The sequence below is a fragment of the Rhodococcus sp. 14-2483-1-1 genome (assembly GCF_002259335.1).
GTDB lineage: Bacteria > Actinomycetota > Actinomycetes > Mycobacteriales > Mycobacteriaceae > Rhodococcoides.
This window is the reverse complement of sequence record NZ_NPFX01000023.1, coordinates 1-57,671: the sequence shown is the minus strand read 5'-3', so window position 1 is coordinate 57,671 and position 57,671 is coordinate 1. Positions and strand designations below refer to the sequence as shown.

At 64.6% G+C, this 57,671-nt stretch carries 54 protein-coding genes (1 of these 54 running past the window's edge); 32 read left to right on the top strand and 22 right to left on the bottom strand.

Annotation, left to right across the window (positions count from 1 at the left end; all coding sequences use genetic code 11):
• Together CH294_RS23540 and zwf are read left to right on the top strand one after the other, a co-directional pair.
• On the top strand, nt 1–490 hold the 3' portion of the coding sequence (locus CH294_RS23540; protein ID WP_037151519.1) for a crosslink repair DNA glycosylase YcaQ family protein. Its footprint begins 719 nt before the window's first position; only the last 490 of its 1,209 coding nucleotides appear in the window; the start codon falls outside the window, past its left edge; the stop codon is at nt 488–490.
• Nucleotides 491–554: 64 nt separating this feature from the next.
• Nucleotides 555–2,009, top strand: a complete 1,455-nt coding sequence (zwf, locus tag CH294_RS23535) for a glucose-6-phosphate dehydrogenase (RefSeq protein ID WP_032403260.1) — start codon at nt 555–557, stop codon at nt 2,007–2,009.
• Nucleotides 2,010–2,015: 6 nt separating this feature from the next.
• On the opposite strand, the gene CH294_RS23530 is transcribed toward zwf, so the two are convergent.
• Nucleotides 2,016–2,489 carry a hypothetical protein gene (locus CH294_RS23530; RefSeq protein ID WP_037151522.1) on the bottom strand — a complete coding sequence of 158 codons (474 nt, stop codon included), beginning with the start codon at nt 2,487–2,489 and terminating at the stop codon, nt 2,016–2,018.
• A 140-nt stretch (nt 2,490–2,629) separates the two neighbouring features.
• On the opposite strand from CH294_RS23530, the gene thyX reads away from it, so the two are divergent.
• From thyX to CH294_RS23515, 3 genes are all read left to right on the top strand, one after another.
• On the top strand, nt 2,630–3,382 hold the full coding sequence (thyX, locus tag CH294_RS23525; RefSeq protein WP_032377139.1) for an FAD-dependent thymidylate synthase: 753 nt from the start codon (nt 2,630–2,632) through the stop codon (nt 3,380–3,382).
• Nucleotides 3,383–3,483: 101 nt separating this feature from the next.
• Nucleotides 3,484–4,392, top strand: a complete 909-nt coding sequence (gene dapA, locus CH294_RS23520; RefSeq protein ID WP_032377140.1) for a 4-hydroxy-tetrahydrodipicolinate synthase — start codon at nt 3,484–3,486, stop codon at nt 4,390–4,392.
• A complete protein-coding gene (locus CH294_RS23515; protein ID WP_165430211.1) occupies nt 4,389–6,251 on the top strand; it encodes a ribonuclease J in 1,863 nt (620 codons plus the stop codon). Before dapA ends, CH294_RS23515 begins: the two co-directional genes overlap by 4 nt.
• A 3-nt stretch (nt 6,252–6,254) precedes the next feature.
• Here the strand turns inward: CH294_RS23515 and CH294_RS23510 are convergent, their stop codons facing one another.
• Nucleotides 6,255–7,034, bottom strand: a complete 780-nt coding sequence (locus tag CH294_RS23510; RefSeq protein ID WP_032403263.1) for a sulfite exporter TauE/SafE family protein — start codon at nt 7,032–7,034, stop codon at nt 6,255–6,257.
• 79 nt (nt 7,035–7,113) lie between these two features.
• On the opposite strand from CH294_RS23510, the gene CH294_RS23505 reads away from it, so the two are divergent.
• Nucleotides 7,114–7,737 (top strand): TIGR03085 family metal-binding protein, encoded by a 624-nt coding sequence (locus CH294_RS23505; protein WP_165430212.1) that lies wholly within the window; start codon nt 7,114–7,116, stop codon nt 7,735–7,737.
• A gap of 70 nt (nt 7,738–7,807) precedes the next feature.
• Complete coding sequence (locus tag CH294_RS23495; protein ID WP_170944830.1) at nt 7,808–10,492, top strand: DNA translocase FtsK; 2,685 nt, start codon at nt 7,808–7,810, stop codon at nt 10,490–10,492.
• Nucleotides 10,493–10,585: 93 nt separating this feature from the next.
• Here CH294_RS23495 and CH294_RS23490 read toward each other — a convergent pair whose 3' ends face one another.
• Entirely contained in the window at nt 10,586–10,870 is a 285-nt protein-coding gene (locus tag CH294_RS23490; protein WP_032377145.1) for a YciI family protein, read from the bottom strand.
• Between the two features lie 41 nt (nt 10,871–10,911).
• A complete protein-coding gene (locus CH294_RS23485) occupies nt 10,912–11,430 on the bottom strand; it encodes an amino-acid N-acetyltransferase (protein ID WP_037151652.1) in 519 nt (172 codons plus the stop codon).
• A gap of 323 nt (nt 11,431–11,753) precedes the next feature.
• Between CH294_RS23485 and pgsA the strand changes: the two genes are divergently transcribed.
• The 5 genes from pgsA to CH294_RS27590 all read left to right on the top strand — a co-directional run bounded on the left by pgsA (nt 11,754) and on the right by CH294_RS27590 (nt 15,029).
• Nucleotides 11,754–12,347 carry a CDP-diacylglycerol--glycerol-3-phosphate 3-phosphatidyltransferase gene (pgsA, locus tag CH294_RS23480; RefSeq protein WP_052058499.1) on the top strand — a complete coding sequence of 198 codons (594 nt, stop codon included), beginning with the start codon at nt 11,754–11,756 and terminating at the stop codon, nt 12,345–12,347.
• A 198-nt stretch (nt 12,348–12,545) separates the two neighbouring features.
• Nucleotides 12,546–12,887, top strand: coding sequence for a helix-turn-helix transcriptional regulator (locus CH294_RS23475; protein ID WP_032403266.1), 342 nt, complete (start codon nt 12,546–12,548; stop codon nt 12,885–12,887).
• A 144-nt stretch (nt 12,888–13,031) separates the two neighbouring features.
• Nucleotides 13,032–13,844, top strand: a complete 813-nt coding sequence (locus CH294_RS23470) for a PspA/IM30 family protein (RefSeq protein WP_032377147.1) — start codon at nt 13,032–13,034, stop codon at nt 13,842–13,844.
• Nucleotides 13,845–13,886: 42 nt separating this feature from the next.
• Nucleotides 13,887–14,756 carry a hypothetical protein gene (locus CH294_RS23465; RefSeq protein WP_230592484.1) on the top strand — a complete coding sequence of 290 codons (870 nt, stop codon included), beginning with the start codon at nt 13,887–13,889 and terminating at the stop codon, nt 14,754–14,756.
• A gap of 99 nt (nt 14,757–14,855) precedes the next feature.
• Nucleotides 14,856–15,029, top strand: coding sequence for a hypothetical protein (locus CH294_RS27590; RefSeq protein ID WP_032403626.1), 174 nt, complete (start codon nt 14,856–14,858; stop codon nt 15,027–15,029).
• Between the two features lie 12 nt (nt 15,030–15,041).
• Here the strand turns inward: CH294_RS27590 and CH294_RS23455 are convergent, their stop codons facing one another.
• Complete coding sequence (locus CH294_RS23455; RefSeq protein WP_094739209.1) at nt 15,042–15,938, bottom strand: diacylglycerol kinase; 897 nt, start codon at nt 15,936–15,938, stop codon at nt 15,042–15,044.
• A 238-nt stretch (nt 15,939–16,176) separates the two neighbouring features.
• Between CH294_RS23455 and CH294_RS23450 the strand changes: the two genes are divergently transcribed.
• The 5 genes from CH294_RS23450 to CH294_RS23430 all read left to right on the top strand — a co-directional run bounded on the left by CH294_RS23450 (nt 16,177) and on the right by CH294_RS23430 (nt 20,043).
• Nucleotides 16,177–16,797: a TetR/AcrR family transcriptional regulator gene (locus tag CH294_RS23450; protein WP_052077669.1), complete on the top strand. Its 621-nt coding sequence runs from the start codon at nt 16,177–16,179 to the stop codon at nt 16,795–16,797.
• A 72-nt stretch (nt 16,798–16,869) separates the two neighbouring features.
• Nucleotides 16,870–18,042 (top strand): nucleotide disphospho-sugar-binding domain-containing protein, encoded by a 1,173-nt coding sequence (locus CH294_RS23445; protein WP_141216538.1) that lies wholly within the window; start codon nt 16,870–16,872, stop codon nt 18,040–18,042.
• Nucleotides 18,043–18,052: 10 nt separating this feature from the next.
• Complete coding sequence (locus CH294_RS23440; protein ID WP_032377150.1) at nt 18,053–18,244, top strand: DUF3046 domain-containing protein; 192 nt, start codon at nt 18,053–18,055, stop codon at nt 18,242–18,244.
• A 197-nt stretch (nt 18,245–18,441) separates the two neighbouring features.
• A complete protein-coding gene (gene recA / locus CH294_RS23435) occupies nt 18,442–19,479 on the top strand; it encodes a recombinase RecA (RefSeq protein WP_032377151.1) in 1,038 nt (345 codons plus the stop codon).
• Between the two features lie 12 nt (nt 19,480–19,491).
• Nucleotides 19,492–20,043 carry a regulatory protein RecX gene (locus CH294_RS23430; RefSeq protein WP_032403270.1) on the top strand — a complete coding sequence of 184 codons (552 nt, stop codon included), beginning with the start codon at nt 19,492–19,494 and terminating at the stop codon, nt 20,041–20,043.
• 107 nt (nt 20,044–20,150) lie between these two features.
• Here the strand turns inward: CH294_RS23430 and CH294_RS23425 are convergent, their stop codons facing one another.
• From CH294_RS23425 to CH294_RS23410, 4 genes are all read right to left on the bottom strand, one after another.
• Nucleotides 20,151–21,023 (bottom strand): amino acid ABC transporter permease, encoded by an 873-nt coding sequence (locus CH294_RS23425; protein ID WP_032377153.1) that lies wholly within the window; start codon nt 21,021–21,023, stop codon nt 20,151–20,153.
• A complete protein-coding gene (locus tag CH294_RS23420) occupies nt 21,023–21,700 on the bottom strand; it encodes an amino acid ABC transporter permease (RefSeq protein WP_032377154.1) in 678 nt (225 codons plus the stop codon). Before CH294_RS23420 ends, CH294_RS23425 begins: the two co-directional genes overlap by 1 nt.
• Nucleotides 21,701–21,785: 85 nt before the next feature.
• Complete coding sequence (locus tag CH294_RS23415; protein WP_037173936.1) at nt 21,786–22,619, bottom strand: glutamate ABC transporter substrate-binding protein; 834 nt, start codon at nt 22,617–22,619, stop codon at nt 21,786–21,788.
• Between the two features lie 53 nt (nt 22,620–22,672).
• Entirely contained in the window at nt 22,673–23,401 is a 729-nt protein-coding gene (locus tag CH294_RS23410) for an amino acid ABC transporter ATP-binding protein (RefSeq protein WP_170944851.1), read from the bottom strand.
• 276 nt (nt 23,402–23,677) lie between these two features.
• On the opposite strand from CH294_RS23410, the gene miaB reads away from it, so the two are divergent.
• Together miaB and CH294_RS23400 are read left to right on the top strand one after the other, a co-directional pair.
• On the top strand, nt 23,678–25,201 hold the full coding sequence (miaB, locus tag CH294_RS23405) for a tRNA (N6-isopentenyl adenosine(37)-C2)-methylthiotransferase MiaB (RefSeq protein ID WP_212709831.1): 1,524 nt from the start codon (nt 23,678–23,680) through the stop codon (nt 25,199–25,201).
• On the top strand, nt 25,198–25,785 hold the full coding sequence (locus CH294_RS23400) for a hypothetical protein (protein WP_032378420.1): 588 nt from the start codon (nt 25,198–25,200) through the stop codon (nt 25,783–25,785). Before miaB ends, CH294_RS23400 begins: the two co-directional genes overlap by 4 nt.
• A gap of 40 nt (nt 25,786–25,825) precedes the next feature.
• On the opposite strand, the gene CH294_RS23395 is transcribed toward CH294_RS23400, so the two are convergent.
• Nucleotides 25,826–27,343 carry a DUF349 domain-containing protein gene (locus CH294_RS23395; RefSeq protein WP_094739208.1) on the bottom strand — a complete coding sequence of 506 codons (1,518 nt, stop codon included), beginning with the start codon at nt 27,341–27,343 and terminating at the stop codon, nt 25,826–25,828.
• A 152-nt stretch (nt 27,344–27,495) separates the two neighbouring features.
• Here CH294_RS23395 and CH294_RS23390 point away from each other — a divergent pair, with 152 nt between their 5' ends.
• The 5 genes from CH294_RS23390 (at nt 27,496) to CH294_RS23370 (ending at nt 32,735) form a co-directional block, all read left to right on the top strand.
• Nucleotides 27,496–28,218: a hypothetical protein gene (locus CH294_RS23390; RefSeq protein WP_212709827.1), complete on the top strand. Its 723-nt coding sequence runs from the start codon at nt 27,496–27,498 to the stop codon at nt 28,216–28,218.
• The gene (gene miaA / locus CH294_RS23385; protein WP_094739207.1) at nt 28,211–29,146 is read left to right on the top strand and encodes a tRNA (adenosine(37)-N6)-dimethylallyltransferase MiaA; all 936 of its coding nucleotides are present in this window, start codon (nt 28,211–28,213) and stop codon (nt 29,144–29,146) included. The genes CH294_RS23390 and miaA overlap by 8 nt, the downstream gene beginning before the upstream one ends.
• A gap of 10 nt (nt 29,147–29,156) precedes the next feature.
• Nucleotides 29,157–30,026: a diaminopimelate epimerase gene (gene dapF, locus CH294_RS23380; RefSeq protein ID WP_094739206.1), complete on the top strand. Its 870-nt coding sequence runs from the start codon at nt 29,157–29,159 to the stop codon at nt 30,024–30,026.
• Between the two features lie 79 nt (nt 30,027–30,105).
• Nucleotides 30,106–31,641 (top strand): GTPase HflX, encoded by a 1,536-nt coding sequence (hflX, locus tag CH294_RS23375; protein WP_032377709.1) that lies wholly within the window; start codon nt 30,106–30,108, stop codon nt 31,639–31,641.
• A 5-nt stretch (nt 31,642–31,646) separates the two neighbouring features.
• Nucleotides 31,647–32,735, top strand: coding sequence for a hypothetical protein (locus tag CH294_RS23370; RefSeq protein ID WP_094739205.1), 1,089 nt, complete (start codon nt 31,647–31,649; stop codon nt 32,733–32,735).
• A gap of 30 nt (nt 32,736–32,765) precedes the next feature.
• Here the strand turns inward: CH294_RS23370 and CH294_RS23365 are convergent, their stop codons facing one another.
• Genes CH294_RS23365 through CH294_RS23350 form a run of 4 tightly spaced genes read right to left on the bottom strand, consistent with a single transcriptional unit; the run spans nt 32,766 to nt 36,899 of the window.
• Nucleotides 32,766–33,023, bottom strand: a complete 258-nt coding sequence (locus tag CH294_RS23365; protein ID WP_032377711.1) for an HPr family phosphocarrier protein — start codon at nt 33,021–33,023, stop codon at nt 32,766–32,768.
• Between the two features lie 43 nt (nt 33,024–33,066).
• Entirely contained in the window at nt 33,067–35,115 is a 2,049-nt protein-coding gene (locus tag CH294_RS23360) for a fructose-specific PTS transporter subunit EIIC (protein ID WP_094739204.1), read from the bottom strand.
• 9 nt (nt 35,116–35,124) lie between these two features.
• The gene (locus CH294_RS23355; protein ID WP_032403278.1) at nt 35,125–36,135 is read right to left on the bottom strand and encodes a 1-phosphofructokinase family hexose kinase; all 1,011 of its coding nucleotides are present in this window, start codon (nt 36,133–36,135) and stop codon (nt 35,125–35,127) included.
• Nucleotides 36,132–36,899 (bottom strand): DeoR/GlpR family DNA-binding transcription regulator, encoded by a 768-nt coding sequence (locus CH294_RS23350; RefSeq protein ID WP_032403279.1) that lies wholly within the window; start codon nt 36,897–36,899, stop codon nt 36,132–36,134. The genes CH294_RS23355 and CH294_RS23350 overlap by 4 nt, the downstream gene beginning before the upstream one ends.
• 171 nt (nt 36,900–37,070) lie before the next feature.
• Between CH294_RS23350 and ptsP the strand changes: the two genes are divergently transcribed.
• From ptsP to CH294_RS23335, 3 genes are all read left to right on the top strand, one after another.
• On the top strand, nt 37,071–38,801 hold the full coding sequence (ptsP, locus tag CH294_RS23345) for a phosphoenolpyruvate--protein phosphotransferase (RefSeq protein WP_094739203.1): 1,731 nt from the start codon (nt 37,071–37,073) through the stop codon (nt 38,799–38,801).
• 20 nt (nt 38,802–38,821) lie between these two features.
• Nucleotides 38,822–40,093, top strand: coding sequence for a solute carrier family 23 protein (locus tag CH294_RS23340; protein WP_170944829.1), 1,272 nt, complete (start codon nt 38,822–38,824; stop codon nt 40,091–40,093).
• A gap of 149 nt (nt 40,094–40,242) precedes the next feature.
• Nucleotides 40,243–41,385 carry an acyl-CoA dehydrogenase family protein gene (locus CH294_RS23335; protein ID WP_032378423.1) on the top strand — a complete coding sequence of 381 codons (1,143 nt, stop codon included), beginning with the start codon at nt 40,243–40,245 and terminating at the stop codon, nt 41,383–41,385.
• A gap of 77 nt (nt 41,386–41,462) precedes the next feature.
• Here the strand turns inward: CH294_RS23335 and lexA are convergent, their stop codons facing one another.
• Entirely contained in the window at nt 41,463–42,140 is a 678-nt protein-coding gene (gene lexA, locus CH294_RS23330) for a transcriptional repressor LexA (RefSeq protein ID WP_094739202.1), read from the bottom strand.
• Nucleotides 42,141–42,519: 379 nt separating this feature from the next.
• Between lexA and CH294_RS23325 the strand changes: the two genes are divergently transcribed.
• Both CH294_RS23325 and nrdR read left to right on the top strand, forming a co-directional pair.
• Nucleotides 42,520–42,915 (top strand): hypothetical protein, encoded by a 396-nt coding sequence (locus tag CH294_RS23325; protein WP_032403280.1) that lies wholly within the window; start codon nt 42,520–42,522, stop codon nt 42,913–42,915.
• Between the two features lie 101 nt (nt 42,916–43,016).
• On the top strand, nt 43,017–43,481 hold the full coding sequence (gene nrdR, locus CH294_RS23320) for a transcriptional regulator NrdR (RefSeq protein ID WP_008716872.1): 465 nt from the start codon (nt 43,017–43,019) through the stop codon (nt 43,479–43,481).
• Between the two features lie 12 nt (nt 43,482–43,493).
• On the opposite strand, the gene hrpA is transcribed toward nrdR, so the two are convergent.
• Nucleotides 43,494–47,390 (bottom strand): ATP-dependent RNA helicase HrpA, encoded by a 3,897-nt coding sequence (hrpA, locus tag CH294_RS23315; protein WP_094739201.1) that lies wholly within the window; start codon nt 47,388–47,390, stop codon nt 43,494–43,496.
• Between the two features lie 70 nt (nt 47,391–47,460).
• On the opposite strand from hrpA, the gene CH294_RS23310 reads away from it, so the two are divergent.
• The gene (locus CH294_RS23310; RefSeq protein ID WP_052058490.1) at nt 47,461–48,135 is read left to right on the top strand and encodes a Pr6Pr family membrane protein; all 675 of its coding nucleotides are present in this window, start codon (nt 47,461–47,463) and stop codon (nt 48,133–48,135) included.
• Nucleotides 48,136–48,138: 3 nt separating this feature from the next.
• Entirely contained in the window at nt 48,139–49,398 is a 1,260-nt protein-coding gene (locus CH294_RS23305; RefSeq protein ID WP_032377719.1) for an aminotransferase class III-fold pyridoxal phosphate-dependent enzyme, read from the top strand.
• On the opposite strand, the gene CH294_RS23300 is transcribed toward CH294_RS23305, so the two are convergent.
• On the bottom strand, nt 49,382–49,612 hold the full coding sequence (locus CH294_RS23300; protein ID WP_032377720.1) for a hypothetical protein: 231 nt from the start codon (nt 49,610–49,612) through the stop codon (nt 49,382–49,384). The genes CH294_RS23305 and CH294_RS23300 overlap by 17 nt on opposite strands.
• 60 nt (nt 49,613–49,672) lie before the next feature.
• Between CH294_RS23300 and CH294_RS23295 the strand changes: the two genes are divergently transcribed.
• Entirely contained in the window at nt 49,673–50,320 is a 648-nt protein-coding gene (locus tag CH294_RS23295; protein ID WP_094739200.1) for a hypothetical protein, read from the top strand.
• Here the strand turns inward: CH294_RS23295 and CH294_RS23290 are convergent.
• The 5 genes from CH294_RS23290 to sthA form a co-directional block, all read right to left on the bottom strand.
• A complete protein-coding gene (locus tag CH294_RS23290) occupies nt 50,310–50,984 on the bottom strand; it encodes a PhzF family phenazine biosynthesis protein (RefSeq protein WP_094704974.1) in 675 nt (224 codons plus the stop codon). The genes CH294_RS23295 and CH294_RS23290 overlap by 11 nt on opposite strands.
• A gap of 12 nt (nt 50,985–50,996) precedes the next feature.
• The gene (locus CH294_RS23285; RefSeq protein WP_032377723.1) at nt 50,997–53,513 is read right to left on the bottom strand and encodes a DEAD/DEAH box helicase; all 2,517 of its coding nucleotides are present in this window, start codon (nt 53,511–53,513) and stop codon (nt 50,997–50,999) included.
• 70 nt (nt 53,514–53,583) lie between these two features.
• Entirely contained in the window at nt 53,584–54,624 is a 1,041-nt protein-coding gene (locus CH294_RS23280) for an alpha/beta hydrolase (RefSeq protein WP_032377724.1), read from the bottom strand.
• 242 nt (nt 54,625–54,866) lie between these two features.
• Nucleotides 54,867–55,811, bottom strand: a complete 945-nt coding sequence (locus CH294_RS23275; protein ID WP_032377725.1) for a PAC2 family protein — start codon at nt 55,809–55,811, stop codon at nt 54,867–54,869.
• Between the two features lie 182 nt (nt 55,812–55,993).
• On the bottom strand, nt 55,994–57,409 hold the full coding sequence (gene sthA / locus CH294_RS23270; protein ID WP_032403285.1) for a Si-specific NAD(P)(+) transhydrogenase: 1,416 nt from the start codon (nt 57,407–57,409) through the stop codon (nt 55,994–55,996).
• Nucleotides 57,410–57,671: the final 262 nt, after the last annotated feature.

Below are 57,671 nucleotides of genomic sequence, written 5' to 3'. Positions count from 1 at the left end.
CTATCGGCTCTCCCAGAAGCAGTCCAAGGCCGCGATCGCCGACCTGGTCGAGGACGGCGTTCTCGAGCAGGTGTCGGTCCGAGGGTGGAATGCGCAGGCCTACATGCATCGAGACGCCAGAACACCGCGAACCGCAACCGCGGCCGCCCTGTTGTGCCCGTTCGATCCGATGATCTTCTTCAGGCCTCGGGTGGAGCGGATCTTCGGGTTTCACTACCGCATCGAGATCTACACCCCGCAGCACAAGCGGATTCACGGCTACTACGTTTTTCCCTTCTTGCTCGACGGCCACTTGGTGGCACGCGTCGACCTGAAAGCGGTGCGAGCGCAATCCGAACTGCACGTCATTGCGGCCTACGTCGAGGGGGACCGCGACGCCCGCGACATTGCTCCACGACTGCGGGACGTTCTCCGCGAGATGGCAGACTGGCTCGAACTCGAACGAGTGGTGGTGGGGGAGCGCGGCGACCTCGTGGCAGCGTTGCGCTGAATTCTGCCGACGTGCGCGTTCTGCCGAAGTGCACGTCGGCAGGATCGGTGCCACTATTTCCACTGTGACTTCGCGCCGGACAGATACCGCCACCGAACTTCCACCCCAGGTCGTCGTGCTGTTCGGGGCGACAGGAGACCTGGCCAAGCGAAAACTCCTGTCCGGAATGATGCACCTGGCATTGTCGGAGCTCGCACCGAACATCCGCGTCGTCGGCACATCGCTCGAAGAGATGTCGACCGACGAATTCCGCGCTCTCGCTCGCGAATCGATCAACACCCACTCGAGTCGCAAAGTGGGCGACGAGCAATGGAGTCGTTTTGCCTCGCGACTGACCTACGTGTCGCAGAAGGCAGGACCGGCGGCGCTGGGAGAGGCTGTGGCCGAGGCCGAGATCGAACTGGGAGGAAGCGCCAAACGGCTGCACTACCTGTCCGTTCCACCGAGAGCTGCACTCGCAGTGGTCGATACGCTCGCATCGGCAGATCTGGTGAAGCGTTCCCGGATCATCATGGAGAAGCCGTTCGGCACCGACCTCGAGAGCGCGATCGCCTTGAATGCACGGGTGCACGAAACGTTCGACGAGGACCAGATCTTTCGGATCGACCACTTTCTCGGGAAGGAACCGGCGCAGAACATCCTGGCGTTTCGTTTCGCCAACGGGTTGTTCGAGCCGATCTGGAACCGCAACTTCATCGATCACGTGCAGATCGACATACCGGAGAAGCTCGCCCTCGACGGTCGAGCAGGGTTCTACGAGTCCACCGGCGCGTACAAGGACATGGTGGTCACCCATCTGTTCCAGGTCCTGGCCTTCATGGCGATGGAACCGCCGACGGCACTCGAGCCCCGCGCGATCAGTGAAGAGAAGAACAAGGTCTTCCGATCGATGGTGCCGCTGGACCCGAAAAACGTTGTGAGAGGGCAGTATACGGGATATCGATCGGAGGAAGGCGTAGCGCCCGATTCCGACACGGACACGTTCGTGGCACTCAAATGCGAAATCGACAACTGGCGCTGGGCCGGTGTGCCGTTCTACCTCCGTAGCGGGAAACGTCTCGCCGAAGGCCAACGCATCATCTCGATAGCGTTCCGCGAGCCACCGAAGAGCATGTTCCCTGCCGGGTCCGGGGTCGGCGCTCAAGGCCCGGATCATCTGACCTTCGACCTGGCGGACGCATCCAAGGTTTCGCTGTCGTTCTACGGCAAGCGGCCCGGGCCCGGGATGCGCCTGGACAAACTCAGCATGCAGTTCGCCATTCACGAAACCGAACGCGCCGGCGACGTACTCGAGGCCTACGAGCGGTTGATCCTCGACGCCATGTACGGAGACCACACACTCTTCACCACTGCCGAGGGCATCGAACGACTGTGGCAGGTATCGGAGCCGTTGCTGGCGGATCCACCTCCGGTGCGCCTGTACTCGCCGGGATCGTGGGGCCCCAACGCAATTCATCAACTCATCGCGCCGCACGCCTGGCGGCTCCCGTTCGAGCGGGAGTGGCGCGAGAAGAAGTAGCGCCCCTCAGTTGTTCCAGCCGCGATCCTTGCGCATCTGATCACGCAGAGCGCCCTGAACCGCTTGCGACAACCACGAATTGAGAGATACACCGCTGTTGTTGGCGGCATCCTCGGCGCGTTCCTTGATCTGTTCGACCAGCCGAAGCGTCACTCGTCGTACTTCGCCGGAGACGTCGTCCATCGTCGGGTAGTCCTCGGCTTCGGGTGCGTCGGTTACGCCCATGTCCACAATCGGAATGTCGCGTCGTACATCGGCGTGCGCCCGGGGGCCGTCGAGGCGGACGGTGACGGTGTGACCGTCCAGTTCGTTCGACACCTCGGCCGCGAAATCCGACAGCGCGGTGAGCAACATCAATCTGGCCGAGGCCTCCGCGGTCTTTCCGAGTGCCTCCGCCGTCTGCCGGGTGTGTTCGTCTCCCAGGGCGGCAGCCGCAAGAAGATCGGTGCGTAGCGACTGGGTGTACTTGTCCAATTCCATGACGCCAGTGTGACGTCATTGGTGACGTCAGTCAAGGCGCTACAGTGGCGTCGTTCGATCCGTGATGACGTCACGCGTCGCCGAATGCGGTGGTCCGCACTTAGTGTTGTGCGGTGTCATCAGAAATCGAACGTAGAGCGGTGCCCCGAACGGTCGCGTTGAAAGTGCAACTCGTTGCTCGGACCGAATTCGTCCCCCCGGCCGACATCCCGTGGGACACCGACGCGGACGGCGGACAGGCTCTGGTCGAGTTCGCCGGACGTGCGTGCTACCAAAGTTGGTCCAAACCCAATCCCCGGACCGCCACCAATGCGTCGTACCTGCGCCATCTGCTCGACGTGGGGCACCTCTCGGTGCTCGAGCACGCAAGCGTGAGCTTCTACATCACCGGTATCTCCCGGTCGTGCACACACGAGCTCATCCGCCACCGGCACTTCTCCTACTCGCAGCTCTCGCAGCGTTTCGTTCCCGAGCACGACGCCAATGTCGTTCTGCCGCCCGCGATCGAGGGGGACCCCGAGCTCGAAGCACTGTTCGCGACCGCGACGGAGGCCAGTCGCGCGGCGTACACCGAGCTGCTCGGTGCCCTGGAGGGCAAGTTGGAGTCGGTCACCAATGCCGCGTTGCGCGGCAAGCAGGCGCGGCAGGCAGCGAGATCGGTACTGCCGAACGCGACCGAGACACGCGTGGTGGTGAGCGGAAACTACCGCGCATGGCGTCATTTCGTGTCGATGCGTGCCTCGGAGCATGCGGACGTCGAAATTCGCCGCGTCGCCGTCGAATGTCTGCGTAAGCTCGTGTCAGTGGCTCCGGACGTGTTCGGTGACTTCGAGATCTCGACGTTGCCGGACGGTACGGAAGTGGCCCGCAGCCCGTTCGTGACCGAGGTGTAGCGGCAAGGTTCGGATCGGGTCGGAACCGGGTACACCCGCCTGGGTGTCAGCGGGGAGTCCCGCTGCGCGAGAGTGGGCAAAGCACCGGGTAATCTGCTGCCATGACCTACGGTGACGCCGCTCCTTCCGTTGCGCCTGTGTTCGGTACGGTGCTCACCGCCATGGTGACCCCGTTCACGGCGGACGGTAAGTTGGATATCGACGCAGGCGTTCGGCTGGCACATCACCTCGTCGAGCAGGGCAACGATGGACTGGTTCTGGCCGGCACGACGGGCGAATCGCCCACCACCACCGAGAACGAGAAGCTCGAGCTGTTGCGCGCCGTGATCGCCGCGGTGGGTCATCGAGCTCGCATCATCGCTGGAGCCGGGAGCAACGACACAGCGCACAGTGTGGAATTGGCCCGCGATGCCGCTCGTGCGGGTGCGCACGGTCTCCTCGTCGTCACCCCGTATTACTCGCGGCCTCCTCAGGCCGGGTTGTACGCCCACTTCACCGCGGTCGCGAACGCAACCGACCTGCCCGTGATGCTCTACGACATCCCTCCCCGCTCCGTCGTGCCCATCGAGACCGAGACATTGCGCCGACTCGCCGAGCACCCCCGGATTCTCGCGGTCAAGGACGCCAAGGGAGATCTGAACGCAGGCGCGGAACTGATCGCCTCGACAGGCCTGCAGTTCTATTCCGGCGACGATCCACTGAACCTTCCCTGGCTCTCGGTCGGGGCGACGGGCTTCGTCAGTGTCATCGGCCACCTCGTTCCCGCTCGCCTCCGCGAACTGCACACCGCCTTCATGATGGGTGACATCGCGCGGGCGCAGGCGATCAACGTCAGCCTCATTCCGGTCATTCGCTCGGTCGCACGACTCGGCGGCGTCAGCGCCTCGAAGGCCGGCCTCCGCCTCATCGGAATCGATGTCGGCGAACCACGACTTCCCCAGGTGCCACCGAGCATCGATCACATCGAATTGCTCGCAGCAGAGCTGCGGGCGGCAGGAGTTCTTGTATGACACGACCTAACCGATCGCGCGGACGCGCAACCCGAAACGCCGGACCGCCGTCCGAGCGGCCGGCCCCCACACAGGGCCGGCCGTCAGGTGCCCGGCAGGGCAAGCCGATGGTGCAGAACTCGGCGCGCACTCAGCGTCCCGACACGCGCCGCGAGTTCGATCCGACGCAACGCCTCGGAACTCCGCCCAAGGCACCGTACAAGGGCCTGCGTGTGGTTGCGCTGGGTGGCATCGGCGAAATCGGTCGCAACATGACGGTGTTCGAGCACCAGGGCAAGATGCTGATCATCGACTGCGGCGTGCTCTTTCCCGAGGACCAGCAGCCGGGTGTCGACCTGATCCTGCCCGACTTCCGGCACATCGAGAACCGCATGGCCGACGTCGAGGCAGTGGTCCTGACGCACGGTCACGAGGACCACATCGGAGCTGTCCCGTTCCTGCTTCGTCTGCGCCCTGACCTGCCCGTCGTCGGATCCAAGTTCACCCTCGCGCTCGTCGCGGCCAAGTGCCGTGAGCATCGGTTGCGTCCGAACCTAGTCGAGGTGATCGAGGGTCAGCACACGCAGCACGGCCCGTTCGACTGCGAGTACTTCGCGGTGAATCACTCGATCCCCGACGCACTGGCCATCGCCATCAGGACCGATGCCGGTCTGGTGCTGCACACGGGTGACATCAAGCTCGATCAGCTGCCGCTCGACGGTCGCCTGACCGACCTGGCCGGCTTCTCGCGGCTCGGCGACGAGGGCGTCGACCTGTTTCTGGTCGACTCCACCAATGCCGAGGTACCCGGATTCGTCACCCCCGAGCGTGAGATCGGTGGCGTGCTCGACACCGTCATCGGCAAGGCGAAGCAGCGCGTCATCGTCGCGTCGTTCGCCAGTCACGTGCACCGCATCCAGCAGGTCATCGACGTCGCCGAGCGGTACAACCGTCGCGTCGCGTTCGTCGGACGCTCGATGGTGCGCAACATGCAGATCGCCCAGGATCTGGGCTATCTGCGGGTGCCCGACGGCCTCGAGGTCAATGTCGACACTGCCGCAACACTTCCCGACGACCGGTTGGTGCTCATCTCCACCGGCTCGCAAGGCGAGCCGCTGTCGGCGCTGTCCCGGATGGCTCGGGGCGAGCACCGTCAGATCAACGTCAAGGCCAACGATCTCGTGGTGCTGGCGTCCTCGCTCATCCCCGGCAACGAGAACTCTGTGTTCGCTGTGGTCAACGGCCTCGCCAAGCGTGGTGCCACCGTCGTGACGCAGCAGAACGCGAAGGTTCACGTCTCGGGCCACGCCTCGGCGGGTGAGCTGCTGTACCTCTACAACGCGGTACGGCCCACCAATGCCATGCCGGTGCACGGCGAGTGGCGTCATCTGCGCGCCAATGCGGCGCTGGCCAAGGCGACGGGTGTACCCGAGGACCGCGTGGTGCTGGCCGAGGACGGCGTGGTGGTCGACATGGTCGACGGGCTCGCCGAGATCGTCGGGCAGGTTCCGGTCGGTCACGTGTACGTCGACGGCCTCTCGGTCGGTGACGTCGGCGATTCGACGCTGTCGGATCGTCTCGTACTGGGCGAGGGCGGCTTCATCGCGATCAGCGTTGCCGTCGATTCGGCCACCGGCCGTGCTGTGACCGCACCCGAGGTGTCCGGTCGCGGTTTCTCCGACGATCCGGCCGCACTCAAGGAAGCCGGTCAACTCGTCGAGTCGGAGTTGCAGCGTCTGGCGTCCGACGGCGTGTCCGATACGCACCGCATCGCGCAGGCCGTGCGCCGTGTCGTCGGTCGGTGGGTAGCGGACAAGTACCGGCGCAAGCCGATGATCGTTCCGACGATCATCGCGGTCAAGCCGCAAACGCAGTCCTAGGGATCAGACGAGCAGTCGCCATACGCCGATGAGGCCGAGGACGACGATGGCACCGCGTAGGGCCGCCGGCGACAGCCGGCGGCCGTACCGGGCTCCGACGGCACCGCCGATCAGCGATCCGACGGCGATCAGACCGGCGGCCTGCCAACTGATGTCGTCGAATCGAAAGATCGTGAAAGCAACTGCGGCAACGATGTTCACCACGAGCGACAGCAAGTTCTTGGCTGCATTCATCCGCTGCATCGTCTCGGGGAGCAGGGCTCCCATAACGCCGATGAGCAGAATTCCCTGTGCTGCAGTGAAATAGCCGCCGTAGATGCCGACCAGCAGAGTGCCGATGGTGACCAGTGCCATTCGGCCGCGACCGATCTGGTTCGCCGCCTTACCCGCCGCCTCCGACCGCCGTTTGGCCCAGGCTTGGATTTTCGGTTGTGCGACAACGAGAATCAAAGCACCGATGAGCAAAACCGGAACCACAGAGGCGAATACTTTTTCCGGTAGGTGCAGCAGCAGCCATGCTCCACCGAGCGCTCCGAGGAAAGACGCGGGCAATTGCCAGCGCAGTCGATGCCACTGTCCGCGCAGTTCTCGGCGATACCCCCACGTGCCCGAGACGCTTCCCGCCACCAATCCGATGGCGTTGGACATCGTGGCGACCACCGGGGGATACCCGAACGCGACCAGAGTCGGAAACGTGATCAACGTTCCGGATCCGACGACGGCATTGATCGCACCGGCACCGAGGCCGGCGAGCAGGATGACGAGAATTTCCGATACCGGCACTGTTGGGAGGTTACCCAGACAAAGGATGGGATCCCGCGGCAGGATGCCGCTGGTTCCGTCTGGCCGTAGCCTGGAGCGCGTGAGCCTTGCCCAGGACGAACGTTCCCAACTTGTTCAGACCCTTCTCGACGTGGGTCCCGACGCGCCGACGCTGTGCGGTGAATGGACTGCGGCCGATCTGGCCGCCCACCTCGTCGTCCGTGAACGACGGCTCGACGCGTCGCCGGGCATCCTCCTGCCCCCGCTCGCCGGATACACGGAGCGGGTTCAGCGTTCCGTCGCGAATCGACCGTTCGCGGCCGTGGTCGAGGACGTTCGCACCGGTCCGCCGATGTGGTCGCCGTTCGCTCTGCTGGATCCGCTGATCAACCTCGGCGAGATGTTCGTCCACCACGAAGATCTGCGCCGTGCCACCGGGAGCTGGACGCGACGAAATCTTCCGGTTGCGGTGGAGAAGCGTCTGTGGCCGCAGGTTCGATTCATCGGACGAGCAGGGCACCGCTCGGCACCGATTCCGGTGCACGCTCGCACTCCGGACGGCCGTGCTGCCACGTTCAAGGGGGGCTCCGGCGCCGGTGTGACGGTGGTGGGGGAGCCGTCCGAACTACTCCTCTACGCGTTCGGTCGAGACCAGCTGGAGGTCGAGTTCGAGGGTTCGGCGGGCGACGTCGCTGCAGTGAAAGCGCTCGATCTGAGCTTCTGACGCACATCCTGTCCGCTGTTACTGGTGTTGCGGATGGTTTCGACGGGGCTGTTGCGACTAGCCTGGGTGCATGGCAGGAAAGACCAGCACCTCCACCGCCAGGGCCGGATCCAGCGGATCCGGATCTTCGCGCGCGTCCGGCACCGCTCGTAAGTCCGGCACCGGTCGCACGGCGCGCACCGTCACGACGCCGAAGAAGCCCACCGCGCCGCGCAACCCGGCGACCACTCGGGCGAGCGCGTCGTCTCGCGGTAAGGGACCTGCGAGAGGAGCAGCGTCACGGCGTCCGCCCACCAAGAAGAAGTCACGCGGTGCGCTCGACGCGATCGGCCGCGGAATCGCGTCCACATGGTCGATGGCGGCACGAGGTGTCGGTGCCACGACCAGGACGGTCGGTAAGGCCGCCGACATCGAGCACGGACACCGCCGGGACGGAATCGCTCTGGGGCTGATCGCCGTCAGCGTCGTTGTTGCCGCGAGCGTGTGGTTCAGTGCCGGGGGACCCGTCGGTGAATGGATCGAGGTGGGTATCCGCGCCGTCATCGGTGAGGCCGGTTATGTTGCGCCCGTTCTCGGTATCGGCATCGCGGTCGTTCTGATGCGGTCCGAACCCCGTCCCGAGGTGCGGCCTCGGCTGGTTCTCGGCTCGATTCTTCTCGGCCTCCCGATCCTCGGCCTGTGGCACATGGCCGCCGGCTCGCCGACCGACGCCTCAGGCCGGTCCGAGGGTGCGGGCTTCGTCGGGTATGTGGCGGGCGGTCCGATCGCCGATGGCCTCACCGTCTGGTTGGCCGTGCCCCTGCTTCTGCTTGCCGGCCTGTTCGGAGTGCTGCTGCTCACCGGTACCACCGTGCGCGACGTACCGGACCGCATGCGTGCGCTGTTCGGCACCGACAGTCGGGGCGACGAATACGAGGACTTCGACCCGGCCGACTTCGGGTCCGAATTCGGAGACGAGGGCTATGGCGACTACGACTCCAACTTCGATGCCGACGGCTATCCGGTGCACGGCGGCGCAGACCCGTACGACAACTATCCGACCGAGGAGTACATCCCGGTCGCGAAGCCGCCGCGCGCCCGTAAGACCCCGGCCCCGGAGGCCGCCACCGAGGTCATCACGCCTGCAGCTGCCGCAGTGCCGGTACCCGACGCGCCTGCCGCTCCTGCGCGGCCGAAGCCCAAGCCGATCGTCAAGGCGGCCGAACCGAAGCAGGCAGCCGAGGACGACAAGATCGTCGTCGATCGCGTCGTCGATGGGGATTACACGCTGCCGTCGTTGTCGCTGCTCATCGACGGCGACCCGCCCAAGACGCGGAGCCAGGCCAACGACGCCATGATCGAGGCCATCTCGGAGGTGCTCGAGCAGTTCAAGATCGACGCCGCGGTCACCGGATTCACGCGGGGCCCGACGGTTACCCGCTACGAAGTCGAACTCGGACCGGGTGTGAAGGTCGAGAAGATCACCGCGCTCGCCCGCAACATCGCGTACGCGGTCGCGACCGACAACGTACGTCTGCTCGCACCGATCCCCGGCAAATCCGCGGTCGGTATCGAGGTACCGAACTCGGACCGTGAGATGGTGCGACTGGCCGACGTGTTGACCGCGCCATCGACGCGTAAGGATCACCATCCGCTGGTGATCGGCCTCGGCAAGGACATCGAAGGCGATTTCGTCAGTGCCAACCTCGCGAAGATGCCTCACTTGCTGGTGGCCGGATCCACCGGTTCCGGTAAGTCGAGCTTCGTGAACTCGATGCTGGTGTCATTGCTCGCGCGGGCGACGCCGGACGAGGTTCGGATGATCCTGATCGACCCGAAGATGGTGGAGCTGACGCCGTACGAGGGCATTCCGCACCTCATCACCCCGATCATCACGCAGCCCAAGAAAGCTGCCGCAGCGCTGGCCTGGCTCGTCGAGGAGATGGAGCAGCGCTACCAGGACATGCAGATCAACAAGGTCCGCCACATCGACGACTTCAACAAGAAGGTCCGTTCGGGCGAGATCACTGCACCCCTGGGCAGTGAACGCGTCTACCGGCCCTACCCGTACATCCTCGCGATCGTCGACGAGCTCGCCGACCTGATGATGACCGCCCCGCGCGACGTCGAGGAAGCGATCGTGCGGATCACGCAGAAGGCCCGCGCCGCCGGTATCCACCTGGTGCTCGCCACCCAGCGACCCTCGGTCGACGTCGTGACCGGTCTGATCAAGACGAACGTCCCGTCGCGTCTTGCCTTCGCGACATCGTCGTTGACGGACTCCCGAGTCATCCTGGACCAACCGGGTGCCGAGAAGCTGATCGGTATGGGCGACGCACTGTTCCTGCCGATGGGTGCGGGCAAGCCGACACGTCTGCAGGGTGCGTTCATCACCGACGAGGAAATCGCGGCGGTCGTCGACTTCGCCAAGAACCAGGCCGAGCCGGAGTACAACGACACCGTCACCGCAGCGAAGGTCTCGGACAAGAAGGATGTCGACCCCGATATTGGCGACGACCTCGACGTGCTGTTGCAGGCGGTCGAACTCGTCGTGACCAGCCAGTTCGGTTCGACGTCGATGCTGCAGCGCAAACTACGCGTCGGCTTCGCCAAGGCCGGGCGCTTGATGGACCTGATGGAGAACCGCGGAGTGGTGGGACCGAGCGAGGGATCGAAGGCTCGCGAAGTGCTCGTCAAACCGGACGAGCTCGACGGTCTGCTGTGGTCGATCAAGGGTGGCGACCCGGACGAGCAGCCGGCTTCGGACGAGTTCTGACGGTTCCGAGGGGCTCCCGAGCCGGGTGAATGGACCACTGCAGCCGTCTGGGCCGTGCAGTGGTCCATTCACGTGGGCCAGTGAGCAAGGCGATCAGGACGTGAAAGTGCCCATGACCGGAGTCCATTCGTCGAACGTTGCCGACTCGATCAGGTTCTCGATCGCAAACGGATCCTGCGCGAAGAGTGTTTCGACGGTCGCGGCGTCCGGCCCCTCGACCAGCAACAGTGCCCCGCTGCCGTCGGCGTAGGGGCCACTCGAGACCAGCGTCTTCTGCTCGAGCAGTTCGGCCAGCCAAGCACGGTGGGCTGCGCGATGGGTGTCGCGGCCGTCCGTGGTGGTGGGGGAGTAGGTGTAGCTGACGGCGATGAGGGGCATTGCGCTCTCTTCCGGATTCGGGGGTTGTCCCGAGAATTCTGTCAGAGGGACAGCAGCATTCGAGTGTTGCCCAGAGTGTTCGGCTTGACGTAGCTCAGGTCCAGGAATTCCGCCACGCCGGTGTCGTACGACCGGCACATCTCCGCGTAGACCTCGGCGGTGACGGGGGTTCCGTCGATTTCGGCGAATCCGTGCCGAGAGAAGAAGTCCACCTCGAACGTCAACACGAACACTTTCTGCAACGCCAGATCACGTGCGACCTCGACGAGTTTGGCGACGATGAGATGCCCGGCACCGTGTCCTTTCGCAGCGGGATCGACTGCCACTGTTCGTACCTCGCCGAGATCGGCCCAGAGCACATGCAGTGCCCCGCACCCGATGACCTCGCCGTCACGTTCGGCGACCCAGAATTCCTGTACGGCTTCGTAGAGCGTGACGAGGTTCTTCTCGAGCAGAATCCGGCCGGCGTAGATGTCGATCAGGCGCTTGATCTCGGGAATGTCCGAGGTCCTGGCACGACGCACGGTGAGGGTGCCGACGTGTGCGGAGTGGCGGTCCATGGTCTCGGAATGTGCGTCGGATTCGGGATTTGCGGTGTCGCGACTCGCCCGATTCGGCCCAGAAGTCATGGGGTGAACAGTAGTCAGTACCGCAACCGATAAACTTTTCGTGTGTCGTTCAGTGAGCTGTGTCCCCGTCTCGGCGGGTGGACACTGCGCGAGGGTGGACCTGCCGCCGGATTCGACACTGTCGGCTCGCGAGTTCGACGATGACCGAGCCCGTTGCGCCTGATCAGGGCGTCCCGTCGAGTAGTGGTGAGGCAAACGGTCGTGCCCCGGTCAGCGGTGTCTCCCGCGCCGTGAGTGGTGCGCGCAGCACGGATTTGCCACATGGCAACGCAGCCCCTGGTGGGACCGACGAGGTGCCGTTGCTCAACATCGCCAACATCTTGACGGTTCTTCGAATCGCGTTGGTGCCGGTGTTCCTCGCGGCGTTGTTCGTCGGTGACGGCCACGACACCACCTGGCGCCTGACAGCCACCGCGGTCTTCGCTGTTGCCGCCATCACCGACCGGATCGACGGCCAGGTGGCACGCAAGTACGGTCTGGTCACCGATTTCGGAAAGATGGCAGACCCCATCGCAGACAAGGCTCTGATCGGTGCCGCGCTCGTCGGCCTGTCGATGTTGGGCGATCTGTCCTGGTGGGTGACCGTGATCATCGGGGTGCGGGAAATCGGCATCACCGCGGTGCGCTTCGCAGTCATCCGGCACGGCGTGATCCCCGCCGGTCGCGGCGGAAAGGTCAAAACTCTGGTGCAGACATTCGCCATCGGGGTGTACCTGTGCCCGCTGCCGAGTGCGGTCGATCCGGTCGCGATGGCGCTGATGGCTCTCGCGGTTCTGCTGACCGTCTACACCGGCATCGATTACGTGGTGCAGGCCGTTCGGCTGCGCCGAGGAGTGTCCGCCTCGTGAACGCGTCGGCGGGTTACAGTCTTGGCAAACGTGTCGGAGGTGCTTCGGCGCGTGTTGGAGTGAACGGGCATATAGGGTCGGGAACCAATCGGACCGACTGGGACGTTGAACATCATGACGGCTCCGGACGAACGAGATATGAACGTTGTCGTCTCGACGGCTCGGCCGTCGGCACGGACACCAACGAGGAGGAGCGAGATGGCGCTGCTATTGCGTGAAGCACTCGGCGACAGTCTGCGGCGTACTCGCGTCGCACAGAGCCGAACCCTGCGTGAAGTCTCGAATACTGCACGCGTGAGCCTGGGGTATCTCTCCGAGGTGGAACGTGGCCGTAAGGAGGCGTCGAGCGAACTGCTCGCCGCGATCTGCGATGCCCTCGCCGTCCCGCTCTCGGATGTCATGAGCGATGTCAGCGTGACACTGTCCGACGCGTCCGTCGCAGCCGCTCGACTCGACGAGGCGGCCGTCGCCACTCGCATCGACGGCGATACCCGTGTCGTGATTCCCGCACCTGCTGCCAGAGCTCTCGCTGCCGCCTAAGATCGGAAAAGTACTCCGTTTCCACTCCTGACCCAGACCAGACACCCGACTTTTTCAGCACGGACAGGTTCATTCCGGTCACTGCGAGAGCAGCCGACCCGTACGCGGCCACCGCGGCGCAACAGATGGAGGCAGGACCACCCCATGGCTAATCCTTTCGTCAAGGCCTGGAAATACATGATGGCGCTCTTCAATTCCAAGATCGACGAGAAGGCCGACCCCAAGGTTCAGATTCAGCAGGCGATCGAAGATGCGCAGCGGCAGCATCAGGCTCTGTCCCAGCAAGCTGCGTCCGTCATCGGTAATCAGCGTCAGCTCGAGATGAAGCTCAGCCGGCAGCTGGACGAGGTCGAGAAGCTCAACGCGAACGCTCGGCAGGCAGTCACGCTGGCAGATCAGGCCGCCACAGCGGGCGATATCGAGAAGGCCACGCAGTACACCAATGCTGCCGAGGCGTTCGCCGCTCAGCTGGTGACCGCCGAGCAGAGCGTCGAGGACCTCAAGGTTCTGCACGATCAGTCATTGCAGGCTGCTACTCAGGCCAAGAAGGCCGTCGAGCAGAACGCAATGGCACTGCAGTCCAAGGTCGCCGAACGCACCAAGCTGCTCAGCCAGCTCGAGCAGGCGAAGATGCAGGAGAAGGTCAGCGAATCGCTGCGCTCGATGGACAGCACGCTGTCCGCTCCCGGTAACACTCCGAGCCTGGACGCTGTTCGCGACAAGATCGAGCGGCGCTACGCCGATGCTCTCGGTTCGGCCGAGTTGGCTCAGAACACCGTCTCGGGTCGCATGCTCGAGGTCCAGCAGGCTTCGGTGCAGATGGCGGGCCACAGCCGGCTCGAGCAAATTCGCGCGTCCATGGCGGGCGACTCGCTGCCGTCCGGCGATTCTGCTGCTGCCAAGCCGTCGATCGCCAAGTCCCCGAACGCAACGCCCGAGCCTCCGGCCCAGGCGTGATCGTCCGGACGAACACGCCTGTCGACTGACACCACTCTCGGCATGGGTAGGAAAGAACACGAATCGGGCCGGTCGCGTAAGCGGCCGGCCGTTTCGCTCGATCGGGACTCCATCACCGCGGCGGTAGCGGAGTCGGGCGCGGTGGTGCGGTCTCTGGCGGAGTCGGCGCGCAGTGTCGGTACGTCCGTGTTCGATGCTGCCGGACGTCGAAAAGACCCTCGGGCCAAGCATCTGAAGAAGATTCGTCGAGCCAGACGACGAGGAATCCGGTTCGGAGCCGCCTCCAGCACGACGGCAGCGGGAACTGCAGGACTGGCTGTGCTGTCTGCACCGGAGTGGTCGCTGTTCGTCGGCGGCGGAGGTGCCGCGCTCATGGCCGTTCCGGCTGTGTTCGCGGTCACCCGGCTCCGCCGGCTGCGATCCCAGCCCGTACCCGTAGGGATACCGGCCAGGCGCACGTTGCCTCAGCGCGGATCTGCCGCATACGAACCGATGGCGCGGCTGGCGGGAGCCGAGAAGAGTCTGTTCGAGCTGTTGGGGATTCTGGCGAGATCCGAGACGATCGGGACCGACGAGGTGGAAGAGACGATCGGTGTGGCCTCGGACGCTGCCCAGGGCCTCGAGGGTGTTGCCGTCGACATCGCCGCTCTGGAACGAGCAGGGGCAGCCAGCTTCGCCACACGTGAACATCTGCGTAACGGAATAGATTCGGCTGCAGCCGACCTCGCGGCCGGCGTCGATCAGTACGAACAACTGGTCGCGGCCGCTGCACGCATGACCGGGCCGGCTGCATTCACATCGACGACGGTTGTGGACGTCCACCGCCGCGAGCTCGAGTCGGCCACCGACCGATTGCAAGGATGGGCCGAGGCACTCACCGAGATCGATCGGATTCGGGCGCGGCACCGCTGACACAATTCAGGGTTCACCCCGATGTGCTCGGAGCGCACCGATGTCAAGATCGACGTACGCGACACGACACGGTGCGCGTCGATACGGTTGGAGTTCCACATGTTCTGGAAAGTACTCGGATTCATCGTCCTGATCTGGATCGCACTCGCGCTACTCGGCACCATCATCAAGGGTGTGTTCTGGCTGGTTGTGGCCGGTGCGATCGTGTTGGGACTGGTGTGGCTGTACAAAGCGATCTCCTCGAACGACGACCATCCTTCGCTCAAGTTCTGACTCGTCCGTCCCTCACCCTCCCGACGAGCGATTCCGGGCCACGAACACCCGTAGAGCACCCGGTACGGTCTGCACTGTGACCGGAAGATCGCCGACGCGTTCACCGTCCGCGTATGCGACGATTCCCTCGCACCTGAGGGTGACCCGCTCCGACGTGTAGGTGTCGACCTCGGGGAGATCGATGTGCGTTCCCCGGTAGAGGGTAGGCGACATCCTGAGAAGTCGAGTTCGGCTGACTCCCCGCACGACGGTGATGTCGAGCAGTCCGTCGTCCACTCGAGCCGCGGGGCATATCTCCATCCCGCCGCCGTAACAGCTGCCGTTTCCGACGGCGACCAGCGTGGCGTCGACTCGAAGTTCGGCATCGTCCAATTCCATGACGTAGCAGAGCTTTTCGAGCGTGGCCAACTGCAGAATCATGGCCGCGTTGTAGCGCAGAGGACCGCCGAACCATCGAAGCCGACCGGCTCTCTCGGTGACCAGGGAATCGAAACCACTGGACAAGACTGTTGCAAACCACCGGTCACCCACTCGACCCAAATCGATCGTTCGCGTGAGATCGTCGGCGACGACGTCGGCTGCCCGGACTGCATCGCCCCGAGGTATCCCCAGAACGCGGGCCAGATCGTTTCCGGTCCCCGCAGGTATCAGACCCATCGGGGTGTCGGTGCCGGCGAGTACCTGTATCACGAGATTGATAAGCCCGTCGCCGCCGACCGCGACCACGGCGTCCGTTCCGCTGTCGACGGCTCTGTTCAACAATGCCAACGCGTCTCCCGGGGTGCGGCCTTCGATGGCCGTGACGTGAATTTCGCGTTCGCGGAGTCGTGCCACTGCACGCCGACCGGTCTGCGCTGCGCGCCCACCACCGGCCGTCGGATTGGTCAGCACTGTTACCGATCGGGTCATGGTCGTCCGGATTCGTCGGTCACGTCGATCAGCTTGCCAGGGTTGACGATTGCCGTGTCGGTGACCGGCGCTATTCCCCGTCGACAGTCTTCGGCGTAGATTGCCGATTCATGCTCTCGCTGAATCGAGGACCGAATGCGACCGAAGCCGTGAGGTACAGTAACGAAATTATTTGATCCGGCCCGTGGTTCAGATCTTCGGCCCAGAGTGTGAAGGGTGGCACGTGACCGAGCGACCGGTGTCGAGTCCTGCCTCGTCTCAGTCCACGCATCCATGCGAGACGGATGCGCCCGAGAAGTCGATCGAAGACTCCGTCCTCGATGCGGCCCGATCGTGCATCCTCGAGCATGGAGTCAGGCGCACCACCCTGGCCGAGATTGCCCGACGAGCCGAGGTCAGCAGACCTACTGTCTACCGGAGGTGGACGGATACCCGGGCAGTGGTGTCCAGCCTGCTCACCCGCGAGATCAGCGCACTCATTCCGAGCTTCGACGCGACCGCGTCCGGTCGAGAGCAGATCGTTACCGCTGTGGGCGAGGCTGCCGATCGGATCCGAATCCACCCGCTGTTCGTGAAAATTCTGCGTTCCGATTCCGATGTGCTCGCTACCTACATCCTGCATCGTCTCGGTACCAGTCAGTCGTTGATCATCGATACTCTGACGTCGTTGGTGGTTGTGGGACAACGTGATTCATCGATTCGTCCCGGGGACCCCACAGTGTTGGCCACGATGTTGCTGTTGATGGTGCAGTCGGCTGTTCAGTCCGCCGAGATGGTGTCCGAGCGCATCCCCGGTGCCGAGGTGATGCACCAGATGGCGTACGCGGTCGATGCCTATCTGCGTCCCCGGAGCGCGTGACGGGATTTCGCTGACCTGCGGTGACCTCGACACGCGTCGAGCTCGTGGAGTCGGGTGTGGCACGCTGGGCCGGTGCGAGTTGCAGTGGTGGCCGGGCCCGATCCGGGGCATGCGTTTCCGGCCATTGCCCTGTCTCTGTTGTTTCGTCGGGCCGGTGACGAACCGGTCCTGTTCACCGGAAGTCGTTGGGTGCCCGACGCCCGTGCGCTCGGGCTGCGGGCATTCCCGTTGGGCGGACTGGCACCGCGACCGGAGGACGACGATCTGGACGCCGGACAGCGTATCCACTCTCGCGCGGCGTTCGTCTCCACCGAATTGTTGCCCGACCTCGAGCGGGAGAACGTCGACCTCGTGGTGTCCGACATCCTGACCGCAGGAGGCGGCATGGCTGCCGAACGGCTCGGTACACCCTGGGTCGAGCTCTCGCCCCATCCTCTGTATTCACCCTCGAAAGGGTTGCCGCCCATCGGAAGTGGTTTGGCCCCCGGCACCGGTCTTCGTGGCAGGCTGCGCGATACCGTGATGCGCGCGCTGACGGCACGCTCGATTGCGCAGGGGCGGACTCAACGCTCCCTCGCCAGGACGAGTATCGGGCTCCCGCCCCGGGATCCGGGCCCGAGTGCTCGGCTGGTTGCCACCATTCCCGCGTTGGAGGTGGAGCGTCCCGACTGGCCCGGGGACGCGCACGTGATCGGTCCGTTGCTGTGGGAGCCGACCGACGATCTGCTCGAGCTGCCGGACGGCGAATCCCCTTTGGTGATGGTCGCCCCGTCGACGGCGTTCACCGGTGCCGAGGGAATGCTCGAGATGGCGCTGAAAGGGTTGGACGGCACCGGGGTTCGGGTCGTGGCGTCGGTTCTCGACGGGGTCCCCGATGTACTGCCGAACTGGGCGAGTGCGGGCCTCGGTCGGCAGGACGAGCTTCTGCGTCACGCCGATGTGGTGGTGTGCGGTGGTGGTCATGGCATGTTGGCCAAAGCTCTCATTCACGGAGTTCCGGTGGTGACCGTGCCCGGTGGCGGTGATCAGTGGGAACTGGCGAATCGGGCCGCGCGGCAGGGGAGCGCCGTGATCGTGCGACCCCCTACGGCAACGTCCATCGCCGGCGCGGTGGCCGACGTTCTCGCCGATCCGCGATTTGCCAGGGCTGCCGCCGTGGCGGCGGCAGGCGCGAAGTCCGTCGAAGATCCGGTGACGGTATGCCACGAGGTCCTCGCTCGGAACGCGCGAGGGACGGGACGTTAGGGTTGACGATGTGCGTCTGACCGAATTTCGTGAACTGCTCACCGAGGAGTTCGGCTCCGTTCGAGGCAATTCTTTGTTGACCGATCATGTGCTGTCCGGGATCGGACGAACCGGGGCTCAGGCCATCGAGGAGGGCGTCGACCCGAGGGAAGTGTGGCGCTCGATCTGCTACGAGTTCGACGTTCCCAGAGAACGCTGGTAGCGCTCCGCGGATCGGATCGAGTTTGCTCGGCGTGTCGAACGTCGTGGTAGTTGACTCGAACACGTGTTCCCCTATGCTTGTGTCAACGGTTGCTGAGCGGTCCAGAGAAACTTCTTGTCGGTACCCCGTTCTAGCGTTACCGACGACAAAGCTGATCGACACGACACAGCTGAACGACACGACACAGGGAGCTCACGATGGCTGCATACGATCGCGACAAAGCGCTCGATCTCGCACTCGCGCAGATCGACAAGAACTTCGGCAAGGGTTCGGTGATGCGCCTCGGTGACGAGGTCCGCCAGCCCATTGCCGTCATCCCCACAGGATCGATCGCGCTCGATGTGGCACTCGGCATCGGAGGGTTGCCGCGTGGTCGTGTCATCGAGGTCTACGGCCCGGAGTCCTCGGGTAAGACCACCGTTGCCTTGCACGCGGTGGCCAGTGCTCAGCGGGCGGGCGGAATCGCTGCCTTCATCGACGCGGAGCACGCACTGGATCCGGACTACGCGAAGAAGCTCGGTGTCGACACCGATGCTCTGCTGGTCTCGCAGCCCGATACCGGCGAGCAAGCCCTCGAAATCGCCGACATGCTGATCCGTTCGGGCGCACTCGATATCCTCGTGATCGACTCGGTGGCCGCACTCGTGCCGCGCGCCGAGATCGAAGGCGAGATGGGCGATAGTCACGTGGGTCTTCAGGCTCGCCTGATGAGCCAGGCGCTGCGCAAGATCACCGGCGCGATGAGCAATTCCGGCACCACCGTCATCTTCATCAACCAGTTGCGCGAGAAGATCGGCGTCATGTTCGGCTCTCCCGAAACCACCACCGGTGGTAAGGCATTGAAGTTCTACGCCTCGGTTCGACTCGACATCCGCCGCATCGAGACCCTGAAGGACGGAACCGACGCCATCGGTAACCGCACTCGGGTCAAGGTCGTCAAGAACAAGGTCGCGCCGCCGTTCAAGCAGGCCGAGTTCGACATCATCTACGGCAAGGGCATCAGCCGCGAGGGCTCGTTGATCGACATGGGCGTCGAGCACGGCTTCATTCGTAAGTCGGGTTCGTGGTTCACCTACGAGGGCGATCAGCTCGGCCAGGGCAAGGAGAACGCCCGCAAGTTCATGCTCGAGAACCCCGACGTGCGGGACGAGATCGAGAAGAAGATCATGGAGAAGCTGCAGATCGGCGCGGACGTCACCGCAGAGGAGCCCGCAGTCGCTCCGGTCGACTTCTAACCTGTTGTCGCTGTGCAGCAGCGAGACGAGGGTGGCGGCACCGAGGCGCAGGCGAAGGATGTCTGCCTTCGGTTGCTGACCGACCGAGCGCGTAGCAGGCACGAACTCGAAGCGAATCTTGCGAAGAAGGGCTTCACTGCCGAGATCACGGCCGCAGTTCTCGACCGACTCGAGAAGGCAAAGCTTGTCGACGACGAGTCCTTCGCGCAGCAATGGGTCCAATCCCGGCACAAATATTCGGGCAAGGGCAAACGCGCGCTGAGCATGGAGCTCCGAACCAAGGGCGTCAGCAACGAGCTCGCTGTGAGCGCATTGGATCTGATCGACGCCGACGACGAGCGCCAGCGTGCAGGTGAACTGGTACGCAAGCGATTTCGCACCCTGAGGCTGCCTGATTCCAGTGGTCCGGATGCCCGTGTGGAGCGAGACAAGGTAGTCCGCAAGCTGGTCGGTATGCTCGCTCGCCGCGGATACTCGCAAGGAATGGCATTTGCGGTGGTCAAAGAAGAACTCGACCGCGCAGGTGCAGACACCGAAGACTTCGACGGCCCCGACTCGATGTGATCGTCCACCTCGAGACGGTGCCGTCGAGAAACAGTAAGGCCCGCAACACCATCGGTGTTGCGGGCCTTACTTGTCCAGGATTACCGAATGTTTCAGCCGATCCGAGGTCAGGCTGCCTGACCGCCGTCGAGAGCAGGAACGACGGCAGTCGCCCCCGCCTTGCGCTTACGAGAACGCAGACGACGTTCGACCACGGTGGCCAGCTTCGTCAGCGCCGAGTTGATGATGATCATGATGACAGCCACGATCACCAACGACGGCAGATAGTTGCTGTAGAACGCGCCCACCTGCTGTCCCGAACGGACGACCTCGACGTACCCGATGACGTAACCGAGCGCCGAGTCCTTCAGTGCCACCACCATCTGCGAAATGATCGCCGGAAGCATGGCAGTGACGGCCTGGGGGAGCAGAACCAGCAACATGACCTGGCTCTTGCGCATGCCCAAAGCCGACGCGGCTTCGCGTTGACCCTTCGGTAGCGAATTGACACCGGCGCGCACGATTTCGGCAATGACCGAACCGTTGTACAGAGTCAGGCCTGTGACCACGGCAGCCAAGGCAAGATACTTGACCTTGAAGACCTCGTAGTCGGCGTACACCGCGTACAGGAAGATCATCAGGATCAGTACGGGAACTGCGCGGAAGACCTCGACGAATGCGCCACTGATCACCCGTACCACCCGGTGGTCGGAGAGCCTGCCGATACCTAGGGCCGCACCGAGGACGAGCGCGAACACGATCGACAGCGCTGCCGCCACCAGAGTGCCCTGAATGCCGGGTATGAGATACGTGGTCCACGTGGTCGATTCGAGGAACGGATCCCACTTCTCGGCGGTCAGCTGACCTTTGGAGTCGAGTGCCCGGTAGATCAGGAACGCGACGCCCAACGAGACGATCGCGACGACGACAGTCAGAATTCGGTAGCGCAGTACCGCTTTCGGACCCGGAACGTCGTACAGAACTGCTACTGCATCACTCATCATGACACCGCCAATCGCTTGCTGATGTAGCCGAACAGCAACCCGGTCGGGAGCGTCAGGATCATGAAGCCGAGGGCGAAGATGCCGCCGACGACGAAGATCGCGGCTTCGTTCTCGATCATGTTCTTCATCAGGAACGACGCCTCCGCGACGCCGATGACCGAGGCGATGGTCGTGTTCTTCGTCAGTGCGATCACGACACTGCCGAGAGGTCCGACCACGGCTCGGAATGCCTGTGGGAGAACGACGATGGAGATGTTCTGGGTGAACGTCATTCCCAGTGATCGGCCCGCTTCGGCCTGACCGACCGGGACAGTGTTGATTCCCGAGCGCAGAGACTCGGCCACGAACGACGCGGTGTAGACACTCAGACCGAGGATCGCCAAGCGAAAGTTGTTGTCGTCGAGGAATGTCGACGACGACTCCGACGCGAGGGAGACACCCATGGTCTGGTAGAGGCCGAACGAGGTGAACAGAATGATCAGGGTCAACGGGGTGTTACGAAAAATGGTGACGTACGTCGCGGCTATGCCACGTGCGATCGGGATGGGAGACACCCGCATCGCGGCAATGATCGTCCCGATGACCAGCGCGCCGACGAGGGATGCCAACGTCAGGTAGATGGTCGAGAGGAACGCGTCGATCAGTTGATCGCCGTACTTGCTCAATAGGTTCACGGTGCTTGTTGATCCTCACGGCTCGGCGAGATCGAACCGTCGTGTTCCGCGTGCACACGCACGCGGAACACGACGACAGGGTCGATCAGTAGCGGTCGACGGTGGGCGGGGTCGGCAGCGGGTAGCCCGATGCGCCCACGGTGTCGTTGAACGCCTGCTCCCAGGCACCGCTGGAGACCATCTCTTCGATGGCGTCGTTGATCTTGTTGCGTCCGTCGGTGTCGTCCTTGTTCAGGCCGATGCCGTAGTTCTCCGTGGTGAACGGCTCGCCGACCACCTTGAACTGTCCGGGGGACTGTGCTGCATAGCCGGCGAGGATGATGTCGTCGGTGGTCACGGCGTCGACCGTGCCGTTGCGCAGGGCTTCCACACACGCGGAGTACGTGTCGAACGGCTGCAGCTGCACGCCGGGGTACTCGTCGGCGATGTTCTGGGCCGGGGTGGATCCGGTGACCGAGCAGAGCCGCTTACCGTCGTTGAGCGAATCGGCACCGGTGATGTCGGTGTTGTCTTCGCGGACGAGCAACGACTGACCCGCCACGAAGTACGGTCCGGCGAAGCCGACCTTCTCCTTGCGGGTGTCGGTGATCGAGTAGGTGGCGACGATGTAGTCGACCTCGCCGTTTTCGATCAGGGTCTCGCGCTGTGCCGAGGGAGACTCCTTGAATTCGATGTTCGCCTCGTCGACGCCGAGCTTGCCTGCGACGTACTTGGCGACCTCGACGTCGAATCCGCTGAAAGTGCCGTCCGGATTGCGCAGACCGAGGCCGGGCTGGTCGAACTTGATGCCGACGATGAGGTTGCCGGATTCGGCGCTGCTCGAGATGGTGCGGGCTTCTTCGCCGCCGCCGCAGGCGGTGGCGACGATGGAGAGAGCGGCGATGGCGACACCGAAGCGAAGCGGTCGGGTGATTCTCACAGTGAATGTCCTTAAGGATCGGTTCGGGTATACGGGGTGAACGGTGAAGCGGGTCAGTGACCGAGGATCTTGCCGAGGAAGTCCTTGGCGCGTTCGGACTTGGGGGACTTGAAGAAGGTTTCGGGATCGGTGTCCTCGACGACGGCTCCGTCGGCCATGAAGATGACGCGGTCGCCTGCCTTGCGGGCGAAGCCCATCTCGTGGGTCACGACGAGCATCGTCATGCCCTCCTTGGCAAGCGAGGTCATGACGTCGAGTACCTCGTTGACCATTTCGGGGTCGAGGGCCGAGGTGGGCTCGTCGAACAGCATCACCTTGGGGTTCATGGCGAGAGATCGAGCGATGGCGACACGCTGCTGCTGACCACCGGAGAGCTGAGCGGGGTACTTGTCGGCCTGGTTGGCGATCCCCACGCGTTCGAGCAGAGCCAACGCGCTCTTCTCTGCCTCGTCCTTCTTCTGCTTGCGCACCTTCATGGGCGCGAGCATGACGTTCTGCAGGATTGTCTTGTGTGCGAACAGGTTGAACGACTGGAACACCATGCCCACGTCGGCACGCAGTGCCGCAAGAGCCTTTCCTTCGGCGGGGAGTAGATCTCCGTCGACCTCGATGGCACCGGAATCGATCGGCTCCAACCGGTTGATCGTTCGGCACAGAGTCGACTTACCCGATCCTGAAGGACCCACGACGATGACGACCTGACCGGCCGGCACTTCCAGGTTGATGTCCTTGAGAACGTGCAGATCACCGAAATGTTTGTCGACGGATTTGAGCGAGATCATCGAAGGTGCGCCCGGCGGGGGTGTCGATGCCGGCGCGTCGGTGGCGTGCGTCATAAGTCGAAACCCTATGCGTAGTTTCCTCGCCGACCGGCGTTTTCGCCTGCCATCTTCGATTATGTAATGGAAACTTTACTGTCGGCCCGCATCGGCCCTGCACAGTCTGTGGTGGAGCCTGCGACCCCGGCGGGCCGGTCGGTGCGGTGGACGTACCCTGGAGGGGTGCAGACGAGTGTTTTTCCGACCGTGGACGTGGCCGATCGTGGGAGTACCGATCCCGTGCCGGTGACCGACCCGTCGGCGGCAGTTCCCCGCAGCTACGAGGTGCGTACGCACGGTTGTCAGATGAACGTTCACGATTCCGAGCGGCTGTCGGGTCTGTTGGAGGAGGCCGGCTACGTTCCTGCGGACGCCGGCACCGATGCCGACCTCGTCGTCTTCAACACGTGCGCGGTGCGGGAGAACGCCGACAACAAGCTCTACGGCAACCTCGGCATGTTGCGGCCGGCGAAAACGCGAAACCCCAACATGCAGATCGCTGTCGGTGGCTGCCTGGCTCAGAAGGATCGCAACACGGTGGTCGACAAGGCTCCGTGGGTCGACGTCGTGTTCGGCACCCACAACATCGGGTCGCTGCCGGTGTTGCTCGAGCGCGCCCGGCACAACGAGCAGGCCCAGGTCGAGATTCTCGAGTCCTTGGAAGCTTTTCCGTCCACCCTGCCCGCGAAGCGGGAGTCGACGTACGCGGGCTGGGTGTCGATCTCCGTGGGCTGCAACAACACCTGCACCTTCTGCATCGTCCCGGCGCTGCGCGGCAAGGAGATCGACCGCCGACCGGGCGACATCCTCGCCGAGGTGCAGGCTTTGGTGGACCAGGGCGTGCTCGAAGTGACGCTGCTCGGTCAGAACGTCAATGCCTACGGTGCCTCGTTCGCCGATCCGGACATGCCTCGTGATCGCGGCGCGTTCGCGTCTCTGCTGACCGCCTGCGGCTCGATCGATGGACTCGAGCGGGTGCGCTTCACGTCTCCGCATCCGGCCGAATTCACCGATGACGTCATCGAGGCGATGGCGTCTACCCCGAACATCTGCCCCACTCTGCACATGCCACTGCAGTCCGGATCGGATCGAATCCTCAAGGCGATGCGCAGGTCCTATCGGCAGACGAAGTTCATGGGCATCATCGACAAAGTGCGCGCGGTCATGCCGCACGCAGCCATCACCACCGACATCATCGTCGGCTTCCCGGGCGAGACCGAAGAGGATTTCGAGCAAACCCTCGACGTGGTGCGCCGCGCGAAGTTCGCGAACGCCTACACCTTCCAGTACTCCAAGCGTCCAGGTACACCCGCCGCCGACATGCCCGATCAGATCCCCAAAGAAGTTGTGCAGGAACGGTATCTGCGGTTGATCGCGTTGCAGGAAGAGATCGTTCTCGCCGCCAACCAGGCGCTGATCGGTACCGAAGTCGAACTGCTGGTCGCGACCGGTGAGGGGCGGAAGAATGCCGCCACGCATCGGATGAGCGGTCGCGCACGAGACGGTCGACTCGTGCACTTCGCCGTCGACGCCGACAGAGCGAGCGATATTCGCCCGGGCGACGTCGTCACCACCACCCTCACCGCGGCCGCTCCGTACCACCTCATCGCTGATGCGGGAGTGCTCACGCACCGCCGCACGGCAGCAGGCGACGCGCACGAACGCGGCGTCATGCCGAAGACGGCACCGATCGGCGTCGGCCTCGGACTTCCCTCGATCGGCGCACCGGCGCCGCTTCCGGTTCAGACAGGATGCAACGTATGACCGAGACAGACGGACCCGACCGCGTCGTACCTTCACGATCCGCAGAGGAACTCGGACGAACCGAGAGAGCGGTGATGACCGAGTTGGACCCCGGCGCGCGTGCCATGGTCGTGGCCGGGCTGGTGCTGGTCCTACTGGTCACATTCGCGTTGCCGCACACCGGATCTGCCAGCGGATTCGATGTGCTCTCCGGTAGCGATGCGGCAGTCGCCGAATCGATTGCACTGCCGTCGCGGATCTTCGTCGTGCTGGTGCTGACGTTCGGTGTGGTCATGTCCGTACTGGCGCTCGTCACCCGAATGTGGGCGTTGGCCTGGGCGGCGCTTGCCGGCTGCGCGGTGTCGTCGGTGTTCGGGATGCTCTCGATCTGGTCGAGGCAGACCGTGCCGGACAACCTGCAGGGCGCCGGGCCGGGGATCGGTCTGATCATCGCGTGGATCGCCGTGATGGCGTTGACATTCCACTGGCTCAAAGCAGTGTGGAACAAGACGAACTCGCAACTCGCAGCTCAGGAACAGCGACGCATCGCGGCCGCGTCGGGCGAACAGAAGCTGCGACTGTGGGACGGCCACTCGGCCCCGTAGGTCCGATCGGCCGTCCCCAGTCAGGAGTGCCGTTGACGAATTACAGCTCGTCTACGGCACTCTCGGCCGCGTCGGCCCATTCACGCCACTGCTGCGCCTGAGCCAGTGCGCGCTCGGTGTCCTTGGTCTTTCCTGCTGCCGTCGCCTTTGCCGCCTGATCCTCGAACTGGGCCACCCGTTCGCGGAACTGAGCAGCGCGGGCGACCGCCTCGGGGTCGGAACGACGCCACTGCGACTCCACGGCGTCGTGCACGGACTTCTCGATCGCGCGCAGTTTGCCTTCGAGTTCCTGCATCTTCTCGCGCGGAACCTTGCCGATGGCATCCCACTTGTCCTGCAGGTCACGCAGTGCGGATCGAGCCGCATCGAGATCCTTGCTCGGATCGATGTGAGTCTTGGCCAACAGAGCTTCCTTGGCCTCGGCGTTGGCTTCGAACTCGGCATCCCGTTCGGAAGCCGCCGCGTTCCGTGCCGCGAAGAACACGTCCTGGGCAGCCTTGAAGTTCTTCCACAGGGCGTCGTCGGCGTCGCGAGGAGCCCGCCCCGACGCCTTCCACTCCACCAGAAGATCGCGGAACGCGGCCGCAGTGGGACCCCAGTCCGTCGACGAGGACAACGCCGTGGCGCGCTCGACCAACTCTTCCTTGCGGACTTTCGCGGCCCCTCGTTCGCGGTCGAGATCGGCGAAGTGCGCGCCGCGGCGGCGGTTGAAGTTCTCCCGGGCCTTGGAGTAGCGCTTCCACAGAGCATCGTCGACCTTGCGGTCCACCCCGCGAATCGTCTTCCACTCGTCGAGAATCTCGCGTAGCCGATCTCCGGCCTGCTTCCACTGCGTCGATTCACTGCCGATCTGCTCGGCCTCGGTTGCGAGAGCCTCCTTGCGAGCAGTGTGCTCGGCTCGTTCGAGTTCTTTCTCGTGCTTGGCCACGGCCGCTGCGGCGTCGGAGTGCTCGACGACGGCGTCGAGTCGTCGGGCGAGCAGGTCGAGATCGCCGATGACCGCAGCGGTCGGCAGGCTCTCCAGCAACGAGGAGGCGGCGGCCTTGGTCTTCTTGGCATCGCCGGTGCCCGAGGTCAATCGAGCCTCGAGCAGACCGACCTCCGTGGCCAGGTCGTCGTAGCGACGACCGAAATGTGCGAGGCCCTCGGCTGCGTCGCCGGCTTGCCATGACCCGATCTGCCGCTCGCCGTCGGCGGTGGTCACCCACGCGGTGCCGTCGTCGTCGACTCTGCCGAACTTGCTGGGATCGCTTGCCGGGGCGACCGTGGGGACCACAGTGGCGACGTGCGAGGACGCCGGGTGGGGTTTGGCTCCGGCCGAACCGCCGGGACGAGGAGAACCGGCACCTGGGCCGCCTGGCTTGGGGCCACCACCGGGCTTCGGCCCCCCGCCTGGCTTGGGGCCGCTGCCGGGCTTCGGTGCACTGCTCTGCTCGGTTACACGGCCTGGCTCGGATCCGCCGGGGGTCGAGGTGCCGGGCTGGGCGGCACCGGGGGTCGGGGCAGGTGCACCCGAGGATGTGGCCTCGGTGGGCGTGCCGGCGTTCGGGTCGGTCATTGTTCCTCATCTCTGCCGCGCGTCACGGCTGCCTTCACTCGCGATCTGGACACCATTGAACTAGGTGACGACCGATCGGACCATTGAAACAGCTCAGACGACTCGAGGTGGACTCGTCCGGCCAAGTCGCGCCACCGACTACCGTGGTGTTCGTGTTTCGTGCCGCGGCCCTGGTGCCCTCTCCACCGTTGCTCGTCCCCGAACTGATGGGCTCCAGTGCTGCCGAGACGGCCGATCTTCGCGCCGCCGCGGCCGACGCGGTGACGCAGCTGACGTCGAAGGTCGACCGGTGGATGGCGATCGGTGTCGATCACAGCGAAGAGACGTACGACGCGACCACAGTCGGTACGTTTCGCGGCTTCGGCGTCGACATCGTGGTGCGACTGTCCGATCGACCGTCGTCGACTCTGCCGGACCCTGAACTGCCGTTGTCCGTCCTGATCGCCGGTTGGTTGCGCGGAACGAGCGATCCGGACTCTGCGGTCGAGGTCCGGACGGTCCCCGCCGACGCGAGTGCCCAATGGTGCGCGACACACGGCGCGGAGCTGCGGCGCGAACTCGACGCGTCGTCCGAGAGCTGGGGCATTCTGGTGCTGGCAGACGGCGCGAACACGCTGACTGCCAAGGCACCGGGCTCGTTCGACGAGCGGGCCGCAGCGATTCAGCAGCGGATCGACGATGCCCTCGCCGCGGCCGATGTCGATGCACTGGCGAACCTCGATGCGGACCTGTGCGCGGCGGTCGGCGTGAGCGGACGGGCGGCATGGCAGGTGCTGGCGGCCACCGTCGGCTCGGTCACCATCACGGCTACCGAGCTCTACCGTGGGGCCCCCTTCGGTGTCGGGTACTACGTCGGAACGTGGTCCCGTGCCTGACGAACCCGGCTCGTACGATCCGGCCACGACCCCGATCGCGGTGATCGGGCCGACGGCCACGGGCAAGTCCGCTCTGGCACTCGATCTGGCAGAGAAGCTCGGCGGCGAGATCGTCAACATCGACGCGATGCAGCAGTACCGGGGGATGGACATAGGGACCGCGAAGCTGTCGGTAGCAGAGCGTCGCGGCATACCGCACCACCAGTTGGATGTGCTCGAGGTCACCGATATCGCGACCGTTGCGCGCTACCAGGGCGCTGCCGTCGCGGACGTCGACGACATCCGATCCAGAAGCCGGCGACCGATCATCGTCGGCGGATCGATGATGTACGTGCAATCACTGCTCGACGAGTGGGCCTTTCCGGCCACGGATCCGGTCGTCCGCGCGAAATGGGAAGACGTGCTCGAACGCGACGGGGTCGACGAGATCCATCGCGCGTTGACGGTGGCCGATCCCGAGGCCGCCGCGTCGATTCTGCCCACCGACGGTCGTCGTATGGTCCGCGCGCTGGAGGTGGTGGAGCTGACCGGGAAGCCGTTCGCGGCATCGGCCCCGAAGATCGGTGAACCACGTTGGGACACAATCATATTGGGAGTCGATCGCGACACCGCTGAACTGGACGAGCGAATCGATATCCGCACCCGGCTGATGTTCGACACCGGACTGCTCGACGAGGTGGAAGGCCTGCTCGGGCTCGGATTGCGTGAAGGGGTCACGGCGTCGCGGGCAATCGGGTACGCGCAGGCTCTCGACGTATTGGCGGGGGTGTACGACATCGAGCACGCCCGTGAGCGCACGTTCATCGGCACCAGGCGATACGTGCGACGGCAGCGTTCCTGGTTCCGCCGAGACGACCGGGTGTGCTGGCTCGACGGCGCGTCGTCCACGTTGACCTCGGACGCCCTGGGTGTCATCGACCCCCCGTAGACTCGAGACCATGGAATTCGCCAAAGGCCACGGAACTCAGAACGACTTCGTCGTACTGCCGGATCCGTCAGCCGAGCTCGAACTCACCAGATCGGCAGTCGCGGTGTTGTGCGATCGACGCCAGGGCATCGGTGCGGACGGCATCCTGCGCGTCGCCCGAGCCGGTGTACTCCGAGATGCAGGCGTACTCGATCGACTTCCGTCCGGTGTCGAGCCCGACGACTGGTTCATGGACTATCGCAACGGCGACGGCACGATAGCCGAGATGTGCGGCAACGGTGTTCGCGTGTTCGCCCACTACCTGCGCGTGCACGACCTCGAACATCGCGATCAGTTCGTGGTGGGTTCGCGGGCCGGTGCCCGCGCGGTGACGGTGCACTCGTTCGACGACACCGACGCCGATGTCACCGTCGCGATGGGTGATGTGACGTTGATGGGCTCGAGCTCGGTGGCCATTGCGGGTGGCTCGTACGAGGGCGTCGGGATAGACGTCGGCAACCCGCATCTGGCCTGCGTCGACGGCACGCTGACCCGTGCGGCTCTGGGCGCGCTCGACCTGTCCGCACCGCCGACCCTGGACCCCGAGTTCTTTCCCCGCGGGGCGAACGTGGAGCTGCTGACCAGGCTGGACGACGGAGGTGTCGAGATGCGGGTGTTCGAGCGTGGCGTCGGCGAGACGCGGTCGTGTGGCACCGGCACTGTGGCCGCAGCCGCGGCCGCGCTGTCGTACGAGGGTCTCGAGACCGGTGAGGTGAGCGTCGGCGTACTCGGTGGTCAGGTCAGCGTGCATATCGATCACGTCGGTGCCACACTCCGCGGGCCCTCGGTCCTGCTTGCCCGCGGCATGATCGACGACCGATGGTTCGCGGCCCAGAACTGACGTCTCCTCGGGCACCATGCGTGGGCGGAGTCGAAACCCGCGTGCATACGCTGGGATTTTCGTGGATCATGGGGGATGTATGACGAACTCACATGAAACATCACCTGCGGGCGAACCGGTCGAGAATGCCGACGGTTCACCCGACACCGCATCTGCATGGACCCGCGAGGAGTCCGACGCGTGGTCGAGGCGGTTGGCCCGATCTCCGCTCAACGACGAGGACCCGTCGTCGGGTGACATGCAGCTCGAAGAGCGCACCGCGCTACGACGAGTGGCCGGCCTGTCCACCGAGCTCACCGACGTCACCGAGGTCGAGTACCGACAGCTGCGCCTCGAACGCGTGGTGCTGGTCGGAGTGTGGACCACCGGTACGGCTGCGCAGGCGGAGTCCAGCATGACCGAACTTGCGGCGCTGGCCGAGACGGCAGGCTCGGAGGTACTCGAAGCGTTGATGCAACGGCGCGACAAGCCCGATGCTGCGACGTACATCGGTTCCGGTAAGGCAAAAGAGGTCCGCGACATCGTGCTCGCGACCGGAGCCGACACGGTGATCTGCGACGGCGAGCTGACTCCCGCCCAGCTCAACGCTCTGGAGAAGGTCGTCAAGGTCAAGGTCATCGACCGCACCGCGCTGATCCTCGACATCTTCGCGCAGCATGCGACGTCGCGAGAAGGCAAGGCGCAGGTCGCTTTCGCTCAGATGGAGTACATGTTGCCCAGGCTTCGCGGCTGGGGCGAGTCGATGTCGCGTCAGGCCGGTGGCCGTGCGGGTAGCAACGGCGGTGTCGGTCTGCGTGGACCGGGTGAAACGAAGATCGAGACCGACCGTCGACGCATCCGTGAGCGAATGGCCAAGCTGCGCCGCGAGATCAAGGGCATGAAGCAGGCCCGTGACACCAAACGGGAACAGCGATTGAGCGGCACAGTGCCGTCCATCGCGATCGTCGGTTACACCAACGCGGGCAAGTCGAGTCTGCTGAACGCGTTGACCGGTTCCGGTGTGCTGGTTCAGAATGCGCTGTTCGCCACCCTCGATCCCACGACGCGTAAGTCGACTCTCGAGGATGGCCGCGCAATCGTGCTGACCGATACCGTCGGCTTCGTCCGGCATCTCCCGACTCAATTGGTCGAGGCTTTCCGCTCGACGCTGGAGGAGGTCACCGATGCCGATCTGCTGCTGCACGTCGTCGACGGGTCCGATCCGCTCCCACTCGATCAAATCAAGGCCGTCCGTGAAGTGATCACCGACGTGGTTCGCGAGCAGGACGCGAAGATGCCGCCGGAATTGTTGGTGGTCAACAAGATCGACGCTGCCGACCCGGTGCAGCTCACGCAGTTGCGCGGGCTGCTCGACGGCGCACGGTTCGTTTCGGCGAAGACCGGTGAGGGCATCGACGCACTGCGCGATCACCTCGGCGACATCCTGTCCGAGCCCGACGTGCTGGTGGACGTCCTCGTGCCGTACACCCGCGGTGATCTGGTCGCGCGGATCCACACCGATGGTCGAATCGTGCAGTCCACGCACGAGGAGGACGGCACTCGCGTCGAAGCTCGGGTGCCGCAGTCGCTGGCCGCTGCGCTCGTCGAGTTCACGGCGATCGTCCCCAGCGCCTGAAGTCGATGGGGCCGCGGCTGGTGGTGCGTGGCGTTGCCGCGTCTGTGGTCGCCACCGCCACCGCGTTCTCCGGAACGGCGTTCGCCGCACCGATCGATGCGGAAACATACTGTCTGCCAACTGATCCCGGTCTCGCGGAATTGTCCGGGATGACGTCGATCGACGGTGTCCTGTACGCGATCGGAGACAGTGGGGCCGACGATCGGGTCGCGGTGCTCGACGCGAACTGTGCTGTGGATCGGTGGATCGACGTACCCGTCGACCCGTACGACGTCGAGGACCTGACCGCGTACGACGGTTCGCTGTGGTTGGCCGACATCGGCGACAACCAGATGCGGCGCGACACAGTGGCATTGACGCGAATGGACCCGGTAACGGGCGCGGGCGAACTGCACCGGCTCACCTACCCCGACGGCGCGCACGACGCCGAGACGGTATTGATCGAAGCCGGCGGTCGACCGGTGATCGTCACCAAGGAACTCTCGGGCGTCAGCGGAGTGTACGTACCGACCGGAGACGAATCCGTCACCGAACTGAGCAGTCCGGGGCCGACGGCGCTCCGCAAGGTAGGCGACATGGCGTTCTCCGCTACCGGGACTGTCGGTGGTCCGCCGTTCGTGGTCGGATCGATTCTGGCGACCGGGGGAGCGGTGAGCGCCGACGGCACCGTCGGCGCGGTGCGCACGTACACCGATGCGTACCTGTTTCGTTCGTCCGGCGGCGACATCGCGTCGGCGTTGGTCGACCCGGACGCGCCGCGTGCGGTGGTGGCGTTACCCGATCAACCGCAGGGTGAGGCACTGGCGTTCCTGGCCGATGGAAGCCTGCTCCTGGCATCGGAGGCCGGGTTCGGTCCCACCGACGGAATTCTTCCACCCATTCTTCGACTTCCGGATGCGCAGTCCATGGAGCTTTCTGCCCCCGAACCCGCAGCGCCGGACTCGGTATCGCCGACACCGAGCGCAGATCAGCCCTCGGAGACGCCGACAGCGACGGACTCGGAATGGGAATTCCGAGCGGCCGTCGCTGCCGGTGTGGTGCTGATCGCCGGAGCGGTGGGATTCACCGTCCGGCGATCGATCCGTTCTCGTTAGGCGTCGCAGGAGTGGAGCCTGCGGAACGACCTATGCATCCAGGTCTGCTTCGACGAGTGCGACCACCTTGTCCAGTGCTGCCTGGTCGTCACTGGTGACGGTGACTTCGGTGCCCTTGGTGGCTCCGAGCGTCATGATCATCAGGGCCGAACCTGCGTCCACCGGCTCCGAGTCGGCCACTGCGAGGGTGACGTCCACGCCGGCTTCGGCGACGGCGTCGGCGATCAGTGCTGCGGGACGAGCGTGCAGACCGATCGAAGATCCGACGGCGACTGTGGTGCTGGGCATGTGCTGCTCCTTCGTAGTGGGGTCGTTGCGATCGTAGCGAGTGTCAGACGGTGGCGAGTGCCGGATCGAGTTCGGCCTCGGTCGGGGCGTTCTTGCCCTTGACGAACTGCTTGGCCGAGACGACCAGGAACGCCGAGACGATGGTTCCGACGGCCAGAGACACGATGAACCACAGGATGTTTCCGATGGCGAAGAACACGAAGATTCCGCCGTGGGGCGCGCTGAGGGTGACGTTGAAGGCCATGATCATGGCACCGGTGACTGCGCCACCGGCCATCATCGAGGGGATGACGCGGAACGGGTCGGCCGCAGCGAACGGGATTGCGCCCTCGGAGATGAATGCTGCTCCGAGGAACCAGGCAGCCTTGCCGTTCTCACGCTCCGCCTCGGTGAACAGACGCGAGCGAACGGTCGAGGCCAGTGCCATGGCGAGCGGCGGCACCATTCCTGCGGCCATGACTGCGGCCATGATGCGCAGTGATGCGGTGTCGGTGACCGACAGGCCTGCCGTCGCGAATGCGTAGGCAGCCTTGTTGACCGGTCCGCCGAGGTCGAAGCACATCATCAGGCCGAGGATGATGCCGAGGATGATGACCGAGGAACCGCTGAGTCCGTTGAGCCAGTCGGTCAGTCCGCTGGTGATCGCGGCGAGGGGCTTGCCGAGCAGCAGGAACATGATCGCGCCGACGATGAGGGTGGCGAACAGCGGAATGATGACGACCGGCATGAGGCCGCGCAGAACGGCGGGGATCTTCCACTTGCTGATCCACAGTGCGACGAAGCCGGCGATCAGACCACCGACGAGACCGCCGATGAAGCCTGCACCCACCAGAACGGCGACCGCTCCTGCGGTGAATCCTGGTGCCAAACCTGGTCTGTCTGCAATGGCGTAGGAAATGTAGCCGGCCAGCGCGGGGACCAGGAAGCTGAACGAGAGTGCGCCGATCTGGAAGAGCACGGCACCGAGATACGTCGTCAGTCCGCCGTCGGGAAGTGCGGTGATCGAGTTGTTGACGACGATATCTTCGGCCACGCCGGAGATCTCGTATCCGCCGAGCAGGAAGCCGAGCGCGATCAGCAGACCACCGGCCGCGACGAACGGGATCATGTAGCTGACGCCGGTCAGCAGGATCTGGCGAATGCGGGTGCCCCAGCCGAGTTCACCTGCGGAGTCGTTCGAGCCGGCAGCCACTGCGGTACCTCCGACGCGAGCTGCATCCGGGTTCAGTGCGGCACGAAGTGCTTCGGTGAGCATGACGTCGGGCTCGTTGATGGCGCGCTTGACGCCCGAGGAGATCACGGGCTTGCCTGCGAAACGTTCGCGGCCCTTGACGCCCACATCGGTGGCGAAGATGACTGCTTCGGCTCCGGCGATGATCGAAGGATCCAGCGGCGTGCTGCCGCTCGAGCCCTGGGTCTCCACGTGAACGGTGACTCCGGCGCGCTCGCCTGCGGCGACGAGCGAGTCGGCAGCCATGTAGGTGTGCGCGATTCCGGTGGGGCAGGCGGTGACCGCGACGATGTGCTTCGGGGCCGTTGACGCTTCGGCCGGGGTGGCGGCCGCGCTGTGCTTGGCGGTGTCGACCGGAGCTGCGGCAGCAGTGGCTGCGGCAGGCTTGGCAGCCGGGTTGATGACACCGTCGACGAGCGTGACGATCTCGGTCGCCGAGGACGCGTTGCGCAGTGAGGTGACGAACTCCGGCTTCACCAGTGCTCGGGCCAGGCTGGAGAGCAGCTTCATGTGGGCCGAACCGGCACCGGCCGGAGCGGCGATCAGGAAGACGAGGTCTGCGGGGCCGTCGGGGGCTCCGAAATCGACCTTCGGGTTCAGGCGTGCGAAGCCGAGCGAGGCCGAGGTGACTGCCTCGGAGCGGCAGTGCGGAATGGCGATGCCGCCGGGCAGACCGGTTGCCGACTGCGCTTCGCGGGCCAGTGCGGCGTCACGCAGAGCGTCGGTGTCGGTTGCGCGACCTGCGGATGCCAGAACACCGGCGAGGCGTTCGATGACGGCATCCTTGGATTCGCCGAGATCGGCGTCGAGGAGGATCAGATCCTCGGCGATGATCTGCTGATCTTCGGTGGGGCTGGACATTAGAGACTCCTAGAGACGGTTCGAAGAAGGAGAGAGCGTGGACGGGGTGACGGACGTGGGGAGGTCGAGCGCGCGAACCGTCACCGAAGTCGGGTGGGTCTGCTCGGGCAGTGGAAGCGTGGTGCCTGGTAGTGCGGTGGCTGCTGTTCCGTAGGCGACGGCGCGGCGTAGTTTGTCTGCGGCGGAGCAGTTCTCGGCATCGGCGAGGATGTAGCCGGCGAGTGAGGAATCGCCCGCGCCGACCGTGCTGACTGCGGTGATCGGGGGCGGGCTGGCGTACCAGGAACCGTCCTCGGTGACCAGTACGGCCCCGGCGCTGCCGAGCGTAGCCAGTACCGCGCCGACCCCTCGGCCGAGAAGGATGGTGCTGGCCGCGATGGCGGCAGTGGGATCGCCCTGTGCCGCTGCGCTTTCCAGCTCCTCGGAATCGTACCCGGTCAGTTGGGCAAGTTCCTCGGAATTGGGTTTCATCAGGTCCGGAGCCGATGCCGGGAACGCTGCCGCGAGAGCGAGGAGCGGCTCGTCGGAGGTGTCGACGGCGACCTTCGCCGAGGTGGCGCGCAACGCGGTGACGAGCTCGGCATACCAATCCACCGGTAGGCCGGGAGGAAGGGAACCCGACAGAACAACCCATTCGGCACCGACTGCGAGAGAGAGCACTCGTTCCCGCAGCTCGGCGCGGGTCTGCTCCGACACCGTTGCGCCCGGCTCGTTGATCTTGGTGGTGGTACCACCGATCTCGCTGACCGTGATGTTGGTTCGGGCAAGCCCCGACGTCGGAACTGCCGAGTAGCGCACTCCTTTCGCGGCCATCGCGTCGAGCAGCGGGTCGCCGACGTTGGCCGGGAGCACTGCCAACGCCTCGACTCCGGATCCGCCGAGAACGCGAGCGACGTTGACGCCCTTGCCGCCCGGGTCGGTGGCCGACGTCGACGCCCGGTGCACGCCGCCGCGGACGAGTGGTGCGTCGAGTGTGACCGTACGGTCCATGCTCGGGTTGGCCGTGAGTGTGACCATCATGCGATCACCACCTCGATTCCTTTGTCGCTGAGATTCTTACGGTCGTTGGTAGAGATGTCGCTGTCGGTGACGATGACGTCGATGGACTCCACTCGGGCGAAACTCACCAGGTGCTCGCGGCCGATCTTCGACGAATCAGCGAGTACGACAACATGATTCGCTGCATCGACCATCGCGCGCTTGACTGCTGCCTCGTCGCTGTCCGGGGTGGACAGCCCGTGCCCGACGCTGATGGCGTTGGTGCCGATGAACGCGACGTCCACCCGGAGCCATTCGAGAGCGCGCAGTGCTTCGTCGCCGACGGCCGCCTGAGTGGTTCCGCGGACACGCCCGCCGAGCAATCGAAGATTGATGTTCGGCATGGTCGCAGCCCGAGCGGCGATCGGTACCGAGTTGGTCACCAATATCAGCTCGCGATCGTGTGGAAGCAGGCCTGCCAGCCGGCCCGTCGTGGTGCCGGCGTCGAACACGGCGCTGCCGCCCACCGGCGGCAGGAAGGACAACGCCGCGGCTGCGATTGCATCCTTCTGATCTGCGCGAGTGAATTCGCGCTCGGATACGCCGGGCTCGAGTGTGGTCAGAGCGGATGCGGGTACTGCTCCACCGTGGACGCGGCGCACGACTCCCATTCGGTCGAGAGTGGCGAGGTCGCGCCGCACGGTTTCGGTGGTGACGCCGTACGTGGCAGAAAGATCGTTGACGGAGACGCGTCCGTGGGTACTGATCAGTTCGGCAATCGCGTGCTGTCGTTCTTCGGCGTACACCTGCGTCTCCTTCCCGGTTGATGTTGCTTTATGTTGTTTTACGCCCGTGTGTGTTGACATGTCAAGGCTTTGGAGTAATCTCGGTCACAACACAGGCAAGCAATTGAGTACGCCACAGCTCGCCGATCAGTACGAAGACCATTTGTTCACGCAGGATCCGAGGAGGACCACATGACGGGATCGGTTAGCACCGCGTCGACCGGACACGCAGACACGACAGTCGATGCTGCCGGGACCGGAGCAGCGCAGACGACACTGCGCGGCACGCCCGTCGTGCCCGGTGTCGGATACGGTCCCGTCATTCGCCCCGGTGCTCGTCCGTCCATTCCCGCCGATACCGGCGAGGTGGCAGAGGCCGATCGGGAGTCCGAGAAGGCTGTGTTCGATGCTGCCGCGAACGCCGTTGCCACTCGATTGCGCGGTCGCGCCGAGCTGGCGACGGGAGCTGCGTCGGAGGTTCTGTCGGCCAATGCCGCGATGGCAACCGACCGCGGATGGCTCGGTGCGGCGCGCTCCTCGATCGCCAAGGGCAGTTCTGCCGTCGCCGCAACCGCTGCGGCCACCGAGAAGTTCGCTGCCATGTTCACCCAGCTCGGCGGCCTGATGGCCGAGCGCGTGACAGACCTGCGCGACATCCGCGACCGCGTGATCGCCGAGATCCTGGGTGTTCCTGAGTCCGGTGTTCCCGTGCCGGCCGAACCGTCGATTCTGTTCGCCGACGACCTGGCGCCGGCCGACACCGCGGGCCTCGACCCCACCCTCATCGTCGGACTTGCGACCTCGCTCGGAGGTCCGACCAGCCACACCGCGATCATCGCCCGCCAGCTCGGCATCCCGTGCATCGTCGCCGTTGCAGGCCTCGACGACATCGCGGCAGGTACGAATGCAGCTGTCGACGGAACGAGCGGCCGCATCGACCTCGAACCCGACGCCGACTCGGCCCGCGCTGCGGTGGTCTCCGCCCGCGACGAGCTCGACCGAGTGTCCCAGTGGGTCGGCCCAGGCAGGACTGCCGACGGTCACGCGGTCGACATCCTCGCCAATGTGCAGGACGGGGCGGGTGCCCGGGCAGCGCGATCGAGCGCAGCAGACGGAGTCGGTCTGTTCCGCACCGAACTGTGCTTCCTGGACCGCGATTCCGAACCCACTGTCGACGAGCAGGCCGAGATATACGCCCAGGTGCTCGACGCATTCGCAGGCAAGAAGGTCGTTGTGCGCACCCTCGACGCCGGTTCGGACAAGCCGCTGAGGTTCGCCACCCATCCCGACGAGGCCAATCCGGCACTGGGCATTCGTGGCATTCGCATCGCCGAGGCCGATCGCGGCATTCTGTATCGACAGCTCGACGGGATCGCTGCCGCCGCGAAGGCGACCGACTCGTCTCCGTGGGTGATGGCTCCGATGATCGCGACCGCGCAGGAAGCGAAGGACTTCGCCGCCGACGTCCGTGAACGCGGACTGACCCCCGGCGTCATGATCGAGGTGCCTGCTGCTGCCCTGCTCGCAGAACACATCCTCGAGCACGTGGACTTCCTGTCCATCGGCACCAACGACCTGGCCCAATACACGATGGCCGCGGATCGGATGTCTGCTCAGCTCGCCGGTTTGACCGACCCGTGGCAGCCCGCGGTATTGGCCCTGGTGGCGCACACCGCTGCCGCAGGAGCCAAGGCCGGAAAGCCGGTCGGCGTCTGCGGCGAGGCCGCTGCGGATCCGTTGCTGGCCTGTGTGTTGGTCGGACTCGGCATCACTTCTCTGTCTGCTGCGTCGGCCGCCGTCGCACATGTGGGTTCCAAGTTGGCTACGGTCACGCTCGATCAGTGCAAGGCCGCTGCCGAGGCTGCCCTGAAGACCGACAGCACTGCCGCCGCCCGTGAGGCAGTGAGCGCGATCCTCGGCTGACCCAATAGTCTTTTGCCATCATGAGAAATCTGGGTTGGACGCTGCACGGAAACGGAAAAACCGTCGAGTCCGGGGCGGTGGTGGCACCGGACGAACGGTTGTCGTGGCCGCGCACCATCGGTATCGGGATGCAGCACGTCGTCGCCATGTTCGGTGCCACGCTGCTCGTTCCGACGATCACCGGCTTCCCGGTCTCGACGACACTGCTGTTCTCGGGCGTCGGAACGGTGCTGTTCCTGCTCATCACCAGAGGGCGGGTGCCCAGCTATCTGGGGTCGTCCTTCGCATTCCTGGCTCCGCTCGGTGCCACCCAGGCCAACGGCCCGGCCGCGCAACTCGGTGCCGTCCTGTGTGTCGGGGTCGTGCTTGCGGCGATCGGTGTCGTCGTCAAGATCGCCGGCCGGCGTGTGCTCGATGCAGCGATGCCGCCGGTGGTGACCGGCGCGGTGGTCGTGTTGATCGGGCTCAATCTGGCCCCGGCCGCAACAACGTCGTTCGAGGCGCAGCCGCTGATCGCTGCAGTGACGCTGGTTGCCATTCTGCTGGCCACGGCCGTAGGACCGGGACTGCTGGGCCGGCTCGGAATTCTGCTCGGTGTCGTCGTGGGCTGGGTCTTCGCCGCCGTCACCGGTGGTATAGCGCAACCACGCCTCGACGCTCTGAGCGCGGCGAGCTGGATCGGTCTGCCCGAGTTTCGTGGACCGTCGTTCGAGCTGTCGGTGATCCTGGTAGCGCTGCCGGTGGTGATCGTCCTGGTGGCCGAGAACGTCGGACACGTCAAAGCGGTCGCGGCGATGACCGGCAAGAACCTCGACGACGTGGCCGGTGATGCGCTGATCGCCGACGGGTTGGCGACCACCCTGGCCGGAGCCGCAGGTGGCTCGGGCACCACCACGTACGCAGAGAACATCGGGGTCATGGCCGCCACTCGCGTCTATTCGACAGCCGCGTACTGGGTCGCGGCCTTCACGGCGATAGTGCTGGCGTTCTCGCCCAAGTTCGGTGCCCTGATCTTCACCGTCCCCGACGGCGTCATCGGGGGAGCGACCCTGGTTTTGTACGGACTCATCGGGCTACTGGGCGTTCGGATCTGGACCGACGCCAAGGTGGACTTCGCCGATCCGGTCAACCTGATCGTTGTCGCGGCGGCGCTCGTCGCGGGCATCGGCGACCTCACGCTGTCGGTCGGTTCGGTCGAACTCGGCGGTATCGCGTGGGGTTCTCTGGGCATCCTGCTGGGCTATCCGATCGTCTCGGCGCTCGCGAAAAGTACCGCCGACCGGCGGACCTAGCAGGGGCGGTCACGGATCGCGCACGTTTTGGTCATCGACCTTCGCTGCACCCCGAACGTACTGTTGGAACGTGACGTCAGTCGTACCGACGACCGCGAATGACACCGTTCACAGGTCGCCGTCGGTATGCACCGAACAAGGAGATCTGCGTGGAACGCACACTTTTCGAGCCCGAGCACGAGCTGTTCCGGGAGTCGTACCGGAAGTTTCTCGAACAGCACGTAGCCCCCAATCACGCGAAGTGGGAAGAGCAGAACATCGTCGACCGCGGCGTCTGGGTCGAGGCCGGTAAGCAGGGCTTCCTCGGAACGGCTGCACCGGAGGAGTTCGGCGGCGGCGGCGTCAAGGACTTTCGGTACAACGCCATCGTCACCGAGGAAACCACTCGCGGCGGCTACAGCGGCATCGGCTTCACCCTGCACAACGACGTCGTCGCGCCGTACCTGATCGAGCTGGCCAACGACGAGCAGAAGCAGCGTTGGCTCCCCGGATTCTGCTCGGGTGAGCTGATCACCGCGATCGCCATGACCGAGCCGGGTACCGGAAGCGACCTGCAGGGCATCAAGACCAAGGCCGTTCGCGACGGCGACGACTGGGTGCTGAACGGATCGAAGACGTTCATCACCAACGGAATCAACGCCGATCTCATCATCGTCGTGGCGTGCACCGACCCCGAGAAGGGTGCTCAGGGCTTCAGCCTGCTGGTCGTAGAGCGCGACATGCCCGGTTTCGAGCGCGGCCGCAATCTCGACAAGATCGGGATGAAGGCCCAGGACACAGCCGAACTCAGCTTCACCGACGTTCGCGTGCCCGCGGCCAACCTGCTCGGTGAAGAAGGCATGGGCTTCATCTACCTCATGCAGAATCTTCCCCAGGAACGGCTCTCGATCGCTGTCGTCGCCGCTGCGGCCATGGAATCGGCGCTGGACATGACAATTCAGTACTGCCGCGATCGCAAGGCGTTCGGCAAGTCGATCGGAAAGTTCCAGAACACCCGCTTCGTGTTGGCGGAGTTGGCAACCGAGACCACCGCCACCCGCATCATGGTGGACAAGTTCATCGAACTGCTCAACGCGGGCACCCTGACCGTCCAGGAAGCCGCCATGGCCAAATGGTGGACCACCGAAAATCAGGTCAAGCTGATCGACCGGTGCCTGCAGTTGCACGGCGGCTACGGCTACATGAAGGAATACCCGATCGCCAAGGCCTACATGGACTCTCGTGTCCAGACGATCTACGGCGGCACCACCGAGATCATGAAAGAGATCATCGGCCGCGGATTGAACCTCTGATCCGCTGATCCGGCGAACGCGAAGGGCCGCAGCACAATGTGCTGCGGCCCTTCGCGTGTCACTGCAGAGACGTCGCCCTACAGCTTGCGCATCACGGTGACGACCTTGCCGAGGATGGCAGCGTTGTTACCCGGAATCGGCTCGAACAGCGGGTTGTGCGGCAGCAGCCACACCTCGCCCTTCGACCGCTTGAACGTCTTGACGGTGGCCTCGCCGTCGATCATCGCGGCCACGATGTCTCCGTTGTCGGCCACGGACTGCTGACGGACCACGACCCAGTCACCGTCGCAGATCGCTGCATCGATCATCGACTCGCCGACGACCTTGAGTAGGAACAGCGAACCCTGACCGACCAATTCGCGGGGGAGTGGAAAGACATCCTCGACGGCCTCTTCGGCCAGGATCGGTCCACCGGCTGCGATTCGTCCCAGAACCGGCACGAACGTGGGAGTCGGCAAGCGGTCCTGTTCCTCGGACGAACCGTCGACCGCAGCAGCAGCTTGATCGGCCTGCACCTCGTCGAGGCCGCGAACGTCGACCGCGCGCGGGCGGTTGGCGTCACGCCGTAGGAATCCCTTCCGCTCCAGAGTGCGTAACTGATGGGCAACGGACGACGTCGACGTCAGGCCGACGGCGTCACCGATCTCACGAATGCTGGGCGGGTAGCCGCGCTCGGTCACCGAAGCTCGAATGACCTCGAGTACCTTTTGCTGTCGCTCCGTCAGGCCGGCGCTGATGTCGGTGCCGACTTCCATGGCCTTGGGCGTCGGTTCCGCGGCAGGCTTCCCAGCCGCGGCCTTCGCGGGCGCGGAAGCGGTCGTCTTGGAACCCGTCGTCTTGGAACCCGTGGTCGACCTCGTCGAGGTCTGGTCCTTCATGCTGTCGGCCTCCTGCTGATGTCCTGGATCCGGTCTGCGTGGTTCGGTCTGCGCGGACTGGAGTTGATGGTGTCGACTCGTGTGGCGTGTGGTTTCTGACACGAATCTAGCGTGTATCAGCTGTTGAATCAAACATCTGTTCGACTCGTGTCGCGTTTTCTGCAGACTTTGTCGGAGCCTCGTGATAGAACTTCGAACAAGCGTCCATCGAACGCCTGATCGAACAATCGATCCAACGAGCGAAGACGAGGTTCCGATGACCATCACCACCGATCGCCCCACCACCGCAGGTGTCCGTACCCGGTCCACTGTCGTCGAGCGTCGTCGCCGTGCTCGTCCCGCGCTGCGGAGTTCAATCGCGACGCGCGGTGCGCGAACGACTCCATGCCTGCCGGTTCTGGAGCCGTCCTGGACCGACGTCACCGACCGGGAGGCCGCCGATCGCGAATTCGACGAGACCTCGGCGCACTTCGCCGGCCAGCCGGTCCGGATGCGATCGCTCGTGCTGTGGGTGCTTGCCGTCGTCGTCGTTGCCGGTGGCCTGATCGGAATCGCGAACCTACGAGCTGCGTCGGCCGACGCAGGGGTGCAGCCGGCGGGTGTGGTCGAGGTTCACGACGGGGCTGTAGTCGAGTACGCGCCCGGTAGATGACCACCGGCCCCATCGCACCCGCCGATGACTGAGTATCCTCGACTGACTGCCCCGACACGTATGTTCGACGTCGGCGCATCGGCTACGACGGAGGCTCCTTCATGCATTGCCCGTTCTGCAGGCATCCCGACTCACGCGTGGTCGATTCGCGTGAAATGGACGAGGGGCAGGCAATTCGGCGTCGTCGCTCATGCCCGGAATGCGGTCGGCGATTCACGACCGTCGAGGCTGCAGTGCTCGCTGTCGTGAAGCGCAGCGGTGTCACCGAACCGTTCAGCCGTGAGAAGGTCGTCAAGGGGGTGCGCAGGGCGTGCCAGGGCAGAGATGTCGACAACGACGCGTTGAATCTCTTGGCTCAACAGGTGGAAGACGCCATCCGCGCCGCCGGTTCCGCCGAAATTCCCAGCAACGAGGTGGGGTTGGCCATTCTCGGTCCGCTGCGCGACCTCGACGAGGTCGCATATCTGCGGTTCGCGTCCGTGTATCGCTCGTTCAGTTCGGCCGAGGATTTCGAGAAGGAAATACATGAGCTGCGCAAGCACCGAGAGTCTGCCGACATCGACTGACGGTTCCGCACGTCAGCGCGCTTGATCGGAGATCGCCTTCTCGATGCGCTTCTCCGAGACCGGATATGCAGTCCGAATTCCTTGCGCGAACAGCCCTACCCGCAATTCTTCGATCATCCAGAACAGCTCCTGCACACCTGCGCTGTTCTTCCGGTTTTCCGGAAGCGAATCGAGCAGCCGTCCGTACGACGCGTAGACGCGGTCGAGTACGTCCATCGCAGCCGCATCACGGCCTGCGCCGCTCGGAAGCGTGGCCAACCTCTTGGTCGCTGCAGCGAGATATCGCGGCAGATCTGCCAGTCTGCGAGAACCGAATTCGGTGACGAAGCCCCGAAAGACCAATCCTTCGAGCTGTTCGCGTACATCCTCGGCGGGCTCACCCGATGCCGTCTGCAATTGGCCCGATACTGCAAGCGCTGCAGTCAATACGGGGCGTACGAGGGCCAGTACCGCCGCGGTGCGCTGTGGAACCTCGGCATTGACCGATGCTCGAAGTTTCTCGAAAGCCTCCGGATCTCGAACAGGTCCACCGTGCGCGTCCATTGCTTCCTCGACCGCGAGAACTCGGCATTCCTCGAGGAGCGCGTCGACACCGCCGTACGGATTCTGGCCGAGGGCAAGGCGTTCGGCAGTCGGGAGACCGGCCAGCAGCGCTTTGGTACCTTTCGGTGCCGTCGACAACAGTAACGTCCGTGTTCCGGAGCGCATCGCTGCTCGCTGTTGGGCGGGGGTGCTCAGGACTCGAACTGCAACGCCCGGTCCTTCGGGCACCAACGCCGGGTACCCGGTGACCTTCTGTCCGCCGACATCACGGGTAACGGTCGACTCCAGTCGGCCCAGAGTGCCCGAGGTCCACGCGAGAGTCGGTGCGCGCTCTGCGTCGCCGACTGCACTCGCAACCTGACGACCGACTTCGCCGGACAATTTGGTGCGCAGAACGGCCAGATCTTTGTTGCTGCCCAATACTTTTCCGCTCGGGTCGACGGCCGCGAAGGTCATCCTCAGGTGGTCGGGCAGCGCCGCGGTGTCGAAGTCCTTCGCGGTGATGTGGCACTGTGCAGCCCGCGACAGCTCGCGCGCCAATGCCGTCACCAGAGTCTCCGCACGAGGTTTCATGACCGCCAACGCCGCGGCGGCGAAATCGGGGGCAGGAACAACGTTGCGGCGCAGAGCTTTCGGGAGCGACTTGATCAGTGCCGTCACCAACTCCGCGCGCATCCCCGGAACCAGCCAATCGAACCCCACCGGCTGAACTTGAGCGAGCAGCGCTATCGGAATTCGTGCGGTGACTCCGTCGGCGGCCGTACCCGGCTCGAACTGGTAGGTCAGCGGAAACTGGATCTCACCCTGTCGCCACGCGTCGGGATACGCGCCGGTGAGCACCGAGGCCGCGTCGGAGTTGACGACTGTGTCCGTCGTGAAGTCCAGCAGGGACGGGTCCTGTCGACGGGCTTTCTTCCACCACGTGTCGAAGTGTCGCGCCGATACCGCTTCCGGGGCGATGCGCGCATCGTAGAAATCGAACAGTGCGTCGTCGTCGACGACGATGTCGCGCCGCCGAGCACGGTGTTCGAGTTCACCGACGTCGTCCAGTAAAGCCCGGTTCTTGTGGAAGAACGCATGCTGGGTCTTCCATTCGCCCTCCACCAGTGCGTGTCTGATGAACAACTCCCGTGACGCCTCGGCGTCGATGCGGTGGTAGTTCACCGGTCGCTGCGTGACCAGAGGAATGCCGTACAGCGTCACCCGCTCGTACGCCATCGCGGATTCGCGCTTGATGGACCAGTGCGGTTCCGAGTACGTCCGCTTGACCAGGTGCGGTGCGAGCCGCTCGGCCCATTCGGGTTCGATGCGAGCGGCCATCCGGCCCCACAGGCGTCCGGTCTCCACCAGTTCGGCGGCCATGACCCATCGTGGGGGCTTCTTGAAGAGCCCGGACCCGGGGAAGATCGCGAAGTGCGCTCCGCGTGCGCCCAGGAACTCGCGCTTGTCACCCTCCCTGAGTCCGACGTGGGAGAGCAGCCCCGACAGCAGTGATTGGTGCAGAGCGGTTTCGGTGGAGTCGGCATCGGGCACTGTCCAACCGAGTCCGCGAGTGATCTGACGGAGTTGGCCGTGTAGATCCTGCCACTCGCGAATCCGCAGGTAGTGCAGAAATTCGGTGCGGCACATGCGCCGGAACTGGTTGGACGACAGCTCGTTCCGTTGTTCGCGCAGGTACGTCCACAGTTTGACGTAAGCCAGGAAGTCGGAGTTCTCGACTGCGAAGCGGGCGTGTTTTTCGTCCGCAGCCTGCTGATGCTCGGCGGGCCGTTCCCTGACGTCCTGAATCGACAGGGCCGACACCACCACCAGTGCGTCCCGCAGCGACCCGTTGCCGTTGGCCTCGACCAACATTCGCGCCATTCGTGGATCGACCGGCAGAGCCGACAGTTCCCGGCCGATGGGAGTGAGTTCCGCCGTGCCGTCCTTGGTGGCCGGCTTCAGCGCCCCCAATTCTTCGAGCAGGCCGATCCCGTCCCGAATGCTGCGCGGGTCCGGTGGCTCGACGAACGGGAAGGCGTCGATCTTTCCGAGCCCGAGGGCGGTCATCTGCAAAATGACCGACGCCAGGTTGGTGCGCAGGATCTCCGGCTCGGTGAACTGCGGCCGCGACTCGAAGTCCTCTTCCGAGTACAACCGGATGCAGATACCGTCGGCGACGCGGCCGCAGCGGCCGGCTCGCTGCCGCGCCGATGCCTGGGAGATCCGTTCGATGGGTAGTCGTTGCACCTTGGTGCGCAACGAGTATCGAGATATACGAGCCGTGCCGGGATCGACGACGTAGCGAATGCCGGGAACTGTCAACGACGTCTCCGCAACGTTCGTCGAGAGCACCACGCGTCGGCCCGAGTGCGGTGAGAACACCCGATGCTGTTCGGCCGCAGACAATCTCGCGTACAGAGGCACGATCTCGGTGTTACGCAGATTGCGGTCGTTCAAAGCGTCCGCGGTGTCGCGGATCTCGCGTTCACCGGACAGGAACACCAGAATGTCGCCGTCGCCCTCGGCCATCAGCTCGTCGACGGCCTGGCAAGTGGCATCGACAGGATCGAGGTCGATCGTGGTGTCACCCGCGTCGACGGTCAGTGGCCGGTAGCGCATTTCGACCGGGAACGTGCGGCCGGACACCTCGATGATCGGAGCGGGTACGCCGCCGCGGGCGAAGTGTTGGGCAAATCGTTCCGGATCGATCGTGGCCGAGGTGATGATGATCTTCAGATCGGGTCGCCGGGGGAGTAACTGCGCGAGGTAACCCAGGATGAAGTCGATGTTGAGGCTGCGCTCGTGGGCCTCGTCGATGATGAGGGTGTCGTACTGGCGAAGCAGTCTGTCTCGCTGGATCTCGGCCAGGAGAATACCGTCGGTCATCAGCTTGACGAGGGTCGAATCCGACGACTGATCGGTGAATCTCACCTTGTAACCGATGGATTCGCCCAGTGGCTCACCGACTTCCTCGGCGATGCGCTCGGCCACCGTACGTGCCGCGAGCCGGCGCGGTTGGGTGTGACCGATCGACCCGCGAATTCCGCGACCGAGTGCGAGACAGATCTTCGGAATCTGGGTGGTCTTGCCCGAGCCGGTTTCACCGGCGACGATCACGACCTGATGCTCGGCGATGGCGGCGGAGATGTCGTCCTTACGGAGACTGACCGGAAGCGACTCGGGGAACTCGAGGGTGGGGACCGCTGCTCTGCGATGGGCGACCACGGCTTCGGCGCGAGCGACATCGCGATCGAGGGCTGCGAACGCGTCGTCGGTGCGGGCCTTGTCCAGCCGCCGCCGCAGTCGGTTCTCGTCGCGGATGGTGACGTTCGCCAGACGTGTGGCGAGAGATTTTCGCTGACCGGACGGATTCGAGGTAGACATACTCACACCAGGATATCCGTATCTACGCAACCTTCGTGAATGCCGGCCGCGACTGTGCCAGGATCGCCGAATGGGCATCTCGCACGATGTGACCGCGGAACCACGCACGCCGGTACCGATCAGGACGCTGCGGGTGTTGTTCGCGGCCCTCACCGCCGCGGCGCTCGTCTCGATCGTCGTGAACGGGCTCGGCTCTTCGACGTTCTCGTTGGTCAACTACTTCAGCTACTTCACCGTGATCAGCAACGTCCTGACGGTGCTCGTACTCATGGTGGGCGGCGTGATCGATCCACGGTCTCCGGGTTGGCAGCTCTTTCGCGGAGCAGTGACGCTGTACATGGTGATCACCGGCATCATCTACGCGGTCCTTCTCGCGAACATCGATGTCGGCGTCGCTGATCCGTGGACCAACAACGTGGTGCATCGCATCATGCCCGTGGTCCTTCTGCTCGACTGGATTCTCGCTCCACCGCGGCGGCAGATCTCCGAGTCGCGCAGTCTGACGTGGTTGCTGTTCCCGCTGATCTACGGGGTCTACACCTTGGTCCGTGGACCCGTCGTCGACTGGTACCCCTATCCGTTCCTCGATCCGCGGGCACAGGGATACCTCGCGCTCGCGGTCGGGCTGGTCGTGCTGACCGTCGCTTTCGCGCTGATGGCGCTGGCAGTCAATGCCCTCGGACGGCTCGCAGGACGGTGGAGGTACGGATCGGACTCGATCGAAGCGGACTCCACTACTGTGTAGCGCATGTCTTCCGACCTGGATCCAGCCGCCACCACACACTCCTCTGCGCTGTGGCACGGCTTCGCCGACATGGGCAACGTCACCGCCAACGGGCCGTTCGTCGTGTCGCGAGGCGAGGGCGCGTACATCTTCGACAACAAGGGAACGAAGTATCTCGACGCGACCGCCGGTCTGTGGTTCACCAACGTCGGTCACGGCCGACGCGAGATCGCCGACGCTGTCGCCACCCAGCTGAGCTCGATTGCCCACTACTCGAACTTCGGCGACTTCGTTCCCGAGACCACGCTGGCCCTGGCCGATCGTCTTGCCGCCATCGCACCGGTTCCGGGCAGCAAGATCTTCTTCACCTCGGGTGGATCGGACTCCATCGACACCGCCGCCAAGCTCGCACGCCGCTACTGGGTGGAAATGGGACAGCCGTCCAAGAAGCTGATCGTCGGTCGGCAGAAGGCCTACCACGGCATGCACGTCGCAGGCACCTCGTTGGCCGGCATCCCGGTCAACAAGGAGAACTACGGCGAACTCATGGCCGACGCCAGAACGGTCTCCTGGGATGACGCGAAGTCACTGCTTGCGCTGATCGAGGAGGTCGGCGCGGAAAATGTGGCTGCCTTCTTCTGCGAGCCGGTGATCGGAGCAGGCGGAATCTACCTGCCGCCGGAGGGCTACCTGCGCGAGGTTCGGCAGATCTGCCGCGACAACGACGTCCTGTTCGTGGCCGACGAAGTGGTCACCGGCTTCGGCCGCATCGGCGGTAGCTGGTTCGCGTCGACGCGCTTCGAGCTCGAACCCGATCTGATGACGACCGCCAAGGGGCTGACGTCGGGATACGTGCCCATGGGTGCCGTGTTCATCGCCCCGAAGATCGCCGAACCGTTTTTCGCGGGCGGAGTCTGGTGGCGACACGGCTACACCTACGGCGGCCACGCAGGCGCGGCTGCCGCAGCGATGGCCAACCTCGACATCATCGAGCGCGAAGAACTGTTGACGCACTCCAAGCGCATCGAAGCCGCACTGCACACGCACCTCGCGCCGCTCGCCGAGCACGATCGGGTCTCGGAAATCCGCAGCGGCATCGGCGCGGTTGCCGCAGTTCAGCTCGCCGACCCGGCCGAGGCGCTACCGTTCGTCAAAACACTGCGTGCGCATGGGGTTTCGGGCCGCGCCGCCGGTCAGGGTGCGATGCAGATATCGCCTGCCTTCGTCATGACGGACGCCGAGATCGAAGAGCTGGCCTCGCGAATCCTCAGCGCCCTCGGCTGAACCGGAGCTTGTTGCGCAGTTGCTGCCCCCGCGAGAGCGGGGGAGCAGCTGCCGGTTCCGGTTCACCCGAGAGAGCCGCGAACCGCTGGTGTAGCTGATCGCGTACTTCGTTCGGCGCGTAGGCGCGCCGCTTGCGCTCGGACCGCACCACCAGCGCCCCAGTGGCCGCGACACCGGCCATCCCGGCGAGGCCGAGAGCTTTCCACACGTTCATTCGGCAACCGTACCGTCACGACGTGCGGTTGCCGATCCGCCAAGACCTAGGGTGAGAAGCATGAACCCGTCTCGAATCAGCCTCGATACCGCCGTCGATGCCACCAGGACGGGCGACATCTGGATCTTTCGCGGTGAGTCGACAGCCGATCGTGCAATTCAGACGCTGACCAACAGCCCGGTCAATCACGTCGGAATGGCCGTCGTGATCGACGACCTGCCGCCGCTGATGTGGCACGCAGAACTGGGAAAGTCGTTGCAGGACATGTGGACCGGTAACTTTCAGCGCGGTGTGCAGCTCCACGATCTGCGCGCGGCCGTCACCCAGTGGGCCACGAAGTACCAACAGCGTTGCTGGCTGCGGCAATTGGACGAGACCGTCACGAAGGACCAGGAAGACGCACTGCTGCGCACGATAGCGCGCATGGACGGAACTGCGTTTCCCACCACGGCCGCGCTCGCCGGTCGGTGGTTCCGGGGGCGGGTGCCGACGCTGCGGCGACAACACGAGCAGGACGGACCCACCCTCGAAACCGCCTATTGCGCGGAGGTGGTCGCCATGACCTACGACTCGATGGGATTGCTCACCGGCAACAAGAAGGCAAATTGGTTCGACCCCGGAAAGTTCTGGAGCGACGACCGACTCCCACTGGCTGCGGGCGTCCGGCTGGGCGAGGAAATCGAAGTGGACGTACCGCTCACACCGTGATCGACGCGTCGGTCACGGTGCGTCCGCCCAGTTCCACCCAGCCGTCGTCGTCGACCGTGGTGCGCAACCGCGAGCCTGCTCCTTGCACGATGAAGAGACCGCGGCCGAGTTCCCCGGTGAGCCGGACGGCGGCGGCACCTGTCGCCTCGTCCTCGGCGATACCCATCATGGGGGCGAACATGCGCGATCGCAGCGCCCCGTCCTTCTCGTCGGTCCAGGCCCAGACATAGTGGTGCCCACTGTCGTAGGCGCTCGGGTCGTCCGCGGCAACCTCGGCGGCATCGCGAACCTGATGGAACGTGAAGCCCGGAGCCCAGTCGGCGCGGGCGCGAACCCAGGTGTCGTCGCCGTCGTAGCGGATGCTCAACGGCGCGGCGGGAACGGCGAGGGTGGTCACCGGATGACCTTGCTCGCGGAGCCACCAGGACAGTCCCACAGTGGGGTGTCCGGCGAAGGGCAGCTCGACCGCCGGGGTGTAGATGGTTGCCGACGCGGTACCCGGTTCGGTGAGTTCGACGAACACCGTCTCACTGAAGCCGAGATCGGCGGCGAACTGCTGCCGGTCGCTCTCCGCAACGGCGTCGGCGGCGACGATCCCGAGCGGGTTGCCGAACCTGCCGTCGGCATCGGTGAACACACGGACGACGGACACGTCGGTAGCCATGCTTGGACGGTATCAGCCTGCAGTGATCACGATCTCGTCGAACACGATCTCGCCGGCGGCATCGGATTCCGGCACGTCGACGACCGCGTCGAGAGACCAACCGTGGTCCCCGTCCGGATCCTCGAGTACCTGACGCACCGTGGTGGATTCTGCACCGACATTCAGGCTGAACAGTGCAGGACCACGGGCCGAGGGGCCGGTTCCGATCTCGCCGTACTCGGCGAAGAACGGATCCAGTTCTGCTTCCCAATCCGGACCGTCGTCCAGTTCGTCGAGCGCATTCCACTGGCGCCGCGCCGCCAGATCGACTCGACGGAAAATTGCGTTGCGGGCCAGCACCCGAAATGCCCTGGGATTGGCCGAGATCGGACGCGGCGCGTCGGATCCGTATGCCTCGACGAGGGCTTCGGGCTCGGCACCGGGGTCGGTCAGGTTCTCCCACTCGTCGAGCAGGCTCGAATCCACCTGTCGGACGAGTTCGCCCAGCCATTCGGTGATGTCCTGGACCTCCTCCGTTCGAGATTCCGGCGGAACCGTCTGGCGCAGTGTGCGATAGGCGTCGGCGAGATAGCGCAGCACCAGTCCCTCCGATCGCATCAGACCGTAGTGACTGATCAGCTCGGCGAAGGTCATCGCTCGCTCGACCATGTCGCGTACGACGGACTTGGGCGAGAGCCCGATCTCGGAGAGCCAGGGGTGGGTGCCGCGGTAGATCTCGAACGCCGGAACCAGCAGTTCTGCAAGTGGTTTCGGCCAGGTGACCTCCTCGAGCAACTCCATTCTCTCGTCGTATTCGATGCCGTCGGCCTTCATCTGCGAGACCGCCTCACCGCGCGCAGCATGCTGCTGAGCCATCAAGATCTGGCGAGGATCGTCGAGCGTCGATTCGATGATCGAGACAACATCCAGTGCGTGGGTCGGTGACTCGACGTCGAGAAGTTCGAAGGATGCGACCGCGAAGGTGGACAGCGGCTGGTTCAGTGCGAAATCCGGTTGTAGGTCCACGGTCAGCCGAGCGTGCCGACCGTCGGCGTCCGGCTCCTCGAGTTGCTCGACGATGCCCGCGTCGACCAACCCCCGATACAGCGAGAGCGCACGCAGAATGTGTTTGCGTTGAGCGGGCCGGGTCTCGTGGTTGTCTTCGAGCAGGTGGCGCATGGCGTAGAAGCAATTGCCCGGCCGCGCAATGACATTGAGCAGCATTGCGTTGCTCACCGAGAACCGGGAGGTGAGCGGCTCGGGGCTCGCTGCGATGATCCGCTCGAACGTCGGCTCTCCCCACGAGACGAAACCGTCGGGTGCCTTCTTGCGCTGCACTCGCTTGAGCTTCTTGGGATCGTCGCCTGCCTTGGCCACCAGCCGCGCATTCTCGATGTCGTGCTCCGGGGCCTCGACGACGACCGTACCGAGCGTGTCGTATCCCGCTCGGCCCGCGCGGCCTGCGATCTGATGGAACTCGCGGGCCCGTAGCTTGCGGGTCCTGATGCCGTCGTACTTGGTGAGTCCGGTGAACAGCACTGTCCGAATGGGAACGTTGATACCCACGCCCAGTGTGTCGGTCCCACAGATCACCTTCAGCAGGCCGTCCTGCGCGAGCTTCTCGACCAAGCGCCGATACTTGGGCAGCATGCCGGCGTGGTGCACGCCGATGCCGTGTCGGACCAGCCTCGAGAGAGTCTTGCCGAATCCGGTGGTGAACCGGAAGTTGCCGATGGCCTCTGCGATCTCGGCTTTCTCCTGTTTGGACGCGACGTTGACGCTCGTCAATGCCTGAGCGCGTTCGAGAGCCGAAGCCTGAGTGAAATGCACGACGTACACCGGCGCGAGGTGCGTCTGCACCAGTTCTTCGATGGTCTCGCTGATCGGAGTCGTGACGTAGGAGAACATCAACGGAACCGGCCGCTCGGTGCCGGAGACGACCGTTGTGGTTCGCCCGGTGCGCCTGGTCAGATCGTCTCGGAAGAACGACACGTCGCCCAACGTCGCCGACATCAACAGGAACTGAGCGTGCGGCAGCTCGATCAACGGAACCTGCCAGGCCCACCCTCGATCCGGTTCGGAGTAATAGTGGAACTCGTCCATGATCACCTGGCCGATGTCCGAGCCGGCACCCTGGCGCAAGGCGAGGTTCGCCACGATCTCGGCCGTGGCGCAGATGATCGGGGCTCCGGAATTGACGGAGGCGTCGCCGGTCATCATGCCGACGTTCTGGGCACCGAAGATCTCGCACAGGGCGAAGAACTTCTCACTGACCAGTGCCTTGATCGGCGCGGTGTAGAAGCTACGAATGCCTGCGGCCATCGCGGCATAATGAGCCCCGATGGCCACCATCGACTTGCCCGAGCCGGTGGGGGTCGCGAGGATGACGTTGGAGCCGGAGACCAGCTCGATGAGGGCTTCCTCTTGCGCGGGATAGAGGGTCAGACCTCGATCGGCGGTCCAGCTGGTGAAGGTGTCGAACAGGACGTCCGGGTCGACGCCGTCGGAATTCTCGGCGGAGACATCGGGAATCAGTTCGGTGAGGAGCACCTCTACAGGCTATGTGGGATCTGCCGTCCGTCCCGCATCGACACCGAGCGTCCGCGGCCGAGGCAACGCGTCAGGTCGCGCTGCGCTCGTCCGAACCCATGGCACCGAGAACGGCCATCCGAGTGCTGGCGCTTCCGGTGATCATGTCCTCACCGACGCCGGTGATGAGCAGATTCCGCCACCGCACCTCGTCGAAGGTCAGCGACGGGGTCGAGTCGATGAAGTCTTCCACCACCTGCAGGAAGCGCATGGGGTCGTCACGGAACGGGAAATGTCCGGAGTTCTCGAACACTTCCAGAGTCGAGCCCGGCATGGCCGAGTGGGCGAGGCGCGCGTGACTCACCGGAATGACGGAATCCTGATCACCCCAGACGAGCAGGACGGGCAGGTTCTCGGTGAGATAACAGCGGTCCAGCATCGTGACCACCTGACCTCGCCAGTCCACCACAGCGCGCAGGGTCCGCAGATACGCCTCGTATGTGGTCGGTGCAGGCAGCTCGCTCAACACCCGAATCAGATCCGGGGTGTCGTGCAGCAGTGAACCGGGTCGAAGCGGTGAGCTGTGCAGCTTGCTGAGTACCCCGCCGGCCAGCTTGACCGCGGGTATCGCGCCCGGTAGACGGAGTAGCTTGACGGCCTCGCTCAAAAAGGGCATCGACGCGAGACGAAGAATGGGGTGCACGTCCTTGGTGACGCCGCCGGAGGACACCAGCGCCAGCCTGTCGACCATGTTGGGAAACTGGTAGGCGAACTGCATCGCAACGCCACCACCGAGTGAATGACCGATGACGGTGACGTGCTCGATGCCGAGAACCGAGAGCAGGTCGCGCATGCCGTTCGCGTACGCGGCGACGGAGTAATCCGCGCGGGGCTTGTCCGAGCGTCCGTGTCCCAGAAGATCCGGCGCAATCACGGTGTAGTTCTTCGCGAGGTGCGGAATCACCTCGTTCCACGTCTCGGAGTTGTCGCCGATCCCATGGATCAGCAACACCACCGGGCCCTCACCGGCCATCCGAAACGCCCGCCGGTATCCGTGAATGGTCCGGAAGATCAGCCGTGGTTCTTCGTCGGGAACCGGCCGGAGCTTGCGACTGCGCGGAGTGGTAGCCATCTGCGCCTCCTGACATTCCCTGGTGCGCCGCACGCGCGATGCAGTACGGCGTCGCCGTGTACGAGTGTGTTGACGGTACATACCGGAGTACGTGTCGCTACGACTCTCGCACGAGATGACGTTCGGGGCAGAACATCGAGCGTATTTGCGGTTACAGGTATGTTTCGATCCGCTCCCGCTGTCCGATTCGACGGTTGCTACGACTCCACGCTGTGACTACTCACACTGTCGTCGGGGGCGTATCACTGCCGGTCGGTGTCGTCGCCCTCGTCGAGGCCGGCCTGTTCGGCCAGGAAGCGCTCGAATTCTGCACCGAGCTCGTCTCCGCTCGGCAGCGGCTCGTCACCGGCCAGCAGCGTCGACTGCTGCTCCTGTGCGGCGACGTACGTGTCGTACTGACGCTCGAGCGCCTGCACCACCGACTGCACCTCGTCGTTTCCGGTGATGTGCTCGTTCACCTGCTCGCGAACTCGCGCCGCAGCCTCGCCGAGTGCTGCGAGCGGAAGATCGAGCTCAGCGGCCTCGCTGACGTTCTCGAGCAGAGTCTCGGCAGCACCCGGGTAGTCCGTCTGGGCGAGGTAATGCGGAACGTGCACCGAGAAGCCCATCGACTCGTGGCCGTGCTGAGCCATCCGAAGCTCGAGCAGCGACGACGCACTTCCGGGCACCTGTAGGTCGCCCGCCCAGCTGTTGCCTTCCTTGACCAGCTCCCGATCACTGGCATGTGCCGTGACCCCGAGTGGGCGTGTGTGCGGAATTGCCATCGGGATGGAGCCGAGACCGATGGTGCGCCGCACACCGAGCTGCTCGGCGAGGAGGCGAACGGCGGTGGTGAACTTCTCCCACCGCAGATCCGGCTCCATTCCGGCCAGAAGCAGGAAGGGCGTACCTGCCCGGTCCTTGACTGCGTAGAGGTTCAGCTCGGGAGCGTCGTAGTCCGAGAAGTGGTCGGACTTGAACGTCATCGTCGGACGACGGGACCGGTAGTCGATCAACTCGTCGACGTCGAACGACGCCACCAGTTCGGATTCGAGGCTCTCGCGCAGATGGGTCGTCGCCAACTTCACGGCGTGACCGGCGTCGGAGAATCCCTCCAGGCCGTGCACGAGGACGGGTCCGACGCCGTCGTCGGAGAAGATTTGCGGTGCCGGAAATTCCAGCTCGTACATCTTCGACTGTTCGGTCATGGCCGGGCCCCTTTCGGATCGACTCGTCGGTACCTCGATGCGAGATCCGGGTCAGAATACGCCGACCCTCCGTATGCACCGTGTACACGCCGACGTCGAACGTGGCGAATCACTGATGGAAAGAACAACCGGACGGCCGTCGTTCATTCCCCAGTGGTCGTCGGGGTTCCGAGTGAGGCCCGTCAGCGGTCGAAGTTGGCCAGCGCTCGGATCTTGTTGGTGACATCGAGCGCGGCAACCTTGTACGCCTCGGACAGCGTCGGGTAGTTGAACACGGCGTCGACGAGATAATCGACGGTACCGCCGCATCCCATGACTGCCTGTCCGATGTGCACCAGATCCGTCGCACCGGACCCGAAGATGTGCACACCGAGAATCGACCGGTCTTCGGTGGAGACGAGCAACTTCAACATTCCGTACGAGTCGCCGGCAATCTGGCCGCGGGCCAGTTCGCGATACCTCGACACTCCCACCTCGTAGGGAATCGACCCCTTCGTCAGATCGACCTCCGTTGCACCGACATAGGACACTTCCGGGATCGAGTAGATGCCGATGGGCTGAAGGTCGGTCAGTTTGGCGCTCGACTCACCGAACGCGTGATACGCCGCCAGCCTGCCCTGGTCCATCGACGTCGCGGCCAGCGCCGGGAACCCGATGACATCGCCGACCGCATAGATGTGATCGACCTTGGTCTGGAAATGCTCGTCGACGAAGATGCGGCCGCGCGCGTCCGCCTCGAGTCCAGCGTTCTCGAGTTCGAGCGCCGTGGTCAATCCCTGGCGCCCGGCCGAGTACATCACCGTCTCCGCCGGAATGCGCTTGCCGCTCGCGAGCGTGGTGACGGTACCGTTCGGGCCGACGTCGACCGCGGTGACCGCTTCGCCGAATCTGAACGTCACGGCGAGGTCGCGGAGATGGAACTGCAACGACTCGATGATCTCGCGATCACAGAAGTCGAGCATCGAATCGCGCTTCTCGACGACCGTGACCTTGGTGCCGAGGGCTGCGAACATCGAGGCGTACTCGATCCCGATCACGCCTGCTCCGACGACCACCATCGAAGCCGGGATGAACTCGAGATTGAGTATTCCGTCGGAGTCGAGTACCCGGTAGTCGTCGAACGCGACGTCCACGGGACGCGCAGGCGCGGTTCCGGTGGCGATCACCACGTTGGCGGCTGTCACGGTGATGCGCTCGCCTCGCGACTCGTCCTCGATCGCGATGGTGTGCGCATCGACGAACCTGCCGATACCGGTGATCAGTTCGATCCGGTTGCGCAGCAGCTGCGAGCGCACCGTCTCGATCTCCCTGCCGATGACGTGCTGGGTGCGAGCGAGGAGATCGGCCGGAGTGATGTCGGCCTTCACCCGGTAGCTCGCCCCGTACAGCTCACGTTGGTTCATGCCCGTGAGGTACAGGACGGCCTCGCGCAGCGTCTTGGACGGGATGGTTCCGGTATTGACGCAGACCCCGCCGAGCATGTGTCCCTTCTCCACGATCGCCACTCGCTTGCCGAGCTTCGCAGCCGCGATGGCCGCCTTCTGGCCGCCGGGGCCGGAGCCGATGACCACCAGGTCGTACTCCATGGGTTCAGACATTTCTCATAGGTACCGGGCGCACGCAAAGACTGCGTGCCCACCCGGTCACAACCTTGTGAACTCCACGGTTCGGGGCGTCGAACCCATGCAGATGTCGCCACGTGACGATGCGTTGTGCGAGGCTGAACAGAGCACGAAACACCCGATTTTCAGTGGAGGAACACATGCCGCAGCAGGTCCGCGCCGTCGTCGCCAAGAGCAAGGGCGCACCCGTCTCCATCGAGACGATCACCATCCCCGATCCCGGCCCCAACGAGGTCGT

Bases quoted from the DNA above. Each gene is read 5' to 3' on its own strand.
- CH294_RS23530 (WP_037151522.1), bottom strand. From the start codon at position 2,489: ATGGAATTGGACAAGTACACCCAGTCGCTACGCACCGATCTTCTTGCG.
- dapA (WP_032377140.1), top strand. From the start codon at position 3,484: ATGACCTACGGTGACGCCGCTCCTTCCGTTGCGCCTGTGTTCGGTACG.
- CH294_RS23515 (WP_165430211.1), top strand. From the start codon at position 4,389: ATGACACGACCTAACCGATCGCGCGGACGCGCAACCCGAAACGCCGGA.
- CH294_RS23495 (WP_170944830.1), top strand. From the start codon at position 7,808: ATGGCAGGAAAGACCAGCACCTCCACCGCCAGGGCCGGATCCAGCGGA.
- CH294_RS23490 (WP_032377145.1), bottom strand. From the start codon at position 10,870: ATGCCCCTCATCGCCGTCAGCTACACCTACTCCCCCACCACCACGGAC.
- CH294_RS23485 (WP_037151652.1), bottom strand. From the start codon at position 11,430: ATGGACCGCCACTCCGCACACGTCGGCACCCTCACCGTGCGTCGTGCC.
- CH294_RS23475 (WP_032403266.1), top strand. From the start codon at position 12,546: ATGGCGCTGCTATTGCGTGAAGCACTCGGCGACAGTCTGCGGCGTACT.
- CH294_RS23470 (WP_032377147.1), top strand. From the start codon at position 13,032: ATGGCTAATCCTTTCGTCAAGGCCTGGAAATACATGATGGCGCTCTTC.
- CH294_RS23465 (WP_230592484.1), top strand. From the start codon at position 13,887: ATGGGTAGGAAAGAACACGAATCGGGCCGGTCGCGTAAGCGGCCGGCC.
- CH294_RS27590 (WP_032403626.1), top strand. From the start codon at position 14,856: ATGTTCTGGAAAGTACTCGGATTCATCGTCCTGATCTGGATCGCACTC.
- CH294_RS23455 (WP_094739209.1), bottom strand. From the start codon at position 15,938: ATGACCCGATCGGTAACAGTGCTGACCAATCCGACGGCCGGTGGTGGG.
- recA (WP_032377151.1), top strand. From the start codon at position 18,442: ATGGCTGCATACGATCGCGACAAAGCGCTCGATCTCGCACTCGCGCAG.
- CH294_RS23425 (WP_032377153.1), bottom strand. From the start codon at position 21,023: ATGAGTGATGCAGTAGCAGTTCTGTACGACGTTCCGGGTCCGAAAGCG.
- CH294_RS23410 (WP_170944851.1), bottom strand. From the start codon at position 23,401: ATGATCTCGCTCAAATCCGTCGACAAACATTTCGGTGATCTGCACGTT.
- CH294_RS23400 (WP_032378420.1), top strand. From the start codon at position 25,198: ATGACCGAGACAGACGGACCCGACCGCGTCGTACCTTCACGATCCGCA.
- CH294_RS23395 (WP_094739208.1), bottom strand. From the start codon at position 27,343: ATGACCGACCCGAACGCCGGCACGCCCACCGAGGCCACATCCTCGGGT.
- dapF (WP_094739206.1), top strand. From the start codon at position 29,157: ATGGAATTCGCCAAAGGCCACGGAACTCAGAACGACTTCGTCGTACTG.
- hflX (WP_032377709.1), top strand. From the start codon at position 30,106: ATGACGAACTCACATGAAACATCACCTGCGGGCGAACCGGTCGAGAAT.
- CH294_RS23370 (WP_094739205.1), top strand. From the start codon at position 31,647: ATGGGGCCGCGGCTGGTGGTGCGTGGCGTTGCCGCGTCTGTGGTCGCC.
- CH294_RS23365 (WP_032377711.1), bottom strand. From the start codon at position 33,023: ATGCCCAGCACCACAGTCGCCGTCGGATCTTCGATCGGTCTGCACGCT.
- CH294_RS23360 (WP_094739204.1), bottom strand. From the start codon at position 35,115: ATGTCCAGCCCCACCGAAGATCAGCAGATCATCGCCGAGGATCTGATC.
- CH294_RS23355 (WP_032403278.1), bottom strand. From the start codon at position 36,135: ATGATGGTCACACTCACGGCCAACCCGAGCATGGACCGTACGGTCACA.
- ptsP (WP_094739203.1), top strand. From the start codon at position 37,071: ATGACGGGATCGGTTAGCACCGCGTCGACCGGACACGCAGACACGACA.
- CH294_RS23340 (WP_170944829.1), top strand. From the start codon at position 38,822: ATGAGAAATCTGGGTTGGACGCTGCACGGAAACGGAAAAACCGTCGAG.
- lexA (WP_094739202.1), bottom strand. From the start codon at position 42,140: ATGGAAGTCGGCACCGACATCAGCGCCGGCCTGACGGAGCGACAGCAA.
- CH294_RS23325 (WP_032403280.1), top strand. From the start codon at position 42,520: ATGACCATCACCACCGATCGCCCCACCACCGCAGGTGTCCGTACCCGG.
- nrdR (WP_008716872.1), top strand. From the start codon at position 43,017: ATGCATTGCCCGTTCTGCAGGCATCCCGACTCACGCGTGGTCGATTCG.
- hrpA (WP_094739201.1), bottom strand. From the start codon at position 47,390: ATGTCTACCTCGAATCCGTCCGGTCAGCGAAAATCTCTCGCCACACGT.
- CH294_RS23310 (WP_052058490.1), top strand. From the start codon at position 47,461: ATGGGCATCTCGCACGATGTGACCGCGGAACCACGCACGCCGGTACCG.
- CH294_RS23305 (WP_032377719.1), top strand. From the start codon at position 48,139: ATGTCTTCCGACCTGGATCCAGCCGCCACCACACACTCCTCTGCGCTG.
- CH294_RS23300 (WP_032377720.1), bottom strand. From the start codon at position 49,612: ATGAACGTGTGGAAAGCTCTCGGCCTCGCCGGGATGGCCGGTGTCGCG.
- CH294_RS23295 (WP_094739200.1), top strand. From the start codon at position 49,673: ATGAACCCGTCTCGAATCAGCCTCGATACCGCCGTCGATGCCACCAGG.
- CH294_RS23290 (WP_094704974.1), bottom strand. From the start codon at position 50,984: ATGGCTACCGACGTGTCCGTCGTCCGTGTGTTCACCGATGCCGACGGC.
- CH294_RS23280 (WP_032377724.1), bottom strand. From the start codon at position 54,624: ATGGCTACCACTCCGCGCAGTCGCAAGCTCCGGCCGGTTCCCGACGAA.
- CH294_RS23275 (WP_032377725.1), bottom strand. From the start codon at position 55,811: ATGACCGAACAGTCGAAGATGTACGAGCTGGAATTTCCGGCACCGCAA.
- sthA (WP_032403285.1), bottom strand. From the start codon at position 57,409: ATGTCTGAACCCATGGAGTACGACCTGGTGGTCATCGGCTCCGGCCCC.